Here is a 54,985-nt window from a genome sequence, read left to right as displayed (position 1 = left end):
CAGCAGCCTGGTGGTCTGCCACCACACGCGGGGGCCGCGGAAGATGGAGAACCAGATCAGCTTGATGCGGCGCAGCGGGCCGCCGTAGACCTCGACCTGGCGCGGCGTGAGCCAGCCGGCGCGCTGGTAGTCGCCCAGCCGGGCCTTGAGGACCTGGCCGTTGCCCACCACGCTGACGATCAGCGAGATGACGATGACCGCCACCAGCGCCAGCGCAAGGTAGTACGGGAACATCAGCGCCGAGGTCGAGTTCGTCGACGACAGGCCGTTGAAGAGCATGTGGCCCGCGCAGGCGAGCATGAATCCGCCGAGCGGGGCGAGCACGCGGACGATCTTGCTCCGGGCGCCGAGCCCGATGACCAGCCCGGAGGCGGTCATGATCGTGAACAGCGGGTGCCCGAAGGACGTGTAGACCCCGCGCAGCATGACCAGCTGCACCATCGTCGCCTCGGGGTCGGCGATGGTGATGTCGTGCGTGGCCTGCATCCACACGCGCGAGTAGTAGATGATGTTCTCGGTGAAGGCGAACCCGACGGCCGAGAGCCCGGCGAGCGCGACCATCGACAGGCGCGAGACCACCTTGTTGCGCCACAGGACCACGAGCAGGATCAGGATGGTCGCCTTGGCGAACTCCTCGACGAACGGCGCGGAGAACACCGCGGCGCGCGAACCCGAGTCCGAGTTGGCCTCAGTCGTCGCCATCATCTCGCCGGCCCACGAGTTCACATAGATCGAGAACCACGTGGCCGCGCAGGCGCCCCAGCCGAACGTCAGCAGCCACACCAGCGGGTTCGACGTGCGGAACCGGTCGAGCCAGATGAACAGGGCCGAGTAGGCCATCGCCGTCCACATCGCGTAGAACGCGGCCCGGCGGAACGCCTCGTTGCTGATGCCCAGCGTCATCGAACCGTCCTCGAACGTCTCGGACGGGCTGAGCAGCCAGTACTGGTCGACGAGGCAGTAGGCGTAGAAGGGGATCAGCACCACAGCGAGCCAGAACAGCGGGCTGCGCAGCAGCCGCGAGTACCACCGGCGCTGCACGGGCTCCGCGGGAAGCCCGTTCAGCCACCGGTCCCGGGAGGCATCAGCTGTAGTCATGATGCGGCCAAGACTAGCGGGCCCCCACCACCGTCCCCCGGATAGGCTTCCAGCATGCGAAGCTTCTTCGACGCCATGACTCCCTGGCCCCGCAAGGAGGGCGCGCTGCACGTGTACGCGCTGCCCGACGACGACACCCGCGACACCCTGGCCGCCCTCTCCGAGCGCCTCGACGGCATCGACGGGCTCCCCCGGATGCCGCTGCCCTGGCTGCACCTGACCGTCACGCGCTACGGACAGTTCGACGGCATCGGGTCGATGCCGCTGCAGGACCTGGCCGAGGCGATCGACCAGGAGCTCGTCGGCGTCGGCCCGTTCGACATCGAGCTGGGCGCGCCCGCTGCCTCCGGGAACACTGTGACGTGCGAGGCCCCCTCGGTCCCCGAATGGGAGCGGCTGGTGTCCGGGGTCCGGCGCGCCGTCAGCGTGCTGGGTGACGACGAGGAGCTGCCGCCTGCGCCGCACGGCCCGCACGTGACGCTGGCCTACGCCAACGGCGACGTCGACGACGCACTGGTCGCCGGGCGCCTGGCCGACGCGCCCGCCGTCGGGACCCTGCGGATCGACCGGGTGTTCCTGGTCTCCGTCACCGTCCGCCCCGAACTGGGGTCGTTCGACTGGATGGAGCTGGCCAACTGGTCGCTGAAGAGCTGACCAACGCCACCCGTCGAGCACAGGAATGCGTATGTCGGACCCCGTGCGATATGCGGACAGCAGCCCCGCCCCAGGCATCTTTGTGAACACGAAAGAGCCCCGGTTCATATGAACCGGGGCTCTTCGTTTCGTACACCACCAGGGACTCGAACCCTGAACCCGCTGATTAAGAGTCAGCTGCTCTGCCAGTTGAGCTAGTGGTGCGCGGCGAGATGTAACTCTAGACCGCCTCGTGGCGGGATGTCCAATCGGGGGTCTGCGGAGCCCGATCCGGGCCTTCTCAGGCGGTGCCGACGGCGCGTCGGATCAGCTCGGCGACCGTCGCCTCGTCCGCCTGCTCCAGCCGGTCTATGGCGAAGGACGTCGGCCACATGGCGCCGTCGTCGAGCGCGGCCGAGTCGTTGAATCCGAGCGTCGAGTACCGGGCGCCGAACTTCACGCGGGGCTGGAAGAACAGCACCACCTGACCGGCGTCGTCGGTGTAGGCGGGGAACCCGTACCAGGTCTTGGAGCCCAACTGGGGGGCGTTCTCCTTGACGAGGGCGTGGAGCCGCTCGGCGATGGCGCGGTCGTCGTCGGGCATGGCAGCGATGGCCTCCAGGCAGACCTGCTCGAGCGCGGCGGCCTTGTCGGCGGCCTTCTGCGCCGCCTTCTCCGCGCGCAGTTCCGCGGCGCGCGACTTCATCGCGGCCTTCTCGTCGGCGCTGAACTCGGCGCCCGTCTTCTCGGCCATGGGATCCTCCCGGTGATCGGCTGCGCCGATTCTGGCACGACGGCGGTCCGTAGGAGGCGCCGCAGCAACGCCCTGCAGCCACGGAATGCGAAACGGCCCCTGACACTGGCTCAATGCCTTGTCAGGGGCCGATCTCTTCGGGGTCCCTGCGTAGTACGTTCGTCAACCTTGCCCCGCGCCTAAAGACCCTGGTCACACGGTGGAAGCGGGGCGTCTACCGTGTGACCCAGCGCCCGGAAACCGCTCCGATCGAGGATTCTCGCGGCACTGTGGTTCGGAGGATTGAGAATCTTCAAACCTTCCTCACCGCCTCGGAGGTCGATCGCCTCGTTGACGAATATCGCAGCGGAGCAACGGTCAACGAGCTTGCCGAAAAGTACGGCGTCCATCGCGCCACGGTGTCGGCTCATCTGACTCGGCGCCGCGTTGGGCGTCGTCGCCCAGGGCTGGGCGTCGAGGAAGCGGCAGAGGCGGTGCTGCTCCACCTCGGTGGTGTCTCGATGCGGGCGATCGCGCAGAGCATGGGAGTGGATCGCAAGGCCGTGCGGCGCGCACTGGTCGAGGCGCAAGCTATGAGTTGAAGTTGGTTCGTCGGTCGACATGTCTCGGTCGGCGTTGCCCTCCAACACCTCCAGCACGCCCAGCGGGTAACGCTACTCATGCGGTTCTTTCAACGTATTACTGAATGGGCCAGTCCAAGACCTGAACGTTTTGAGGAGAGCGGCGATCTGGCTATCAAGCATCTGGTCAGCCGTGAGCCAGTTCGCTCCGTCTAGAAGCAACTCTGGAAGCCCAAGAATTGGGTCGTGCCAGTTCAGGCTACCTGGATCGATCGAACCGAGTCCATAGTGAACGAGAACATTGCGCAGATCACGCGCGCCCTTGGTTCTCATCGGCGCTATCTGTTCACTGGATAGGAGCGTTTCGATGTCATTGCCAATTCGATCCGAGAGATTAAAATCAGTGTCTAGTGCCATAACTGCCCTCAGGGTCTCCACAATCTGCCACACCCCGGCGAACCTGAACTTGAACGTGGATGGGGCAAGCGGGTCAGACCCGGGCACAAGTTCGCGCATCAATTCCAAGCCGAAAAGGTCGCAGTGGAGAATCGCAAGGGACATTGCTTCCGCCAGGGGCACGGCCGGGAACATTGCGGAGTATAGGTCTCCGTACCGGGCATCCTTGGGAGTGGCGAGGTCCGAGCGCCAGCATCGGAAGTAGTTGTCGTCGCTCCAACCTTCCTCGTCGGCGTCGCAGAGGCCGTTGAGGTACGCGGCAAGTTCGCGGGTGCGGTCGACCGTCTCGGCCTGCTTGGCTCCCGGACTTAGGCGGGCGTGGAAGCCAATCGATTGTGATGTACACAGAATCTGGTTGTCGTAGAGTAGGACCGAGGTGTCGTCGACCAACACGCCTAACGCAGAGAACGCGCGGAAGAGCCAGGGGGCTCGGTTGTTCTCTAGGTACCAGGCCCGGTCTCGGGCCGAGTTGTTGGTGAACTCGGTGAGGAGTTCGAGTTGAGTCTTCTTCTTGTCGTTGAAGAGCTTGGTGCTATGCCTGGATGCGGCGAGGGCCCGCTCGTGGGTCCATGGTTTCGTAGCCGCCGCGAGACTGGCGGTTCGTTCCGAGAACTTGTGCACCTCGTAGGCGACGAGAGACAAGTGCTGGAGATGCGATAGCGCGAGCCAGGCCGTGTCGTCCCGATCCTGGCGGGTGATGACTCCGTTCAGAACGGCCATCGCGAACCTGAGGTCAGACTTGATCAGGTGACGTGAGCCGCGCTCACCCAGCGATGGTGACTCCATCTGGCCGCTCTCTACTTCGTGTCTCCGTGGCCTACATCGATTCAAATCAAGTATGCCAGGCATGTCTCGACGGGCCTTCACATTTGCTCCCTAGTGGGGACCGACGGCGGCCCGTTAGCTAACGGTCGCTGACGTTCCGCACAATCGGCGACCAATGGTGTTTCGGCCTGATGGTCCGTGGTGTCGGGCGCCCGCGTGGACACAGCGCCAACCTTGGCGTCCCCCCTCCTCGACTCATCGGGGCCCTCGATGTACCAATCGATCCAGGGTCCTCGCACGCTGTTCCGACGGAACACCGGTCAGACGGTTGACCGCGTCGGGCAAACTCAGGCTCGATCCATGTGGCAAAGACGCTCTCCAGAACGTTGGCGCCGAACTCGCGCCCGGGGTCAAGGGTGTTGAGGTCGCCCATTCTTGCCTCTTCCGTCCCGAGCGTGGCCGCCGGGTCTACTGATCTGAGTCATTTGTGGGCTCCGCTTCTACGTGGTACCGCTTCCAGAAGGGCATGTAGATGAGCCGAAGTGCTTGCCGCCAGGCGTACACCGCGTACAGGGAGGCCGAACCATCGTCGTCCAGAAGACCGTGAGCGACCTCGTTGCGGAGGTTCGGCCCGACCTGCTCGCAATAGAGCGCCCGCAACTCAAACACGACATCCGCACCGAAGATTTCCGCCGCTTCGGGGCGCTCCAGGAGTGCATTTAGGCTGTTCTCCGTCTCGATGTTGTCGGCGTCAAAGGTGGTCGTAGACACACGCACGGACTTCATTACCTGCCGTACCAGGTTTTCCATTTGTGGCGCCAAGATGTAGAGAGCCGAGGTGAAGTCCCGGTTGAAGCCGTGGAACAGCGCACTGGCGAACAAGCCCTCGCGGTCTGCAGGCACGACGGCGGAGGACTGGGCGATGTTCCTGAAGTCTCGGAGCGAGAGACGATGCTCTACCTGGAGCTGAGACAGAGCGGGCAGGATCGCCCCGTTCGTCAGCGCGATCGCCCGGTTGCTGAAATCCGAGACCATCACGTGCCAGATCCGTTCGTCTTGGTTGTCCTCCCCTAGGGTCGGGGTGCTGCGCGCCGCGACCCGCGCGTCCGACGTGTAGACGGTGCGGCTGACGAGGTTGATCAGGCGTGGCTCGTTCACCGCCGACGTCGCCTCTTGCCTGGCGTCTGCTTCCGAGGCGTACGGGGCAAGAGTGACGAACTTCATTAGTGCGGTGAGCACGTCGAGATCCTTGACTCGGCCCCGAGCCTGCCGAGCCGCCTTGGTCAGGTCAATGGCCCCGGAGTCGAAGGTCGTCATCTGTTCCACGGCGGCGGCGTGGGCATCTCGAACCTTCCATCTGACTTGTTCGATCCTCGTGTCGAGGCCGCGGTCTCGCCGTTGTGCTCGCGGCACCTTCAGCAACGCCTTCAGCGCGCTCTCCAGATGCGACGCAGCCACAGCAGCCCTTGCCTTGTCGGTGGCCAAGATTGTGGCGGCTTCGCGCTGCCACAGGTCCGCTTCGCGAACATGTATGTCGACGACCGTCTCGCCCATGCCCAGCCTGCGATACCAGCGTTCCGCTTCAAGTACGAAGTCTCTGGCCCGCCACAGGTCGCCGCTTGCCTCCATTTCGCTGCTCAAGGCAAGCATGCGATCCGCTATCTTCGGAGCGTCTGTCTCTGGCACCCGAGACCGGAACAGGAGCGTGGCCAGCGCCATGGTGTAGTAGCCGTCGTCGACAGTTGCCTGGTCGAAGAGTGTCAAGAGGGTCTGGCAGATCTGGGTCAGCTTCTCTTTGGCGTTGGTTCGGTAGGCAAGCTCGATCGCCCGCGCCCAACAGCCTTCGCCGTCGCTTGCCCACGAGTCGGGAGTCAGGTCGACCAGCATGTATGCGTCGAGCGCGATCGCTCCGAACCGGTATCTGTTCTCACGCGCGCTCCTTCGCCACAGGATGTCCCCGATCCGCGCCCGTAGCTTGGCCGGCTCGACCCCATTGATGATCGACGCTAGGAATGCCAACTCTTCCTGCCCCAGATCCTCCTCCGCCATCGTTCTGCCTGTGCTGGTCACGATTGCCGGGCTATACGGCTCCGCGGGCTTGTCGGCCTGCAACATCAGTGATGCGATCCCGCCGAAGAGAGCGAAGGTGCGCTCCAGCTCCGGGGTCGATTCGCGGACCTGCTTGGCCGCGCCGTCGAGCACGGTCCAGTAGTCGTGATAATCGCCGCCCGCAGCGGCCGCGCTCGTGATCGCCTTGGCCCACGCGGCATGCGCCAGCGCGTCAGGGTCCAGAACGGTGGCGCACTCGATGCTCATGCCCCAATCTTGGCGCAGAGGTCGACACGTCTTCGGTCCCGCCAGGTCGTCGGCACTGCCGCGGTCCCCGACCTAGCCTGCGCTGGAGTAGTCAGAGCGTCCGCTCGCCGCGTGATCGAGTGGATGCTCGGATATGCGGACATCCGCAGATCGGCATGATCGGAAGGGTGCACGGGGAACGAGACGACACAGCCGCGACCGTTGCGGGTGGTTCCGCCCGCAGTGGGTCGCCGAGACGGGCTTGGCGGTGATGGCCTGTGGGAACGTCGTGAGGGCAAGGGGAGGCTGTCGTCTTCCGGTCGGACCGTTGCTACGCAACTGCTTCGAAGCAGTGGTGGCCATGAATCACCATCACGCACCAGGCGCATCTAGAGATGGTCGTGCGATCACCATCACGCACCACACTGAATCTCGGCTTGACAAGGAGACAGTGAAAAGAAGTCCGGGCCCAGTGTCGATTGAGGCGCTGCAATCACTTGGGACGCCGACCGGATTTCGGCCACGGGTGGCACAGATGCGACCGGACATTTCCTCGGTGACGGTTCGGAATGGGAGGGCCTCAGGCCGGAGTTGCCCCTGTGCTGATCGAGCGATGAGGAGCCTGCGCCGGGTGACCCGGCAACGTCGCGATCCTGCCGCTCAGGATCAGCAAGGCACGCGCCTTCGTGCGACTAGCTGGATCGCCAGTATATCCAGGGCGCTCCCGCCAAGCGCGTGTTTCTCGTCAGAGGAGCCCGAGCGCGGGCCGGGTGCGATCAACCCGGTGTGCCGCTGAACGAGTTGGATGCTTAGGAGGAGGCCGAACGACCAACGTGCCCTGCCGCAGATGACGTGTCATCTCGCCGGACTGTCGGTGGTAACGGGCAAGATAGTGCTCCAAGGTTGGGGTGCTGGCAGGAGGGGCAAGTGACTCAGACTAAAGGCAAGATGATCGACGACAGCACGCTCAACGGCGCGACTGGCATCGGACTGATTGCTCTACGTGCCGGTCAGATGAAGCAGGTCTGGCACGAGCGTCACATCGACCCCGGCATCGACGGCACGATCGAACTCCGCGACCCGTCCACCGGCGAGATGACCGACCAGCACATCTTCGTCCAGTCCAAGGCTTACGCCCGGTTCGCCGGCGAGACGCAAGAGAAGTTCCACTTCACTTGCGACCCACGCGACCTCGACTATTGGCTCAAGGCGAGTAGTCCGGTCATCGTCGTGTGCTCTCACCCGGACACGGAGGAGGCTTGGTGGGCTCACGTGCAATCCTGGTTCGCCGAACCGGCCCGCCGCGCGTCGCGGCGGATCGACATCGACAAGGCGACCCAGAAGTTCGACGCCAGTGCGGTTGAGGCCCTGTTCGCCATAGCCGACCCGCACGCAAAGGCGCACACCCCTGGGCCTGTAGAAAAGAAGGAGACTCTGGTCAGCAACTTGCTGCCCGTTGAGTTCCCTCCCGTCTACTACACCGCCCAGGTTCCCACCGGACTCAGGGTCCGCGACGTCTACGCAGAGCAGCGCAGGACCAAGCATGAGGTTCGTTCTGACTTCTTCCTCAGCCACGGGCGAATCTACACCTGGGCGCCGATCGCCGGGACCGCACTGGCACGAGTCGCCGATACTGCTGCCAACCAGACGCCGGTGGGTGAACTCATCGACGGCGGACCCGATGCCCAGCACCTGTTTGTGCGGCTGCTGAACGCAGGCCTGCAGCACGACCTGCGAGACGTGACCCGCTGGAGCGGGGATCGCAAACTGCTCTACTACAAGGCCACGGAAGACCTCTCTGAACGGCAGGTACGCAGTGCCAGCGGCCGCAAGCGGCTGGCGTTCAAGGGCTACTCCCAGCGCAAGGACACCCCGACCCTGAAGGGCTACTACCGGCACGCGGGGCTGCGGTGGCAGTTCATTGAGATCGGTGGCGCATGGTTCTGCGAACTCAACCCCGACTACTTCTTCACCAGCGACGGCTACAAGGAGTCGCCCTTCGCCGACGAGCGGTTGGCGAAGATGAAGCGCATCGACCGCCACCGCGCCGTCCTGGGAGAGACCGAACTCTGGGCTGGACTTCTTCGCGGCGACCGGGCAGAGGACGAGGAGAACCTGCTTGGCGCCACCCAGGACCGACTCCTGACCTTCGATGATCTGGTCACCTTTGCCGTCGACCGCGGCATCAACGACAAGGCCTGGAAGACCCCGACCGGTGGCGAGAACGATGCTGACCAGTTGCCGTTCGACTTCGGAGAGGACGAGGGATGAAGGTAACCGTTCTCGACGAGCCGGTCCTGGAGTTCGCCTACGGCGGCCGGCACACCGACCCGCGTCACGGCATCGACTTCTTCGGACCCGCCGACCTGCTCGATTCGCCCGTCGCGGTGATCAGGATCGGCATCGTCGGCACCCAAGAGTCCATCGATGGGACCAGGCGATGGCTCGACAAGTGCCGCAGCGAGATCGCCGCGAAGCAGAGCCCGCTCGGCGCCCTCTACCTGCCCTTTCCCGGCTTCAGCGCCGAACGCACCTTTCACTCGGTCATCGAGACCAACCCGCGATTTGAGCGTGCGATCCGTAAGCGCGATCTGGACGCGCTCGACGGTACCAACCCACTGACCGCGACCAGGAAAGCTGTGGACCTCTACGTACGCGAACTCGTAGTCCTTGATGAGGAACGCACCTGCGACGTGGTCCTGGTCTGTCGCCCGGACAATCTCATTGACACCGGATCCCTTCCGTCACGTCGCCCCACCGCTGACGGCGCAAATGGCGAACCATCGGGTCCGCTGCCGGTCGGGCAGGGTGACTTCCACTCGCTGCTTAAGGCTGCTGCGCTCCGCTTCCGACAGCCCACCCAGATCATTCGCCGTTCAACTTGGGATCCCGGCTTCAGAGAACCGAAGCAATCCCAGGTTCGAGCCAAGCAGGACGAGGCCACCAGGGCGTGGAATCTGCACACGGCGCTCTACTACAAGGCCGGAGGCGTGCCGTGGCGTCTGCCCCGATCCTCGGGCAGCAAGGCAAGTTGCTACGTCGGCGTCTCCTTCTACCGCGGCAGTGACCAGAACCGATTGGAGACCAGCGTGGCCCAGATCTTCAACCAACTCGGCGATGGCGTGATCGTCCGCGGGGCACCCGCTCAGGTCTCGCACGAGGACAAACAGCCGCACCTGTCCGAGGAAGATGCCCATGAACTACTCAGTGAGGCATTGAAGCGCTACCGGATCGAACACAGCCAGAATCCCGCACGGTTGGTCCTGCACAAGACGTCCTCGTTCACCCCGCAGGAGGCGGCCGGATTCTATGGCGCCGCCGACGAGCACGATATCCCGGCCCTCGAACTGGTGTGGATCACTCGCTCGGACAGCGCTCGACTCTTCCGGCGCGGCGAGCAGCCGCCGCTCCGGGGCAGCCTGCTCTCCCTCGACGACAAACGGCATGTCCTCTACACCAAGGGCTCCACGCCGTTTTACAAGGTCTACAATGGCCCCTACATCCCCAAGCCGATCGGGATTCGGCTCCACTCCACCGAGTCGAGCCCGGAGACCCTGGCCTCTGAGATCCTCGCCCTGACGAAGATGAACTGGAACGCCACCAACCTTGATGGTGCCGACCCAATCACTCTACGCACCGCGAACCGCGTCGGCGACATTCTGCGTCACCTCGGCGGTAATAGCACCCCGCAGGGCAGTTACGCCTACTACATGTGAGGCAGCCCGAACTGACCGGCGAGATGCCGAGCAGCTGCCGCCTGAGCGTCGCCAGCGGCCTACTCTTCAGTCCCGACGAGCTGCCACGATCAGATTGCCCACCGTTAGTCAGATACTCACTTCGGGCCTGAGTTCCGTATCCGACGAAGCCGACGAGGAGCAGTCAGATCCTCGCGCTGACGTCCGAGCTTGGAGTGGAACAGGCTGTGACGCTCGACCTTACCGACGCTGCGACGATGCGAACCGCCGGCTCTGCAACCAGGCGTTCTTCACCGCGATCTATGTCGATGACGACGGCGACCCTCGCGTCACCTACCAGCGGCCCTACGACGCGCTGTGCGATCCTGAGGTTCAGGCGAATGCCCTGAACTGGGCTGCCGAGACACAGAAAAGTGACGAGGTTCAGACCAGAACCGGAGCGGTTCCTCCGGTCAAGGGTTTGAACCTCGCCACATCAGGGTGAGTAACGGGATTTGAACCCGCGACATCCTGGACCACAACCAGGTGCTCTACCACCTGAGCTATACCCACCATGCTGCCCGACAGCGTCAGGCGACTGGGAAACAATAGCGCACCCTGGCGGGGGCTGGGAAATCGAGGGGCGGTCAGGCCTCCTTCGCGACCTCCGCCTCGCCCGTGTTCCCGGTCAGTGCCCCGCGGTGCTTCGCGGCGATGGCGCGCAGCTCGTCGCCCGTGGGGCCGGGCTCCGGCACGAACAGCGCCTCGCGGTAGTAGCGCAGCTCCTCGATCGACTCCTGGATGTCGGCCAGCGCGCGGTGGTTGCCGGTCTTGGCCGGGGCGAGGTGCGTGACCTTCGGATACCAGCGGCGGGCGAGCTCCTTGATGGAGGACACGTCGACGTTGCGGTAGTGCATCCACTCCTCCAGCTCGGGCATGTCGCGGGCGAGGAAGGTGCGGTCGGTGCCGATGGTGTTGCCGGCCAGCGGGGCCCGCTTCGGGGCGGGCACGAAGGTCTTGATGTAGGCCATCACCTGGGCGGTGGCCTCCTCCATGGTGACGCCGTCCTTGAGGTCCTCGAGGAGGCCGGACTTGGTGTGCATGGTGCGGACGAAGTCGCCCATCTGCTCGAGGGCCTCGTCGGTCGGCCTGATCAGAACATCGACGCCGTCGCCGAGCAGGTTCAGTTCACCGTCGGTCACGAGCACCGCGACCTCGATCAACGCGTCGTTGACCAGATCCAGCCCGGTCATCTCGCAGTCGATCCACACCAGCTTTTCACTCATGGCTACAAGATACGTCCGCGCGGGGCAGCCGCGCGACTGAGGCTAGACTGAGCCGCGCCAGCCCCAGTGGCGCAATGGATAGCGCAACGGCCTTCTAATCCGTCGGTTACAGGTTCGAGTCCTGTCTGGGGCGCCGGGCAGGTCACACGGCTGCCGAGTGGGTCGACGTCGTGGCACCCATGAAGATCGACACGCATCCGGCGGCGTTCTCGCAGCGGCCCCAGCAGTCGTCGTCGGCGTTGGGGCACACGCAGCGCTGCGCGGCGACCACCTCACACTCGAAGCACGCCTCGCCCTGGTGCAACCACGACCCACATCCCGGACAACGATCCATCCCTGGACCCTACTTTCCGGAACCCGGTGTGGGGCGGTCGGGGCCGGAGACGCGGCATACTTCCGCCCATGAAGCGCTTCCTGAAAGTGGTGTCCCTGCTGATCGTCGGCGCGTTGATCGGGTTCGGCATCGGCTGGGCGTGGCCCATCCTCAACCGCGAGCCGCTGATGGTCGGGCAGGACGCCGTGGTGGTCGCCGCCGACGAGGCGGAGGTGTCGGTGTCGATGGTCGACGCCTGCGGGAAGGTGCTGGTGATCGAGCCCGCCGACGTGGAGGCGCGTGTCGCGCTGATCCTCTACCCCGGCGGGCTGGTACGCCCGCAGGCCTACGAGTGGCTCGGCCACGCGCTGGCCTCGCGCGGCGTGCGGACGCTCATCCCGGAGATGCCGTTCGACCTCGCGGTGCTCGGCAAGGACCGCGCGACGCAGGTCTCCGACGAGCTGGCGGGCGACCTGCCCGTCGTGATCGGTGGGCACTCGCTCGGCGGAGCCATGGCCGCCTCGTACGCGGCGGAGAACCCCGAGGCACTCGCGGGGCTGGTGCTGCTGGCCGCCTATCCGCCCGACGACGACCTCAGCTCGACGACGCTGCCAGTCCTCTCGCTCTACGGGGAGCACGACGAGGTCGCCGACCTCGACACCGTGCTCGGGGCGGCTGACTCCCTGCCGTCGTCGGCCAGCTTCGTCGAGGTGACGGGATCGGTGCACAGCTTCTTCGGCCGCTACGGGCCCCAGTCCGGCGACGGCGTCCCGACGGTGTCGCGCGCCGACGCGGAGGCCGCCATCGCCGAGGCCGTCGGCGACTTCCTCGACGGCATCGGCATCTGAGCGGCTAGAGGTACAGCCCGGTCCCGCCGTCGACGGCACCCTCGGAGGCGACGGCGTGCATGTCCCGCTCGCGGAGCAGGACGTAGGTGCGGGACTGGAGCTCGACCTCCGCGCGCTCCTCCGGGTCGAACAGGACGCGGTCGTCGACCTCGACGGACCGGACGTTGGGTCCGACGGCGACGACCTTGGCCCAGGTGAGCTTGCGACCCATCTGCACCGTGGCGGGGATGAGGATGCCGCCTCCGGAGCGTCGCTCCGCGGCCCCCGTGTCGGGGTCGACCAACACCCGGTCATTCAGCATGCGGATGGCCAGGGGTGCGTCGATCACCTCTCGATCGCCGCCCTGCGGGCCGCAACGGAGACGGCGCGGCGCTTCGCGACGGAGTTGAGCGTCGCGAAGAACACGACAGCGCCGACCACGGCGCCCCCCACGACCAGCAGCTTCTCGTAGTTCCACTGCCCCCGCTCGTCGCGCAGCGAGGAGGTGGCCGTGTCGAACTCGGCCTTGGCGAACTGCTTGACCTGGGCCACTGATTCCCTGGCGATGTTCTGCGGCTTGATGGCCTCCGCCACCTCGTTGGTCGCGCCGACGAGGCGGGCCCGATTGGCGGCGAGGTCGGCGCGCAGCTGCTGCACGTTCGGATTGGCCATGTGCGTACTCCTTGAGGGTCTGCCCCCAGCCTATAGTCACGGGCCAGCCGCAGCGCCACCAAACGTGCCGACGACCCCGCCGCGAGTCGATACACTTGCCGCCATGACCGCACGACTGACGGCCGGCACCCCGGCCCCCGAGTTCACGCTGCCCGACCAGGACGGCAACGACGTCTCCCTCTCCGATTTCGCCGGCGAGACGGTCATCCTCTACTTCTACCCGGCCGCGATGACGCCTGGCTGCACGACGCAGGCCGTCGACTTCTCCGAGAGCCTCGGCTCCTTCACGGATGCCGGCTACCGCGTGCTCGGGTGCTCCCCCGACCCCGTGGACAAGCTGGCGAAGTTCGCCGAACGCTCCAACCTCGGCTTCACGCTGCTGGCCGACCCCGAGACGACCGTACTGAACGCCTACGGCGCCTGGGGCCCCCGCAAGCTGTACGGCAAGGAGATCGTCGGCGTGCTGCGCTCGACGTTCGTGATCGAGGTCGACGCCGACGGCAAGGGCGTCGTCAAGGTGGCGCAGTACAACGTGAAGGCCACCGGCCACGTGGCCAAGCTCCGCCGCGAGCTCGGTGTCTGACTCCTACCTCACCATCGATGCCGCCCCGGGAGGCGGGGTGGACGTCGAGCTGGAGATCAGGCGGTCCCGGTTCCTGACGCATATGCGGCGCGTCATCTCCGAGGAGGACGCGCGCGCCGTCATCGAAGGGCGGCGGTCCACCTACTTCGACGCCCGCCACCACTGCTCCGCCTTCGTGCTGGGCCCGGACGGGCGCACGGCCCACAGTTCGGACGACGGCGAGCCCGCCGGCACCGCCGGTGTGCCGATGCTGACGGCCCTGAACCGGGTCGGGCTGACGGACGTCGTCGCGGTCGTCACGCGCTACTTCGGCGGCATCAAGCTTGGCGCGGGCGGCCTGGTGCGGGCGTACACGGACGCCGTCGCGCAGGCCGTCGAGGCGGCGGGCACCCGAACGGTCCACCTGTCCACGCTGCTGCGGATCGACGCAGACTTCGCCTCCGCGGGTCAGGTCGAGGACCAGCTGCGCGGCCTGACGCTGCCCTCCGGGGCTCCCGTCACCGTCGACTCGGTCGACTGGACGGACCGCGCGCACATCAGTGTGGCCGTGCCCGCCGGATCCGTCGACGAGCTGCGCGTCGCGCTGGCCACGCTGTCCGCGGGGGCCCTGACCGCCGAGGAGACCGGCTCCCGCTGGGTCGGCTGAGTCAGCGACCCACCACGAAGCCGCCGTCGAGACCGTACGCGCGGTCACCGAACAGGCGCCTGCAGTTCGCAGCCTCGGCCTCCGCGGTGAACCACTCCTCATCCGCGGGGGCTGGGGCTTCCGTCGTCTTCTCCGTGTTCACTGCACTCATGTCTCCATGCTCCGCCGAGCGGAGTAGAATCGCAAAGAAACTTGCCGAACCGGCAAGACGGCGACGGAAGGAGATCCACGATGCTGGAGGAACTCGCACACGTCGGCACACGGCTACGCTCCGTGCGGAAGTCGCGGGGCTGGACCCTGGACGACCTGGCGGACAGGTCGGGGGTCTCGGCGAGCACGCTCTCGAGGCTCGAATCAGGGAAACGCCAGGCCAGCCTCGAGTTGCTGATCCCCATCACCCGACAGCTCGGCATCAAGGTCGACGACCTCATCGCCCAGGACACCCCCGACCCCCGCGTCCGACGACCCGTTATCCGCCGCGACGGCGTGCTCATCGTGCCGTTGTCCCCGGAGTCGTCGGCCGTCCACACCTACAAGATCACCTTCCCACCCGACGGGGAACTGCCGGAACTCCGCACGCACGAGGGCTCCGAGTGGATCTACGTGCTGTCGGGACGGCTCCGCCTGCGCCTCGGCGACCAGGACCTCATCCTCACCCGCGGCGAGGCGGCGGAGTACGACACGCGCATCCCGCACGCGGCGTCGGCGGCCGGGAACAGGCCGGCGCAGGTGATCAGCATCTTCAACGACGAGGGCGCACGCATGCACGTGCGACTGTCGGCCCATCAGGATTAGTTGGCCTTCTGCGCCTGAGCGGGGCACGCAGCTCAGACGAGACCTGCCAGCGTTAGCGCCGCGCTTCATGAAGACAACGGCTTGGCAAGGGCACCGGCTATCTGATCGACCAAACAGCATCGACAGCAAGCACCGCTAGCAACTTCGCCCTAAGTGCGATATCCCTCACCTGGACCTCACTCTTTTCATTGTCGTCAATCCATTTCGATAGCTGATCATCCTTCCAAAGAACGAACCGATTTAGGCCAGCTCGCTTTGCGGCGAGATCACCATCACCCAGATCATTGTTCGCAGCATCAGTCAACAATGCTAGATTTCCGATTGAGTACTCCGGACTTTCTACTTCAGCAGAAGCGAGCTTCTGAGGGCGGATATGCTCAATGGTCCACACACTCAAGTCTTGCCCCAATGGCAACGTCTTATGATGCTGGGCGAGACGCAGCAGGACATAGGAGAGAAATTGCTTACGCGAGCGGCGCTTCTGAGCGTTGTTCAGTCGAACCTTAGGCGCGTAGAACAACTGCTCAAACGACGCTCGGGCTTCCTCAGGCGACGGGAGACTTCCCTCAAGCTTCTCCTGGAACGACTTGATGGCACCCTGCACCGCTTGGCGAGACGAGGCCTCCTCAAGCTCGACTGCGAATCTGTTGTAGCGTCCCCGAGTACCCCCAGTGGACCCACTGTTCGTCAGCGCCGTAAACTGAAAGTGAAAGCTCTCGATAGCGCGGCACGCTGCAATAACGTCCTGCTTTCGCATCAAGCCACTCTTCTCATACTTCCGGACCACTGCAAGGATGGCCGAGTTGGCCACGGAGACATTAAAGAGGGCCAACGCACGAATTGCTTCAACAACTTCGGGAATGCGCAAGGCGCTCTTTGGATCCAGCGCCTGTTTGTCAATGACGAGGCCAACATCATCGAGGTACTGGTAGACAATCGAGTCAAACTCCAACTCTCCGAGGTACTCAAGGTGCCGCTGCGCTGATCCATCGACGAACTCATGGATCTTCTTGTAGAGTTCAGCCTCAGTTACCGCTGGGCGGCGCGAGTTCCACGACTGCCACATGAACTGATCGACATTCACAGTCGACCCATCTTCACCCTGCACTCGATCAGTCAGTTGCTCCCACCGTCTTGAGACGGTCTCCCTGTCCTCCACTTTCGTGGCACTACCTCGCACAAGCAGGTTCTTAACAAGGTCAGCCAGCCGAAGATCAGCCCCTCGCGTATTGAGCGTCTCAAAGATAAGGAACCCGTCTTCCTCAGAGGTCAGTTCCACTTGAATAAGTCGCGCCTTTAGTACATTATCCCGAAGTCCCTGAAGCGTCTTGATGACCTCAGCTAACGAGTTACTATCGACCGCCTCCTGCACCCGGCGCTCAAAGTACTCACGCGCAACACCAATCTGTCGCGCACTACCATTCCATCTCTTGTGCGAAGGGATCGCACTGGGGTTCAGAACCACCTCCTGAAAATTCGGTTCATGACGGGTGAGGACTGGGTGTTGGACCCCGCGGTCATCCTCAATCATGAGATACTTTTGCGTTCGCTCAGCCTGCGCTCTCGCCTGAGAACGCAAGTCTCCCGAACCAATACCATCTTCACTTTCAACAGCAGCAAGAAATGCATCTCGAATGACCGACAGCATGATCGCACTTGTTGTCAAGCGTTGCTGACCATCGATGATCGAATAAGTGTTATTGAACAACTCCCGGGACTCACTCTCCCACGTCACGGTAGACCCAAAGAAGAAGTCTCCCCGCGCCAGAACCACGTCGGCCCAGTAGTCATCCAACTCGTCAATATCCCAACTGTAGGGACGTTGGAAGTTTGGAACGACATACAGACAAGAGACAAAGCACTCCCGGATTGTTCGCGTGGTCGATTTGATCGGGATAGCATCTGAGGTAACTGACGACAAAGTTCTGCTCCTAGCCGCGGTAGACTTACAAAGTATTATGCCAGACAACACCCCGCGCACATCTAGCATCAAGTCGACCCCCGCAAGCGGGGCCCGAAGGAGCTGACCGGGATGGTCGACCTAAGTCGCGATAGCACCGGGAAGACGCGGGCCAGGCTGCTGGATCTGGTGCCTGGCCGATCCGGGAAGGCCTACGCGACCTGGCTCGATGAACGCGGCGACAGCTTCCGCAAGAACGTGCGGCGCCGCGTTGGATCCGTTCGCCGGGTACAAGACCGCGATCGACGACAAACTCGGGGATGCCACCGCGGTGCTGGACGCGCTCCACGTCGTGAAACTCGGCACCGCCGCCATCGACGAGGTCCGCCGCCGCGTCCAGCAGGACACCCTCGGACATCGCGGCCGGACCCGCGACCGCTTTACGGGATCCAGACCATCCTCCGCGCCGGATGGGAGAACCTCACCGACAAGCAGCGGATCCGGCTGACTGCGGGGATCGAGGCCGATCCCGCGCACGACGAGGTGTTCATCGCATGGCAGTGCGCCCAGCAGCCGCGCTCCGCCTCCACCAGAAGGACCTCGCCGAGGGGCGGCGAATCGCGGAGAAGGTCGTCGACACGTTCCACACCTGCCCGATCCCCGAGATCGCCCGCCTCATCCGCACCCTGCGCCGCTGACGCTCAGCATTTCTGGCTTACTTCATCACCGGGCCCGCGAACAACGGCGGCACCGAGGCCGTGAACGGGATCATCGAGCTCCACCGACGCCTCACGAGAGGATTCCGCAACCGGCACAACTACCGGCTCCGCATGCTCCTCGCCGCCGGTGGGCTCACCCCAGACCCCCACCGGATGTCCGAAGAGCCAGTGAAGGGGGCACCCCGACTGGGCGCGTGCGACCGTCACGACCGCCTGGCAGACGTCGAATACCGTTACGACCTGCGCCGCATACTCGAGGCGCTTGTAGATGATGTCTTGACTGCAAGCAGACACACCAGCGGCCCGACTAGGGCTGCGATCCACCGCTAACCGCAGTCGAGACCGTCCGCCCAGGCAGCAGACGTGTCGCACGAGAGGATCACGCACAAGGAGGCAGCCACTCAGTGGCGGCTTCACACCTTGTCAACGCGGTTTCAACGAGTGCCGACGAAGGGACTTGAACCCTCACGCCCGAAGGCACAGGAACCTAAATCCTGCGCGTATACCAATTTCGCCACGTCGGCTCGAAGCGCGCCTAGTCTAGGGCACCGCGCGCGGGGGCGCCGAGCGCGAACCGCTCGACTACCGCGTACTCGCGACCCCGCTGCAGCGATTCGATGAGGCACAGCTCGTCGGCCCGCCACGCCCATCGCGGGAACGAGCCGAGCACCTCCAGCCACCGTGTCGCGTTGAATCCGTGACTGGTGCGGGCCAGGGTCAGATGGCCGACGAAGCGGGCCCCGTCGACCTCGATGCCCGCCCTGGACCCCGCGCGTCGGCACCCGGCCGACAGCGCGGCCAGCTGGTCGTGCCCCGGCCCGACGGCGAGCGCGAGCACCTTCGCCCGGTCGGGTGAGGGGAACGCGACTCCCCCGCTGAGACCGACGTCGAAGGGAGCCGCGTGGGACGCGGCGACCGCCAGATGCTCGACGAGGCTCTCGACGCGCCACAGGTCGACGTCGCCCATGAACGAGGTGGTCACGTGCCAGCCGACGGGCCGGGTCCAGCGCAGCCGCTCGTCGGAGTCGCGGCGCGGCTCCAGCAGGCCGTCGAGATCGCCGACGACCTCGTCGGGCGGCAGCAGGGCCGTGAACATACGTGCTCCCATGCCGTCCACCCTAACCTCAGCCCGATGACACCCCTGGTCAATAGGGTCGGGTCCACGACGAAAGGACGACCATGCTGACAGTCAGCCCCTACATCATCCTCCGAGGCAAGGCGAAGCCGGCCATCATGTTCTACCAGTCGGTCTTCGGCGGCGAACTCGCGATCACGATGCAGTCCGAGTACAACCCCGACCCGGCGGTCGCAGACCTGGTGATGCACGGCCAGCTCACCACCGACACCTTCACCCTGATGGTCTCGGACGACCCGCGCAGCGGCGAGGAGCTCCCCTCCGGCAACATCCAGATCTGCGTCTGGGGCGACGACCTCGAGACGGCGCGGGCCTGGTTCACAGCGCTGAGCGACGGCGCGGACGTCACCACCCCCTTCGCGCCCCAGATGTGGGGCGACCACTACGGCGACCTGACCGACAAGTTCGGCGTCTCGTGGAGCGTGGACGCCGGCACGCCCAGCTGATTTAACATTCAACTGACGACGGAGTACCGTGGAGGCGAGACCTTCCGAAGGAGCACCATGACCGCCACGGACATCCGCAACGAGACCAGCGTTCCCGTCAGCAGCCCCCTCGCCCACCGGTGGAGCCCTCGCTCGCTCGACGGCGCCCACGTCCTGAGCGCCGAGGACCTCACCGCGCTGGGCGAGGCGGCCCGCTGGGCGCCGTCCGCCATGAACCTGCAGCCGACGCGCTTCATCGTCGCCCGCCGCGGCACCGACACGTTCGCCAAGATCGCCGAGAGCCTCGCCGGGTTCAACCAGGTGTGGGCGCCGCGCGCCTCGGCCCTCGTCGTGGCGCTGGCGGAGACCGAGCGCGACGGCCGCCCGGTCCGCTGGGCCGAGTACGACCTTGGCCAGGCGGTCGCACACCTGACCATCGAGGCCGCCGACCGCGGGCTCGTCACCCACCAGATGGGCGGGTTCGACGTCGACCAGCTGCGCTCCGTCTTCCGCATCGACGCCGCGTTGACCCCCGTCACCGTCATCGCCGTCGGGCGCTACGACCCGGCCGCCGACATCGACGAGGCCGTCCGCGAGCGCGACCTCGAGCCCCGCACGCGTCGCGACCTGGACGACCTCACGCTCATCCTCGACATCTGATACCCCACGACCCCGAGGGCCCGGAGCTTCACGCCCCGGGCCTTCGCCGTGCCCACACAACCCTGATTGTCTCGATTTCATAACGCGTGAGAGCGCTCTCTTGACATGGGTCGCCGATCGACTCTACGTTCATCACAACCCGGGGAATCGCAACGAAGCCTCCGGAACCGCCGACAGAGAGAGCGCTCTCAAAGTCGGCCAACACAAGGGAGTGAACGTGTCCAACCACCGCTCACGGCTCCTGGCAGGTCTCGCCAGCGCCGTCTCAATCACACTGCTGGCGACGGCGTGCTCCGGCACGACCACCGACGGCAGCACGAGTGCCGCCACCGGGTCGGCATCCGCCGAGTCCACCGAGCCCATCGAGCTGACCGTCACGACGTTCGGCACCATGGGGCTCGACGACCTCTACGCGAAGTACGAGGCCGACCACCCGAACATCACCATCAAGGCCAACAACATCGACACCGGCGGCAACGCGCTGACCGACTGGCAGACCAAGCAGGCCGCCGGTTCCGGGCTCCCCGATGTGCAGGCGGTCGAGGAGGGCTGGCTGAGCAAGGTCATGCAGGTCTCCGACTCGTTCACCGACCTGCGCGACTACGGCGCCGACGACATCAAGGGCAACTGGGTCGACTGGAAGATCGCCCAGGCCACCGACAGCAACGGCCGCATCATCGGCTACGGCACCGACATCGGCCCCCAGGGCGTCTGCTACAACTCGAAGCTGCTCGAGGAGGCCGGCATGGCCTCCGACCGCGACGGCTTCGCCGAGCTGCTCGGCGGCGACAGCGCATCCTGGGAGACGTTCTTCGAGGTCGGTCGCCAGTACCACGAGAAGACCGGCAAGGCGTGGTACGACCAGTCCGGCTTCGTGTGGAACTCCATGGTCAACCAGCTCGACGAGGGCTACTACAAGGCTGACGGGACGCTCAACGTCAAGGACAATGAAGAGCTCAAGTCCCGCTGGCTGATGCTGGCCGACGCTGCGGCCGACGGCCTGTCCAGCGCCCAGACCCAGTGGGACTGGGGCGGCGGCAAGGCCTTCGTCGACGGCTCGTTCGCGACGTTCGTGTGCCCCGGCTGGATGCTGGGCGTCGTCAAGGGCCAGGTCGAGGCGGGCGGCGGCGACGCCGACTCCGGCTGGGACTTCGCCGATGTCTTCCCGGGCGGCGCGTCCAACTGGGGCGGCTCGTTCCTGACGGTCCCCACGACCTCTGAGCACCCGAAGGAGGCCGCCGAGCTGGCGGCCTGGCTGACCGACGCGCAGCAGCAGGTCTCGGCCTTCCAGGCGGCCGGTGCGTTCCCCAGCAACCTCGAGGCGCAGAAGGACCCCGGCGTGACGGGCCCCTCCGAACTGACGGAGTTCTTCAACGACGCGCCGATCGGCGAGATCCTCGCCAAGCGCGCCGAGGGCGTCAAGGCCCAGTACAAGGGCCCCGATGACTCGGTCATCCAGGAGCAGGTCTTCGGCCCCAGCGTCCAGGAGATCGACTCGGGCAAGGCTGACGGCCCCACCTCGTGGGACAACGCCCTGAAGCTGCTCGACACTGTCGTCGCCAGCTGACGCACTGACGCACACCACACCATAGAAGGGCGCGACGCATGCACTCGACCACGGCCAGACAGACCCGTCCGGGGCTGACCTTCCGCCAGCGGCTCAGCCGCTGGGACGTGAAGTACTCCCCCTACGCGTACGTCGCGCCCTTCTTCATCCTGTTCGGGCTGATCGGCCTGTTCCCGTTGGTCTACACCTTCGTGGTGTCGCTCAACAACTGGAACCTGCTGACCGGTCCCGGCGACTGGGTCGGGCTCGCGAACTTCACGCGCGAACTCTCCGACCCGCTGTTCTGGAACTCCATCTTCAACACCTTCAGCATCTTCCTGCTGAGCTCGGTGCCCCAGATCATCACGGCCCTGGCGCTCGCGGCGATCCTCGACCAGAACCTCCGTGCAAAGACGTTCTGGCGGCTGTCGATCCTGATCCCCTACGTCGTCACCCCCGTGGCGGTGACGCTGATCTTCTCCAACATCTTCGGCGAGAAGTACGGCCTGGTGAACAACATCCTGCAGTCCTTCGGCCTCGATCCGGTGATGTGGAAGACGGAGACGCTGCCCAGCCACCTGGCCATCGCCACCATGGTCAACTGGCGCTGGACCGGCTACAACGCGCTGATCCTGCTCGCCGCGATGCAGGCCGTGCCGCGCGACATCTACGAGTCCGCGGCGATCGACGGGGCCGGCGCCGTGCGCAGGTTCTTCTCCATCACGGTTCCCAGCATCCGCCCGACGATCATCTTCGTCATCATCACCGCCACCATCGGCGGCCTGCAGATCTTCACCGAGCCGAAGCTCTTCAACGCGACAAGCTCGGTGCCGGGCGGCCCGCAGCGGCAGTACCAGACGACGGTGCTCTACCTGTGGGACCTCGCCTTCAACCGACAGCAGTTCGGCCGGGCGGCCGCCGTCGCCTGGCTGTTGTTCCTCCTCATCGTGGCCATCGGCATCCTCAACTTCATGCTGTCGCGCACCATCGCGAGCGCGGAGTCACGGGCCGGCCGCACCCGCCGGTCCAGAAAGGCACTGTCATGAGCGCGACCCGCAAGCCGAACCGGGGCGTCGGTGACCTGTCCCGCCCCCGCTGGTTCGTCTACGCCCTGATCTCCGCCTTCTTCATCGGCGGCACGTACCCGTTGTACTGGTCCTTCGTGATCGGCTCCAGCGACAAGTCGGCGCTCACCAGCACCTGGCCGCCGCTGCTGCCGGGGGGCCAGTTCTGGGCCAACGCGCAGGAGGTCTTCGCCACCGTCGACTTCTGGAAGGCGCTGACGAACTCGATCATCGTGTCGTCGGTCATCACATGCTCGGTCGTCATCTTCTCGACGCTCGCCGGCTACGCGTTCGCCAAGCTGCGGTTCCGCGGCCGCGACGGGCTCATGATCGCCGTGATCGCGACGATGGCGGTGCCGACGCAGCTCGGCATCATCCCACTGTTCATGCTCATGAAGCAGTTCGGCTGGACGGGCACGCTGGGAGCTGTGATCGTCCCGACGCTCGTGACGGCGTTCGGCGTCTTCTTCATGCGGCAGTACCTGGTCGACGTCATCCCCGACGAGCTGATCGAGGCCGCCCGCGTCGACGGCGCCTCCATGCTCCGCACGTTCGTCAACGTCGGGCTCCCCGCGGCCCGGCCCGCGATGGCGATCCTCGCCCTGTTCACATTCATGACCGCCTGGACCGACTACCTGTGGCCGCTGCTGGTCGTGCCGCAGAACCCGACGCTCCAGGTCGCGCTCAGCCAGCTGCAGTCCGCGCGCTACGTGGACTACTCCGTCGTCCTCAACGGCGCGGTGCTGGCCACGCTCCCCCTCCTCCTCCTGTTCGTCGTGGCGGGCAAGCATCTCGTGTCCGGCATCATGGCGGGTGCCGTCAAGGGGTGAGATGACTATGCTCCTCGCATGGCTGACAAGGCAGAGGCGGTGAGGCGCGGCATCCCGACTCTCGAGGAGGTGGCGACACGCGCCGGGGTATCACGCGCGACGGTGTCGCGCGTGGTCAACGGCCACCCCACCGTGCGGCCCGAAGCAGTCGAGAGCGTCAACCGGGCCATCGACGAGTTGGGCTACGTCCCGAACCGCGCCGCGCGCTCCCTGGCGAGCAACCGGACGCAGGCCATCGCGCTTGTCGTCCCCGAGACCGCGGCACGCATCTTCGCCGACCCGTTCTTCGCGTCGGTGGTCCAGGGCGTCGCAACCACGCTCAACGACACGGACTACACGCTGACGATGCTGATCGGCTCCGAGAACAACGCCGCGAAGACCCGGCGCTACCTGCTCGGCGGCAACGTCGACGGGGCCATCGTCATCTCTCACCACACGGGTGACCACTCCTACAAGGACCTCGGCCAGGTGCTGCCCGTCGTGTTCGGCGGCCGCCCACTGGGCGACTCCCCCGGCGCGGTGGTGGTCGACGTCGACAACGTCGACGGGGCGTCCAGGGCCGTGACGCACCTGATCGGGCGCGGCTGCCGCCACATCGCCGCCATCTCGGGCCCGCAGGACATGCGGCCCGGCGTCGACCGCCGGCTCGGCTGGCAGGAGGCGCTCCTGATGGCGGGCCTGACGCCCGGACCCGAGGTCGTCGGCGACTTCTCCACGGAGTCCGGCCTGGCCGCTGCCCGACGGCTGCTCGAGCTCGACCCGACGGTTGACGGGCTGTTCGCGGCCAACGACCAGATGGCCATGGGCGCGCTGCAGGCGCTGCGCGAGGCGGGGCTGCACGTGCCCGACGACGTCGCGGTGGTCGGGTACGACGACTCGTTCTTCAGCAGCACCATCGAGCCACCGCTGACCACCATGCGGCAGCCGATGATCGCGATGGGCTCGGAGCTGGCGACCACCCTGGTCGCGCTGATCGAGGGCCGCCCCGTCGACCCGGTGACGCTGCTGCGCGCCAAGCTCGTGGTGCGCGCCTCCGCCTGAACGGCTACTCGTCCTCGTCCTCGGCGACGGCTCGGGCAAGCGGGTCGATCCCCGCGGGGTGCAGCGCCGGATCTGACTCCGGGAAGGTCCGCACAGGGCCCGGCCCGGTGCGCCTCGTCTCGAAGCGGACCGTGACCCGGCCCAGCCCGGAGCCCCACACCCAGCCCCGGCCCATGTCGTCGTGCACCACGTCGGCCCCCGGGTAGTAGCGCACGCTGCCGCGCACCCCGCTCAGGCCGACCTCGGATGCCTCCGACACTGCGCTCGGGGGCGGCTCCTCGTCGCCGAACAGCCGCTCCTGGGCCGCGAGCGCGAAGCCGCTGACGCCCAGCCCCAGCAGACGCACCCCGGCCCGGACGTCGACCTCCCCCAGGGACGCCAGCCCCGCGGCCGTGATCTCGTCGACCTGGTCCGTCGCCCCGCCGAGGCTCCGGGCGATCGTGCGGGTGCTGAAGTCGGCGAAGCGGACCTTCAGGGTCACGGTCCGGGCGAAGAAGCCGGCCTTGTTGAGCCGGGCGACGACCGAGGCCGCGTCGCGCACGAGGATCGCCTCCAGCTGGGCCCGGTCGGTCAGGTCGACGGCGAACGTGTCCTCCGTCGAGATGGACTTCGGGTCGCGGACGGGCTCGACGCGCCGCGCGTCGCGCCCCCAGGCCAGCTCCGAGAGCCCGGCCCCCGCGGAGGCGCCCAGCTCGCGGATGAGCTCCGCCGGGTCCGCCTCCCGCAGGTCCGCGACGGTGTAGCAGCCGATCGCGATCAAGCGCTGCTCGGTGGCGGGCCCGACGCCGGGGATGGCGCGCACCGGCAGCGGGGCCAGGAAGTCGAGTTCCTCGGCCGGGTCGAGGATGCGGATCCCGTCGGGCTTGCCGGCCTCGCTGGCCAGCTTGGCGAGGAACTTGGCACTGCCGACCCCCACGGACGCGGTCAGCCCCTCCGTCCGCTCCGTCAGCTCGGCCCGCAGCCACTCGACCCGCTCGACCAGCTCGTCGTCCGGCCACCCGGACGGCTCGAGGTCCACGAAGGCCTCGTCAAGGCTCAGCGGCTCGACCAGCGGCGAGACCTCGCGCAGGAGTCCCATCACGATGCGCGACGACTCGCGGTAGGCGTCGAACCGGCCGCCGAGGAAGGCCGCGCGCGGGGCGCGGCGCCTGGCTTCGGAGCCCGACATCGCCGATCGCACGCCGAACGCCCGGGCCTCGTAGGAAGCGGTCGCGACGACGCCGCGGGGTCCGGCTCCGCCGACGACGACGGCCTTCCCGCGCAGCGAGGGCTTGTCGCGCTGCTCGACGGCGGCGAAGAACGCGTCGAGGTCGAGGTGCAGGATCCGGCGGGGCATGGCACGGCCACACTACCCAGCCGCGGCCGCCCAGCCCGCCGCGCGCCCCGAGAAGATGCAGCCGCCGAGGAAGGTCCCCTCCAGCGCGCCCTGCCCGTGCACACCGCCGCCGCCGAAGCCGGCCGCCTCCCCCGCCGCGAACAGCCCGCCGACGGCGGCACCGTCGGCGCGCAGGACGCGCGAGTCGAGGTCGGTGAGGATGCCGCCGAGGGCCTTGCGCGACAGGATGTTGAGCCGCACCGCGATGAGCGGGCCATGCGCCGGGTCGAGGATCCGGTGCGGCGGCGCCACGCGGATGAGCCGGTCCGTGCGGGAGCGACGCGCGTTGTGGATCATCATGACGCCGATGTCCTTGCTGAACGGGTTAGCCACCTCGCGGTCGCGGGCGACGATCTGCGCCTCGAGCGCCGCCGGGTCGAGCGGCGTCGCGCGCGAGATCGCGTTCATGCCGGCCACCAGTTGCGGCAGCGTGTCGGCCACGACGAAGTCCTCGCCGCGCTCCTTGAACCGCTCGACGGGCCCGGGCGCGCCCTTGGCGAGCCGGGAGCGGACCAGCAGGCCGAGGTCCCGGCCGGTGATGTCGGGGTTCTGCTCCGAGCCGGACAGCGCGAACTCCTTCTCGATGATCGTCTGGGTCAGGACGAACCAGGAGTGGTCGAATCCGGTGGCCAGGATCTGCCGCATCGCGCCGAGCGTGTCGGCCCCGGGCACCCCGGACTGCCCCGCCAGCCGCCGGCCGGTCGCGTCGAACCACATCGACGACGGTCCGGGCAGGATCCGGATCCCGTGGTGCGGCCAGACGGGGTTCCAGTCGTGGATCCCCTCGGTGTAGGCCCAGAGCCGGTCGCGGTTGACGACGCTCGCGCCCGCCCGCTCCGCGACGCCGATCAAGCGGCCGTCGACGTGCGCGGGTACGCCGGAGATGAGGTGACGCGGCGCGGGGCCGAGCCGGTCCACGGGCCAGGCCTCGCGCATCGCGTCGAGGTCTCCGCCGATGCCGCCGGAGGTGACGACCACCGCGGCTCCCCTGGCCTCGAACTCGCCGACCACCTCGCGCGACGAGGCGACGGCCCTGGGCGCCGGGTCGTCGGCCAGCACCGAGCCCCGCACCCCGACGACGTCGGTCCCCTCGGTCAGCAGCGCGTCGACCCGGTGCCGGAAGGCGAACTTCACGAGCCCCCCACGCTCGGCCTCCAGCACAGGGGCGGCGAAGATCTCGACGACGCGCGGCCCGGTACCCCAGGTCAGGTGGAAGCGGGGCACCGAGTTGCCGTGGCCCGTCGCGGAGCCGTCGCCGCGCTCGGCCCAGCCGACGAAGGGCAGCGCGCGCCAGCCGAGCCCGTGGAGGTAGTCCCGCTTGCCGCCCGCGGCCCAGTCGACGTAGGCCTCGGCCCACCGTCGGCCCCACCCGTCGCCGTCGCCGAAGCGGGCGGTGCCCTGCCAGTCCTGCCAGGCCAGCTCGGGCGAGTCCCGGATCCCCATCCTGCGCTGCTCGGGGCTGTCGACGAGGAACAGCCCACCCAGCGACCAGAAGGCCTGGCCACCGAGGTTGGCGCGCGACTCCTGCTCGATCACCAGGACCCGGCGGCCGGCCCTGGTCAGCTCATAGGTGGCGACCAGGCCGGCGAGCCCGGCCCCTACGACGACAGCGTCTGCATGGAAGTCCATGACGCCGCATCGTAGGGGCCCGACGGCCCCTCGAGGGCGCAGCTCAGCCGGTGGCTTCCCCCGATGACCCGGCGGCGGCTCCCGTCGGGCAGCGCCAGGGTGGCGGGCACCCCGTCGGGCAGGGCGACGTCGAGGTCGAACGTCTCCCCCGCCGTCGACCACGCGACGGTGACGGGGCCGGCGGGCGTGCGGCGGGTGGCCCGCACCCGGTCGAGGCCCGGGCCGGGGCGCGGCTGGATCAGGACCTCGGCGAAGCCCGGCCGCGCGGGCCTGATCCCTGCGACGGCGCCGTACAGCCAGCCGGCGACGGCGCCCAGCGCGTAGTGGTTGAAGCTCGTCATGTCGCCGGGGTTGATGGAGCCGTCGGGCAGCATCGAGTCCCAGCGCTCCCAGATCGTGGTCGCGCCCATCTTGACCGGATACAGCCAGGAGGGGCAGCCCGTCTGCAGCAGCAGCCGGTAGGCGTCGTCGACGTGGCCGTGCTCGGACAGCGCCCACGTCACGTAGGGCGTCCCCGCGAACCCCGTGGTGACGACGTGCCCGCGCTCCCTCACCAGCTCGGCGAGGCGGTCGGCTGCCCAGACGCAGTCCGCGTCGTCCAGCAGGCCGAAGCAGATGGCGATGGCGTAGACGGTGGCGCAGTCGGAGGCGATGCGGCCGCCGCCGACGTAGGCATCGTTGAAGGCGCGGCGGAGCCGGCCGGCCAGCGCCGTCCACCGCGCCGCGTCGGCCTCGCGGCCCAGGATGTCCGCGGCCTCGGCGACGAACGCCGCCGAGCGGTGGAAGGCCGCCGTGGCGACCACGCCGGGGTCCGCCTTGGCGGCCCACGGCTGGTCCGGCGGCGCGTCCGGGTCGAGCCAGTCCGCGAGCTGCATGCCCGTGTCCCACAGGCCCGACGGCGACAGCAGCGGCTCGATCGACTCGAGGTAGGCGACCATGCCGGGATAGTGGTCGCCGAGCCTGCCCCAGTCCCCGTAGGCCTCCCACAGCGCCTTCGGCACCCACACCGCGGCGTCCCCCCAGACCGCCTGGGAGTGGACGTCGCGGAACATGGCGTCGGCGGCGTAGTGGCCGTACTTCAGCACGTCCGGCACGACGACGGGCACGGCGGGCGGGTCGTGGTGGACCGTCTCCGCTGCCAGGTCGAGCAGCCAGGAATGCAGGAAGTCCGCGACGTCGAACTGTGCGGCCGCCGTCTCGGCGAACACCGCGATGTCGCCGGTCCAACCCAGCCTCTCGTCGCGCTGCGGGCAGTCGGTCGGCACCGAGAGGAAGTTGCCCTTCTGCCCCCAGACGACGTTGCTGACGAGCCGGTTGACCAGCGGATCGGAGCACTCGAAGGACATCGTCGGCGTCATGCCCGAGTGGATCACGACGGCCTCGAGGTCGCCCGGGTCGAACCCGACGGGCAGGCCGTCGACCTGCGCGTAGCGGAAGCCGTGGAAGGTGAAGGTCGGCTCGAAGACGTCGTCACCGCCCGACAGGGTGTAGCGGTCGGTGGCCGCGGCCCCGCGCAGTGGCCGCGTGCCGAGCTCGCCACGTTCGAGCACCTCGGCGTGCGAGACCGTGACGACGGCCCCCTCCTCGCCGCGTACCCGCAGCCGGATCCAGCCCACCAGGTTCTGGCCGAAGTCGACGAGCGTCCGACCCGACGGTGACGTCCAGATGCGCCTCGGGGACAGCACCTCGTGCCGGCGGATGGCCGGGGCAGCCTGCGCAACCAGCGTGCAGCGGTCCAGGTCCGAGATGCGGACTGGGAGCGCCCGGCCGCCGCCGATGCGCGCGTCGACGCTCTGCCCGTTGTAGAACGAGTTCGCGGTGATCTCACAGGTGTCGGCCGCCCAGCCGGGTCCAGTGGTCAGGCGCTGCCGCGTCCCGTTGGCATACGTGATCTCGAGGGCCGCGAGCAGGCCGATCTCCTCGCCGTAGTTCGCGGAGAGCCCCTCGAAGCCGTAGTCGCCGCGATACCAGCCGTTGCCCACCCTCGCCTCCAGGACGTGCGCGTCGCCGTCGGCGAGCAGCGCCGTCACGTCGAACCGCTGCACCTGGAGCCGCCACTCGTAGGCCGTCCAGCCCGGGTTCAGGACGTCCCGCGTGACGGGCCGCCCGTCGACCGTCAGCTCGTAGACGCCGTGCGCGGTGGCGTGGATCACGGCGGAGACGACCTCGGCGGCCGGCCGGTCGAGGGTCACGACGGTGGCGAACCGGAGCACCTCGCCCCGCTGGGCGTCTGCGGTGATGAAGGCCGCGTCGGCCAGCGCCGACCGCGCCCCCTCGTCCGGAGTCATCTCGTCGCGCCGATCAGCGCGCCGATCCCGGCCCCGTTGCTCCGGGCCACCTCGCCCAGCCAGTGGGCCGACGGCTTGGGGGTGCGTCGCTGCGTCGTGCGGTCGACGGCGATGAGCCCGAACTTCGGCGCGTAGCCGAAGATCCATTCGTAGTTGTCGAACGCGGTCCAGGCGATGTAGCCGCGGACGTCGACGCCGTCGCGGATGGCCTCGGCGAGCCCCTCGAGTGCCCCCTCGAGAAATCCGACCCGCTGCGCATCGTCGTCGGTGGCCAGCCCGTTCTCGGTGACGACGACAGGGACCGCCGCCACGTCCCATGCCTCGCGGACGGCCGCGGCCAGGCCCGCCGGGTAGATCTCCTCGCCCTGCGAGTTCACCGGCATGCCGGGCTCGGCGCCCAGGAGACCGTCGGCGCCGAAGACGTGCCGGCCATAGTTCTGGATGCCGACGAAGTCGTCGTCCCGGGAGATCTCCAGGAAGCGGACGTTGACCGCCGCGCGCACCCGCTCGGCGTATGCCTCCCCGCCCGGCGCGGCCTGCACGTCGGTGTTGGCGAGCGTCCAGCCGACAGGCAGGTCGGGCCGGACGGACTTGATGGCCTCGGTGGCTGCCCGGTGCGCGGCGACCTTGATGGCGAATCCCGTCGGGGTGGCGTTGAACTGGAACGGCGCGATCCGCGCGGGATCGATCCCGAGCTCCGCCGCCGCGTTGGCCCACACCGGGATTTCCGCCCTCGCCTCGGGCGGCTCGCCGGTGATGCCGAGCTCGGCCAGCAGATAGGGCAGGTTCGGCTCGTTGAGGGTGCAGGCCATGTCGATGAGATCCCCCAGGTGCTCCATCGCGACGGCGCAGTAGCGGGCGAACCGGGCCGGGGTCTCCGGGTCCTCCCAGCCACCGGCGGCCAGCAGCCAGCGGGGGCTGGAGAAGTGGTGGAAGGTCACGACGGGCCTCAGCCCGTGCGCGTGACACTGCTCGAGCATCCTCCGGTAGTGGTCGAGCTCCGCCACGGAGTACTCGCCGGGGGCGGGCTCGATGCGGGCCCACTCGAGCGAGAAGCGGTAGGTGTCGAAGCCGAGCGAGGCGATCAGCGCGATGTCCTCGGCGTAGCGGTGGTAGTGGTCGAGCGCGTCGCCGGAGGGTTCGGCGAAGATCGTGCCGGGCACGTGCTCGAGCAGCCACAGGTCGGAGTTGGTGTTGTTGCCCTCCACCTGGTGCGCCGCGCTCGCGACGCCCCAGAAGAAGCCCTCGGGAAACGATGTCGTCATGTTCTGGTCCTTGTCCGTGTGATTCAGGAGCATCAGCGCACTCCCTTGACCTTCAGCACCGCGAGGGCGCCCAGCGCGCACAGCGCCGCGCAGAGCCCCCACAGCAGGAGGTAGTTGTGGCCGCCGCCGATCGCCAGCACCGCGGGGGCGACGAGCGGGACGATGATGGCCGGGATCGACAGGGCGAGCTGGAAGACGCCCATGTCCTTGCCGGCGTCCCTGGCGTCGGGCAGCACGGCGGCGCACAGCACGAGGTCGACGGTCAGGTACATGGCCTGGCCGACGGCGAACAGCAGCCACGCGACGATGAACTGCGCGAACGTGGTGGCGGTGCCGGCGATGACCAGTGCGGCGGCCATGAAGAGCGCCGCTGCGACGACGAACGGCTTGCGCCGGCCGAGCTTGTCGGAAAGCCAGCCGGAGGCGGTGAAGAAGACGACGCTGACGGGAGCCGACAGCAGGCTCAGCAGCCCGGCGTTGGCGCCGGCCTGGGCGATCTCGAGGCCGAGCCCGTCCATCATGAAGTAGATGAAGTACGTGAACAGGCCCGTCATCGCGACGCCGGCGAGGAAGCGCGACAGCCAGACCCAGCCGAAGTCGGGGTGCTTGCGGGGGTTGACGATCAGCCCGGAGAACAGCGACGCGAGCTTCAGCGGGGGCACGTCCTCACGGCTCTTTGCGGGGTCGCGGTAGCCGATCAGCAGCGGGAGGCTGCAGACGATGGCGAGCAGAACCGGGGCCGTCATGAGGAAGAACGGCATCCCGACGAGGGCCGCTGCGAGGTAGGAGCCGGCCGACATGGCGAGCGCGCCGAACATGCCCATCATGCCCATGACCTTGCCGCGCATGTTGTCCGGCACGCCCTCCACCGTGATGACGGAGTAGGAGCTGAAGCCGACCTGGGCGCAGGTGATGCCGATCACATAGGCGCCGACGATGAGCGGGACGACCGTGGTGGTGCCGATGACGGCCATGGCCACCAGCGCGATGGCGAGCATGCCGACGATCCAGGGCCGCCGTCGCCCGAAGCGTCCGACGGTGCGGTCGGACAGGGCGCCGCCCAGCGGGACGCCGACGAGCTGGAGCAGCGCGCCGAACGAGACGGCGAGGCTGAGCGCCGCCTCCTTCCCCTCCGGCGCCACGGACGCGATGCGCAGCGACAGGGCCGTGCTGAGCGTCAGCATCATGATGTACATGCCCGCGGCCGCGATGAGCACGAGCGCGATGGTCCGGCGGTAGTTCTGCGGGTACTCCGGCGGCAGATATCCCGCGGCCGGCTCCGGTGTGGTGGGCGCCTGGTCGTGCGTGGGCACGGCCTCGACGAACAGGGCCTCGTTCGCCTGCACGGCTCCTGCGGCTTCACTCATGGTGTCGTTCCTCTGCGTTGAGGGGAGCTGATGCTCCGAGGTGGTGGTCCCGACGCTTCATCGCCTCCGGTGAACAGGACTCTAGACAAACTTTGACCAGATTGGAATAGGTTTAGCGAGAAAGTTTTACCAACCTGGAAAGTTTCTGTCTGGCGGTGCGCTAGGGTCGAAGCAGGAGGAATCGATGCCAGCTGCCACGACCCGACGCCGCGCCCCCTACGCCAACGGCGAGAAGACCAGGGCGGCCCTCGTCGATGCCGCCTTCGACGTCTTCGCTCAGAAGGGCTACCAGCGGCTGTCCATCCGGCAGATCGCCGAGGAGATCGGCACGAGCCACACCGCTCTGCTGCACCACTTCGGCTCGCGGGAGGCGCTGCTCGAGGCCGTGCTGGCCCGCCGCGAGGAGCGCGAGGGACCGGGGCGCGAGGAGCTCATCCGGGAGAGGGGCCTGCTCGCTTCGGTCCCGGAGATCATGCGGAGCAACGCCGCCGAGCGCGGCGTCATCCTGCTCGATGCGACACTGCAGGCCGAGGCCCTCGACCCCGACCACGCCGCGCACGCCTTCGTCACCGACCGCGAGGAGAGGTTCTTCGCCTCCGTGCGGGCCGCCCTCGAGGCGGAGCTCGAGGCGGGGAGGCTGCGCGACGGGCTGGACCTCGACGTCGTGGCCAGGCTGATCACGTCGCAGGTGGAGGGCATCCAGCTCGCGTGGCTCGCGGACCCGACCGTCGACATGGCCGCGCACCTGGCGGCCCTGATGGACCTGATCCGCCGCTAGCGGGCGAGCTGCTCCCCCGACTCGCGCAGCCAGCGGGCGGCGTCCGCCATGGCCGCGGCGGGAGACCCGGCGAGCGTGGTCAGGGACAGCACCGTCGCGAAGGACGCGGTGTCGGCCTCCTCGGCGACGACCCCTGCGACCAGCGCGACCGGGACGCCGGCCCGGGCGGCGAGGTCCGCGACGTTGGCGGGCACCTTGCCGTGCGCGCTGGAGGCGTCGAACTTCCCCTCGCCCGTGACGACCAGGTCCGCACCGTCGAGGGCGTCCGGCAGGCCGACCATCCGGGCGACCTCCGTCGCGCCGGCGCCCACGTCGGCGCCCCAGAACTGCAGCGCGTAGCCCGTGCCCCCCGCGGCCCCTGCTCCCGGCCGGTCGGGGTCGACCCCGAGCAGGGCGGCGACGCGGGCCAGCAGCAGGTCGGCGATCTGCACCCCGTCGGGGTCGAGGCCCTTCTGCGGCCCGAAGACGTGGGCGGCGCCACGCCGGCCGAGCAGCGGGTTGTCGACATCGCTCAGCACGAGGACGCCGCGCTGCGGCAGCGGGGTCAGCCCGGCCAGGTCGACGGAGGCTAGGTCCTGCAGCCCACGCAGCCCGAGGGCGACGTCGCGCCCGTCGGAGTCCAGGAAGCGGGCGCCCAGCGCGCGCAGCATGCCGGTGCCCGCATCGGTGGACGCACTGGACCCGATGCCGAGCAGGACGCGGGTGGCTCCCCGGGAGAGCGCCTCGGCAATCAGCTGCCCGAAGCCGAGCGTGTGCGCGTCGAACGGGAGCCGGCGCTCCCCCAGCAACTCGATGCCCGACGCCGCGGCCAGCTCGATGAAGGCCGTGTCGTCCGGCAGCATCAGCCACGGCGCGAGGTGGCGCGCCCCGTCAGGTCCGACGACCTCGGTCGTGCGCTGCTGCGTGCCCTCGATCGCGGCCAGGAAGGCGGCCCGGGTACCCTCGCCACCGTCGGCCATGGGCCGCAGCACCAGGTCGTCGCCGGGGCGGACCGCCGCCCACCCCTCAGCCAGGGCCTCGGCCGCCTCCTGTGCGGGGATGCTGCCCTTGAAGCTGTCCGGCGCGAAGACGACGCGCATGTCAGGCCGGGGTCGGCAGGTACGAGACGAAATCGAAGCCGCTCCTCGGCTCCCTGCTGACCTCGGTCCACTCTTTCGCGGTGACCTTCGGGAACAGCGCCGCGCCCTCGGGGCTCTGGTGCACGACCGTGATGTCGAGCTCGGTCAGGTAGGGCCAGGCGGCCTCGTAGATCTGGGAGCCGCCGCCGATGTAGCAGACCTTCTCCGGCGTCTGCGCGGCCAGGTCGAGGGCCTCGGTGATGGAGTGGGCGACCTCGACCCCATCGTCGGTCCATTCGGTGTCGCGCGTGACGACGATGATCCGGCGCCCCGGCAGGGTGTGGCCGATCTGCTCGTGCGTGCGGCGACCGAAGACCAGCGTGTTGCCGGTGGTGACGGCCTTGAACCGGCGGAAGTCCTCGGGGATGTGCCAGAGCATGTCCTCCCCCGAGCCGATGACTCCGTTGTCGGCGACGGCGGCAATGGCGACGATGCGCATTGCGGTTCTCCTTGTCAGACGGCGATGGGGGCCTTGATGACGGGGTACGGGTCGTAGCCACGGACCTCGATGTCGGCCAACTGGAACTCGTCGATCGCCGTCACCTCGGGGTTCAGGTGCAGCGTCGGCAGCGGGCGCGGGGTGCGGGTCAGCTGCTCGGCGACCTGGTCGAAGTGGTTCGAGTAGATGTGCGCGTCGCCCAGCGTGTGCACGAAGTCGCCGGCCTTCAGCCCGACCACCTGAGCGACCAGGTGCGTCAGCAGCGCGTAGGAGGCGATGTTGAACGGCACGCCGAGGAACACGTCCGCCGAGCGCTGGTAGAGCTGGCAGCTGAGCGTGCCCGGGCCGTCGGCCTCCGGCGTCACGTAGAACTGGAACATGGTGTGACACGGGGGAAGGGCCATGTCGTCGACGTCGGCCACGTTCCAGGCGCTCACGATGTGCCGCCTGGACTCGGGGTTGCTGCGCAGCGACTCGATGACGCGCGCGATCTGGTCCACGTGCCGTCCGTCCGGGGTCGGCCAGCTCCGCCACTGGTAGCCGTAGACGGGCCCGAGGTCTCCGTTGGCGTCGGCCCACTCGTCCCAGATCGAGATGCGGTTCTCGTGCAGCCAGGCGATGTTGGTGTCGCCGCGCAGGAACCAGAGCAGCTCGCCGAACACAGACCGGGTGTGCACCTTCTTGGTGGTGAGCAGCGGGAAGCCCTCGCGCAGGTCGAAGCGCATCTGGTAGCCGAACACCGAGCGCGTGCCGGTACCCGTGCGGTCGCCGCGGTCGACGCCCGTCGCCATGATGTGGGTCAGGAGGTCGAGGTACTGCTTCATGCGTCGAGCTCCCCGAGCCAGTCGACGAAGGCGCGCACGGCGATGCCGCGGTGCGAGATGGAGTCCTTCTCCGCCGGGGTGAGCTCGGCGGAGGAGACCTCCATGCCCGCGGGGATGAACAGCGGGTCGTACCCGAAGCCGTTCTCGCCGGCGGGCGCCTCGGCGACGCGACCGGGCATCAGCCCATGCCAGACGCGCCGCTCCCCGTCGGGGGTGACGAGCGCCAGCGCGCACACGAAGCGGCCGGTGCGGCGCTCGGCGGGGACACCGTCGAGCTGGGCGAGCAGGAGCGCGTTGTTGTCCTCGTCGTCGCAGGCCGGCCCGGCCCAGCGGGCGGAGCGGACGCCGGGCATGGAGTTGAGCTCGTCGACCTCGAGGCCGGAGTCGTCGGCGACGGCGACCAGGCCGGTCTCGCGCGCGGCGGCGCCGGCCTTGAGGAACGCGTTGCCCTCGAAGGTGCGCTCGGTCTCCTCCGGCTCCGGGTACGACGGCAGGTCGCCGAGGCCCAGCACCTCGACGCCGAGATCCTCGGCCTCGATGATGCGGCGCAGCTCGCCGAGCTTCTTGGGGTTGTTCGTGGCGAGCACGATCCGGTCGGGGCGCCTCACGCGAGTGCCTCGCGCTGGAGGCGGGACAGCTCGGCGCAGCCGAGCGTGCCGAGGTCGAGCAGGCGGCCGAGCTCCTCCCGGCTGAAGGGCGTGCCCTCTGCGGTGCCCTGCACCTCGACGAAGTCACCCGAGCCGGTCATGACGATGTTCATGTCGGTCTCGGCGGCCGAGTCCTCCTCGTAGCGCAGGTCCAGCAGCGCGGTCCCCTCGGCGTCGAAGCCGACCGAGATCGCGGCGACCGAGTCCTTGAGCGGCTCCCCCGCCAACGCCCCGAGGCCTCGGAGGTGTTCGACGGCGTCGGCCAGCGCGACATAGGCGCCCGTGATGGCGGCGGTGCGGGTGCCGCCGTCGGCCTGCAGCACGTCGCAGTCGAGCACGATGGTGTTCTCGCCGAGGGCCTGGAGGTCGACGACGGCGCGCAGCGCGCGGCCGACCAGCCGGGAGATCTCGTGCGTGCGGCCTCCGATGCGGCCCTTGACGGACTCGCGGTCGGAGCGGGTGTGCGTGGCCCGCGGGAGCATGGCGTACTCGGCGGTCACCCAGCCGAGGCCGGATCCGGTGCGCCAGCGCGGCACGCCGGTGGTGACGGAGGCGGCGACGAGCACGCGGGTGCGGCCGAACTCCACGAGGACGGATCCCTCGGCGTGGTCGAGCCAGTTGCGCGTGATGCGCACCTCGCGTAGCTCGTCGGGGCGTCGTCCATCGATGCGAGTCGCGGTCATGGGGTCAAACGTACCCCAACGGCGCGCGTCGACGGCGCGTGCCATGTCGCTGACCAGACCTGTCCGCTGCAGGTCTCGTGGAGGGTGTGACTCCCAGAGCTGAGGGGAACATGCCAGCTCCGAGGAGGTACCCGCCTGGGGCTTCGTGAGCGTGTCTTGAGGTTGGTTCCGGGGCCCGGGAGTTCAGTTCAGACCATCGACGGCGGCGCGCTCGATCGCGAGCCCCGCGCGGAACCGCTCCATGAACGTGTCGAAGCCCGCGACATCGGCCGGCACCGGCTCCATCGTCTCGACCTCGGCCCCGGCGAACACCTCGTCGGCCAGCCAGCCGGTCAGGTCACCGCCGCCCGCACGGAGGAAGGACGCGAGCAGCGCCATACCCCACGCGCCGCCCTCCCCGGCCAGGTCGCCGACGGACACCGGCGTGTCCATCGCCGCGGCCAGGAAACCCTGCGCGACACCCTTCGTCTTGAACAGGCCACCGTGCGCGAACATCGAATCCAGCTGCACGCCCTCGTCCTTCAGGAGGACATCCATCCCGACGCGCAGCGCGCCGAGCGACGCGAACAGGTGCGTGCGCATGAAGTTCGCCAGCGTGAACGTGCTCTCCGGGCTGCGCACGAACAACGGCCGCCCGGCCTCCAGGCCGACGCCGTGCTCGCCGGCCAGGAAGTTGTAGGCCAGCATCCCGCCGCCGTCGGCGTCGCCGGTCAGCGCGGAACGGTACAGCGACTCGAACAGCGTGTTCGTGTCGACCGTGGCCCCCAGCGCCGCCGCGACCTCCCCGAACAGCGACACCCACGCGCTCAGATCGATCGTGCCGTTGTTGCAGTGCGCCATGCCGACCAGATCGCCGGCCGGGGTGGTGACCAGATCGATCTCCTCGTGCAGCGCCTTCAGCGGGCCCTCGAGGACGACCATCGCGAAGATCGACGTGCCGGCCGACACGTTGGCGGTGCGGCGGGCGACGGAGTTCGTGGCGACCATGCCCGTGCCGGCGTCGCCCTCGGCGGGCGCGAACGGGATACCCGGCTGCAGGGCGCCGGTCGGGTCGAGCAGCAACGCGCCGTCGGCGGTCAGCGCACCGGCCTGGGTGCCGGCGGGCAGCACGGTGGGGAGCAGATCGGCGAGCTTCCAGCCGTAGCCGCGGCCGGCGACCAACTCGTCGAACTGCGCGATCATGCCCGTGTCGAACTGGCCGGTGGCCACGTCGATCGGGAACATGCCCGACGCGTCGCCGACGCCCAGCACCCTCTCACCGGTGAGCTTCCAGTGGACATAGCCGGCGAGCGTGGTGAAGTGAGCGACCTGCCCGACGTGCGCCTCGCCGTTCAGGACGGCCTGGTAGAGGTGCGCGATGCTCCACCGCTGCGGGATGTTGTGCTGGAACAGCTGCGTCAGCTCCCCGGCCGCCTTGCCGGTGCTGGTGTTCTGCCAGGTACGGAGCGGGACCAGCAGCTCGCCGGCGGCGTCGAAGGCCAGGTACCCGTGCATCATGGCGGAGAAGCCCATCGCTCCCACCGTCGTCAGCTCGACCCCGTGGTCCTCACGGACGGCCGCGGCCAGCTCGGCGTAGGCGGCCTGCACACCCGACCAGACCGCGTCCAGGTCATAGGTCCAGTGGCCGTTCTCCAGCTTGGAGCGCCACTCGTGTCCGCCGGTGGCAAGCGGCTGCTGATCGGGGCCGATGAGCACGGCCTTGATACGGGTCGATCCGAACTCGATCCCGAGAGCGGTGTTGCCGGACGTGATCGCGTCCCGGGCAACGCTCAGGTCTTCCACGACGTACCTCCGTTGTTGCATCTGAGCAGGTCCATGAGCGCGTGTGCCTAGGCCTGGCGCAGGTGCAGGGTGAACTGGTTGAGATAGTCGCGGTCGATGGTGATCGTGGGCCTCGGAAGCCCCGGGTTTTCGCGGTAAGGAACGCTCTCCCGCTCGAGTCGGTTGCGTTCGGCAACAAGGTCACCGACCTCGATCACGGCCTCGTAGAGCCCCTCTGGCCTGCGAGGGTCTCCGTTGACGACGAGATGGAATCGGGTGGGGGCTCCCGGTGCGGTGCCGATGGCAGATTCGCCGGACTTGTCGACGTCGAACTGGTAGCTGGTGACGGCTTCCCATTCGCGCACCGCGGCGCTGAGGTCCTTGACCGCGACGCCGATGTCGGTCAGGGGCAGCGTCGGCCGGACCCCGTTGACGGCCTGGATCGTCGAGGGCTCGAACAGCGTCTTGGAGCCGTCGGGCAGCCGGTCGACGGGGCTGAGGTCATCCTTCACGTCAGCATGGTCGGGGTGTTCCTCGACCCACTCCGTGAAGACGTTGTTGAGCGCTCGGGCGTCGGAGAACATGAAGATCAGGCGCCCGTCGTGCTCGATTACCCCGTCCGGCTGGATTCCGAGTTCGGCCAGTTCGGTGCGACGTGCATCGTTGTCACTGATCGGAGGGAAGGAGATGTGGTGGCCTCCCTCGCCCTTGGCGGGCGAGTGCGTTCCGGTGCCGGTGAACTCAATGATCTCGATGCTGGGGTGGTCCCCCAGACAGAATGTCAGGCGCGCATCGCTGAGGTGTGGGGTGGGATTGTCGATGTCGCTCCAGTTGTGCGGCCGGTACCGGGTGACCGGGCTGAATGGCAGCCCGATGGCGGAGGACCAGCGACGGCGAGCCTCGTCCACGTCTCTGACCAGCAGACCGATATGTGCCAAGGGCAGGGGTTCCATGCTGTTTCCTATCTTCCAGGACTTGATGAACTAGACGCTGACGGCGCCGATGAGGTTGACCTTGATGCCGATCCGCTCGAAGGTAGCGGCCTTGGCCAGGAGAGCCTTGTCGGCGGTGGTGGCGTCGGGGGCATAGACCATCTGCACGTGGTTGGCCTTGTGGCGGGCCATGAACTGGTCCCGGGTCACGTCGTGGAGAACCACGTGCGCGATCGGCCATTCGGGGTTCGTCGCGTTCTTGCGGCGCTGGGTCTCTTCGGCGGGCAGTTCGATGACGGTTCCGCGGAAGATGTCGACCTGGAGGACGCCGTCGGCGATGTAGACGCGAGAGAGGACGACGTCGCCTGGCTTGGAGACCCCGTTGATGGTCGATCCACCGGCCGGGAAGAACACCGGGTCCTGTCGCCAGCCTTCGGCCTGGTCCCACCCACCCAGGTGAGATACGGGCACGGACCCCGAGATCTCGTACACCCACACGAACCGGTCGTCGAAGTCCTCGCCCCAGCGCACGTCGTGCAAGGTGTTGTCGGGCACCAGGCCCATCGCGGTCCACACCCGGTGGGTGATCAGGGCGTCGACGGCAACGCCTTCATCGACTTCGTTGAAGTGTGGCAGTGCCTGTCCGGCGTACAGTTCACGATGCCCGTCACGCGAGAGAACCGGTGGCCGGTCCGTGGAGTTGAGGATCCCTTCGGCCAGATCAGATGCGGGGACGACGTCCTTGAGCCCTTGCTGGTACTGGATGCCCACGGCGTCGAGACCGAAGTCGTCGGCGATCCTCAGGGCGGCGATGTACATCTTGAGCTGCCATTGAACCTGCTCGCGGGTGAGCTCGGTGTCTGGGTTCTCGCCGTACCGGAAGGTCATGCCCCTTTCGACCAGCCACTCATGGACCCCGTCGGCCTCGGCGTCGTTGACGCGGAGCATCTCGGCGTAGAGGGCTGACTGAGAGAGTCGCTCCTTGTAGATCCCGCTCGCGTTCAGCAACTCGTCGTCGAAGATGGCGTTGTACATCCCCATGCAGCCCTCGTCGAACACCCCGATGATCGCCTTGTCCGCCAGGAGTTGTTCGCCGATCCGACTCCCCAGGTCGAGCTCCTGGCTCGGCGGGAGTTCGGGCAAGGGACGCACGTGGGAGGCGTCGTGAGTGATCGTTCCAGTCTCGACCCATTCCTTGAGGCCGGCGCGGAACCAGTCGTCGTGGAAGTCGACCGACCAGATGGTCGAGTAGGGCTTGGCCATCTTGGTGAGGCTGCCGTTCAGGTTCAGCAGTCCCACCAGGCCGGGCCAGTCGCCCGCGAAGTTGGCGACGGTCAGGATGGGGCCCTCGTGGGTCCGGAGTCCGGCGAGTACGTGGTGTGAGTACTGCCAGACTGCTTCGGCGACGATGAGGGGGGCGTGAGTGGGGATGCTCTTGAACACCTCGAGACCCATGCGTTGGCTGGAGATGAAGCCATGGCCAGTCGCTGGATCGACAGGATTGGCGCGGATGACCTGCCAGCCGAGCTGGTTGAGCACGCCGGTGACGGCCTCTTCGAGATGGGCCTGGGTGTCCCAGCCGGCCGTGTTGGCCGACTCGCGAAGGTCCCCTGATGCGATGAGGTAGGCCGTGGCTGGTGCGAGAGCGGGGCGTTGGGTGGGTGTGGGGGTGGTGTAGCTCATGGTGGAGGCTTCTTCTCAGGCGGCACAGGCCGCGGCGGGAGTCCGGTGGGAACTGGACGGGTCGAAGGGCGGGCGGGGGCATCCCCCCATCCGGGGTGGTGGGCTCAGGCTGTGCCCTCGTCGTTGGCCAGGACGTAGTCGAGATCGAGGTTGAGGCCGAGGCCCGGCAGGTCCGGGATGTGCATCTGGCCGTCGATGGGGACGGGGGCGTCCGCGAAGACGCGGGAGGTGACCTCTTCGAAGAGGAGGAGCCGTTCGAGGAACAGTCCATTGGGGGCGGCGGCCACGAGGTGGAGGTGGATGTTCTCCATGGCGTGAGGCGCAAAGCCGACGTTCCATGCCTGGGTGAGGGCCGCGATCTTGAGCATTTCGGTGAACCCTCCGGCCCGGGTGCCGTCGGCCTGGACGATGTCTACCGCGTCGGCGAGAAGGAGGTCTCGGACGCCGAAGCGGGTGTACTCGTGTTCGCCGGTGCCGAGGGGAATGTCGGTGCTGCGCTTGAATCGGGCTAGGCCTGGGATGTCGTCTGCGAAGACGGGCTCTTCGATGAGGAGCGGGTCGTATTCGGCGACGCGGTTGGCGAAGCGGGCGCCGGTGGCGGCGTCCCAGCAGTTGTTCGCATCGAGCAGTAGGGCGACATCTGGTCCGAGGGCTTCGCGGAGCTTCTTGACCCGGATGACATCGCGGCGAGGGTTGGTTCCTGCTTCGACGCCGACCTTGACCTTGACCTTGGAGTAGCCGCGGTCGACCATCATCTGGGCCTCGTCGACGAGTTGTTCGTCGGAGTAGGAGGTCCAGCCACCGCTGGCGTAGACGGGCACGGAGGTCCGCCCGCCGCCGAAAAGCTTGTAGAGCGGCAGGTTCAGGGTCTTGCCCTTGATGTCCCACAGGGCGATGTCGACGGCGCTCAATGCGCCGAAGGTCAGTCCCTTGCGGCCCACGCCTCGCAGGTAGCCGAAGAACTCCTGCCAGAGCACCTCTGTGTCGAAGGGGTCGCGGCCGATGAGCCGGGGGGCGATTGCCTTGTCGATGAGGGTCTTGGTCGCCTCGCCACCGACCTCGTGGTAGGTGACGCCGATGCCTTCGACGCCATTGGCGGTGAAGATCCGCACGATGGTGAACCCGATCGATTCGACCTTGCGGGTGGCATCTGCCAGGCCTCCGGGGACCGGTGCGGAGACCAGATGGACAACGACCCGCTCGATGGTGTCAGACATGGGTGTCTCCTTCTGCTGAGAGTCCGGCCAGGTCGAGGGCCAGCTGGGTGTCGACCTGGTTCATGAGTGCGGTTGCCTGATCCGCGGCGGCGGCCGGGTACGCCTCGAGGGGGTCGGGCAGCCGGTTGGTGGTGATGACCCGGCGGTCGACGAGGACGTGCTTGAGCGCTCCGATCTCGGAGGCGTGACGGCCGAGGCCGTGGTCCGCACCGATCCGGAAGATCTGGTTGAGGGTGGCGATGGCCCGCTGAAGTGCCGCGGCCCTGGCCACCTCCCCCTCGCGATGGGCGCTGAGCAGGTCGATGAACAGGTCGGGACGGATGTTGGACAATCCCGGGATCAGGCCATCAGCTCCGGCAGCCAGCGCGCGCAGGGCTGTGGTGTCCGCGCCACTGAGCAGCGCACCATCCCTTCCCGCGCCCAACTGGTCGGCGACGGTGGCGAAGGCGTCGAGGTCACCAGAGCTGTCTTTGAGTCCCGCAACGGTGTGGTCGGTGAGCAGCGCGACGGCCGTGGCCGGCCGGATCTTGTAGCCGACGTTCCCGGGGATGTCGTAGGCCAGGATCGGCGCGGAGGAGGCCCCCTTGGCGATCTGGAAGTGGCGCAGGATCTCGGTGTCCGACATGGCCGCGTAGAACGGCGCGGTAACCACGAAGGCGTCGGCGCCGAGACCCTTCAGCAGTTCCAACTGCTGGATGACGCGGTTGGTGCTCGGGGCCAGAGCTCCGACCAGCAGGGGGACGCGGCCGGCCACCGCCTCGGCCGCCGCTCGGGCGACGATGAGGCGGTCCTCGTCGTCGAGGTAGATCGCTTCGCCGCTGCTCCCGAGGACGAAGATGCCCTGGGCTCCGGCGTCGATCTGGAACTCGACGATGTTGTGGAGAGAAGCTTCGTCGATGGCTCCATCGCTGGTCAGCGGCGTGCAGATCGGGGGAATCAGTCCGTGGTAGGTGGTGCTCATCGGGTCACCAGCCTCTGTGCCTTGAAACCGGACACGACGCCCATCACGGCTCGCTCGACGGGCAGGCGTTCGATGGAGGAGGCTCCGATGAAGCCCTGAGCGTCGGTGTTCTCGTACAGGTAGCGAGTCTGCTCGGGTTCGGCGAACGGGCCTCCGTGGGCGAAGACCAGGATGTCCGGGTTGATGGCTCGGCCGATCTCCAACTGGCGCTGCACGAAGGCCGCACCTTCCTGGAGACCGCGGGAGGAGTCACTCGAGGCGCCGACGAGGCCACCAGCGGTCCACCCCGCGTGCGGGACAAGGATGTCGACTCCAGCATCGACGAGGAGCCGGGTGTGATCGTCATCGAGGGCGTAGCCGAGGGTGAGGAATCCCCGCTCGTTGGCCCGCTTGAAGCCCTCCGCTTCACGCTCAAGTCCGAGCCCGACGGCGCTGCGGGTGCGGACCCAGTTGGGCCGGTCGGCCTGGGTGGGCATGTTGATCAGGCCGTTGAATCCGGCAGCTTCGAACTTGTCGAGAAGCCGGTCGTACTTCAGGAATCGGGGGTCGGCGAACTCGATGCCGCCGACGATGGGGGTGTGTTCGACCACGTTGTCCAGTTCGGGCAGCATCCCCAGGGTTTCCTCGTTGGAGTTGCCCAGGTCGCTGGTGGGCAGTCCCATGAGCCTGGAACGGCCGGTGGAGTAGACGAGGATGAAGTCGGCCCCGCCTGCCTCAGCGCACTTCGCGATCAGGCCCGCGCTGCAGCCTGCCCCGAGGATGGCATTGCCTGCGCTGATCTCCGAACGGAGATGGGTGAGGATGGACTCACGGGTCCAGTCTGTGCGGATCATTTCTCGGGCCTTTCGGAGGGTGTGTTGGAGGCCGGGGCCGGTTCGCCCCGGAGGAGGGCGGCGAATTCGGCGGCGACGTGACGGGCGAAGCTGGGGTCGTTGATGGCCTCTGGGCGGGACGTCACTGTGACGGCTGGGCAGTCGGCGAGGTCGTCGCGGATGGTCTCGTAGAACGCCCGATCGGCGGCTGGGTCGTGGAGCGAGCCGCCTTCCTCGCTGAGCATCGAGAATCCGCCAAGAGGGACGATGACCTTGATGGGTGACACTGCCCCAATGAGTCGGCTCGCCACGAGGTGGGCGATGGCGATGTTCTCGTCGACGCTGGTCCGTACGAGCGTCGCTTCGGGGGTGTGGGCGTGGCTGGGGTGATCCCTGAGATGTGGTGGGACAGTCTCAGGGGCCCCGAAGTTCACGACGTCGATCCCGCCGGGAACGATGACCTGCGGTAGTCGCATGCGAGGGCCGTTCGTGAGGCGCTGGTCGCCGACGGCGCACACGCCCCCGACCACATCGTCGGCCACCTCTGTGATGGACCAGTCGAGCACAGCGGCGAAGGTTCCGGCGGCGATCTGCTGCTCCATGGTCGGCCCCCCGACGCCGTTGGCGTGGAAGGCAACCGTTTCGATCCCGGCCCTCTCGAGCTCGGCCATGACGAGCCGCGCACCTGGGGTCGTGATGCCGTAGACGGTCATGGCTGTCAGGCCGGCGGGCATCGGGTCCTGCCATGCAGTGCTGTGTGCCATGCCCGCGATGCCGGCTGCGGCGGTGGTGAGGACTCGCTTGAGGAGTGGGTTGAGGCCGGCGACATCGGTGATGGAGAAGACACTGGTGATGTCAGAGAAGCCGGTGTACTGGCCCACATCGCGGCCAGCTGTGGAGACCAGGAGCCGGGGGAATCCCACTGGCAGGTCACGGAGCGCAGCCGACGTCATCCAGCTTCCCTGCCCTCCGCCGATGGCGATGGCGGCGTTGAACCGTCCGTTCGCGATGCCCTCCCGCAGGAGCGCGTGGGCGCCGGCGGCTGCGGACTCCATCAGCTGGACCTTGGTCGGGTGGGACACCTGAGGATGCCCACTGGCCTCCCGAACGGTGGACTGGGTGATGTCGACGAGGGGATCGTCAACGTCGGTGGTACCGAGGTTGATGACGACCGGTTCGGCGTGGTTGCTGCGGATCTGGTCTGCGACGAATCTCGTCTCTTCGAGCTTGGTGTCGAGGGTGGCGAGGACTGCGATCCGTGGACCTGCCATGGGCTTGGTCTCCTGCTCTAGTGGTGGCGTCTCTTAAGGGTCAGATCTCGCGGCTGGGGACCGGATCTCCGTGCTCGTGGCGGTGGAGGTGCCCCCTGCGCTGGTCCGGTCCCAGTGCCGGCTCGAAGCAGACGCCGGTGACGAGTTCCCCGACGTTGGGCATGCCGTGCTCGTAGCCGCGGGCGGTGGCGATCAGCGTGCCGGGGCCGACCTGGTGGACGGAGCCGTCGGCTTCAGCCTCGCTGTGGCCGGAGACGATGAACCAGTACTCGTCGAAATCGTGGTAGTGGACCTCGAGCGGGGTGTGGGGCCACGCCCAGAAGACGCCGATGTGCGGGAGCCCCTCCCAGTCGCCGGTGGCGTAGAGCAGCTGCGCCTGGTCGCCGGGCTTGGTGGCTCCGGTCGAGTCGATCCGCACCCCTCCCTCGGGGACCTCGATCCAGCCTGTGCGTTCCAGCTTCTGGGTGCCATTGATCGAACGGACGATGACCCCGCCTCCCAGGCACAGCACGAACTGTCGCTTGCCGTTGTCCGCGATCTCACGCGTGACGGGTGCGGCGTCGCCGCGCGGGTCGAGGTAGAAGTACTCGTAGTCGTGGAAGATCACCCAGTCCTGGCGATCGGTCTTGATGGTCTCTTCGGTGTAGATGGGCATGTTGGGTCCTATCGGGTTGTTGGGGGGTTGACTACTTGATCTCGATGCCGAGCTGGGCGTGGCTGAAGCCGGGGGTGATCTTGTCGAGTTCGGCCCAGAACTCCTCGCTGATCTCCACGTCACCGACGGCTGCGTTGGCGATTGCCTCCTCGGGGGTTGCCGCGCCGGGGATGGCGGCTGGGACGGTGGCTTCGCGGACCATCCAGTGCAGGCCGACGTCGAGGATCCGGTACCCGTAGGCGGCGCACAGCTCCTCGATCTGAGTGACGTTGGCGAGCACCTCCGGGGCGAACTTCCGGTCGGCGTAGGTGGCTCCGGGCCGCACGCCGACCGCGAGGAGGCCACGCTCGAGGGGCTCGGCGATCAACAGTGCAGTGCCGGCCTTGGCTGCGGCGGGGATGAGCCGCTCCTTGAGCTTGTGGTTGATCATCGACCAGGAGGCCGAGCAGATCGCCACGTCAAACTCCCCCGTCTCGATGTAGTCGGCGTTGAGGGCAGGGTCGTAACAGGCCGAACCGATGGCTCCGACCACGCCTTCGTCGCGCAGATCGCTGAGGGCTGCGAACGCGCCCTTGCGGCTCATGATGTAGGGCACCCCCTCGTGGACGGCGTCGTGGATGGAGACCACGTCGAGGTGATCGGTACCGAGGTGCTCAAGGCTCGCTTCGACGTGACGCTTGACCGCGTCATAGGAGAAGTCGAACTCGCCGATCCCGGGACGGCCGGCCTTGGTCATCACGGTGAGCTGGTCGCGCGGCACCGTGGTCTGGCGCAGAGCCTCCCCGACGATGGGCTCGGTGCGATAGAACGGGGCGGTGTCGATCAGCGTGATGCCGGCGTCGAGACCGGCAACCAGTGCTTCGACGCCCAGGTCGAAGTCGATCTCGAAGGCGCCGGCGGTGATGTCGGTGGCCTGGTTGCGGGCACGGCCGAGGAAGGCGGTACCGAAGCCGATGACTGAGACGGGACGGCCGGTGCGACCGAGGGGCTTGGTCTTCATGATTCCTCTTGTTCCTTTGCTGGGTGAGTGAGGTGAGCTGCTTGGGTGTGTCAGAGAGTCGTGTCGAGGCCACGCAGCAGCGTGGCGACCGGAGGGATGACCTCGCTGGGTGGGCCGGAGAGGAAGCACTCGAGCGACATCCAGCCGTCGTAGCCGATGCCTCGCAGTGCCTGGAGAGTCGCCGCCCAGTCGTAATGGCCACCGCCGGGCTCGGAGCGTTCGCTGTCGCCGAGTTGGACGTGCCCGAGGCGTGCACCGGCCCGGGTCAGGGCCTCGGGGATGCGCTTCTCCTCAAGTGACATGTGGTAGGTGTCGGCACAGATCATCACGGCTGCCGAGCCGACCTCGTCGATGACGGCGAGTGCCTGATCGACGGTGTTGACGACATAGTCCTCGTACCGGTTCAGTGGCTCGAGATAGATCCTGACGCCCGCGCGTTCCGCGACCGCGGCAATCTCCCTCAGACCGTCCACAAGGAGCCTGCGTGCCTCCAGATCAGTGAGCGTCGGAGCAATCCCGGAGTGGTATTTGCTGGCTATCTCGCAGCCGTTGGGGGTGACGAACCCTCTGACGCCCGCGTCGGCGAGCACCGGAATCACGGCGGCCATCTCATCGATCGCCCGTCGCCGCACTGCCGGATCGACGGAGCCGAGGAACTCGGAGGTGTTGAAGCAGGCGCTTGGCATGATCACGCCTGCGGAGCGGGCCGCGATCAGGTCGGCGCGACGGGCAGTGAATCGCCCCTCACCCTTGATCTGCAGTTCGATGCCGTCGAAGCCGTAGCCGATGGCGGTCTCGAACTTGTCCTGGAGGGTGTCGCCGGCGAGCATGCTCTCCTGCGCGGCCAGCCTCAGTGGGCCTGTCACTTCACGGCCCCCTCGACGATGCCGGAGGTGATGCGCTTCCCGAGGAGGATGAACGCGATGATCACGGGCATCGTGCAGACGAAGATTCCGGCCATGATGACGGACTGGTCGTGCACATAGCCCTGACCGAGTTGGCTGATGGCCACCTGGACAGTCGGGTTCGACGGATTCAGCGCGATGATCGGCCAGAAGAACTCGTTCCAGGCCTGCATGAAGGTGAGCATCGCCAGGACCGCCATGCCGGGCGACGCGATGGGCAGGACGATCCTCCAGAAGATCCTGCGGGTGCTAGCCCCGTCAACTCGAGCCGCCTCCAGAAGTGACTTGGGCATGGCCTGCGCCAGGTACTGCCGCATGAAGAAGACGCCGAATGCGGCCGTCAGGTATGGAAGAACCACTGACATCGGGTTGCCCACCAGGTTGACCGCCGCCATGAAGATGAACAGGGGGATCACGCCGAGCTGGAGGGGGACCATCATGGTGCCCATCACCGCGCCGAGCCAGGTTCCTTCATGCTTCATCCCGAGGTGGGAGAGTGCGAAGCCCGCCATTGTCGAGGTGAGCACGGCACCCAGCGCCACCAGTGCCGAGACCCATGCGCTGTTGAACAATGCGAGTGGGATGTTGGCCTGCTCCATCGCGCTGGCGATGTTCCCGATGAGGTTGCTGCCCGGAGTCAGCGGTGGGTTCCTCGTGTTCATCTCGGCATTGGTGCGGGTGGCGGTCACGAGGATGTAGTAGAGGGGAAAGATCGACACGAGCACGATCACCGAAAGGCTCAGGTAGACGAGAGGCCCTGCATCCCGGCCCGACGCGAGGCGCCTGCGTCGCTTGGCGGCTACGGCCTGGGCGTCGGTCGCCGTTGCAGGGGCACCGGTGGTGATGGTCATGCGAGCTCCATTCGGGCCGGTTCGGGATGTGAAGCGACAAGGGATGCCTGGGTGCGGGCCCGGCGGATGTTGGCATCGCTGAGCGCCCTGCCCAGTCGCACGAGCAGGAACCCTGCCGCGAGGACCACGAGGATCAGCACCAGGGTGGTGAAGGCGATGGCCGAGCCGTACCCGAGGCGGTTGTTCGCCCAGCCCTGTTGGTACATGTAGAGCGCCAGGGTCTGGTACTGGCGGCTGAGGCCGCCGGACATGCCCGTCGGCCCGCCCTCGTACAGGAGGGGCTCGATGAAGAGCTGCATGCCGCCGATGGTCGAGAGAATGACGGTGAAGACGATCGTTCCCCGGATCTCCGGGATGGTGATCGAGAGGAACTGCCGGAACTTGCTGGCGCCGTCGAGTTCTGCGGCCTCGTACTGCTCGGGGCTGATTGCCTGCATCGCGGCGAGATACAGCAGTGCGTTGTATCCCACCCATCGCCAGGTGACGATCGACGCGATCGCAACCTGTGAGGCGAAGGTGCCGCTCTGCCAGTTGACCGCGGGCAGCCCCAGGGTGGTGAGGAAGCCGTTGACGAGGCCGAAGTTCTCCGAGTACAGCTGGGAGAAGATGAGAGTGGCCGCCGCGACGGACGTCGCATACGGGACGATGATGGCGATCCGCCAGAACAGTTGGCCCTTCAGCCGGTAGTTCAGCAGGTTGGCCACGACCAGCGCGATGACGAGCTGGGGGCCGATCGCCATGAACCCCAGCGTCACGGTGTTCTTCAGCGCGTTCCAGAAGAACTGGTCCGCGAAGAGTGCAGTGTAGTTCTCAAGCCCGACGAACTCTCCGCCACTCGGATTCTGCAGGCGCGCATCGCTGAGTGAGATCACCGCCGAGTAGATCAGCGGGAAAAGCCCGAAAGCGAAGAAGAGAAGGACGAAGGGGGCCAGGTAGAGGTAGCCCTGCCGTGCGGTGGATAGACCCTTGCGATTCTGGTGAAGTAGCATCGTTGCTTCCTCGATTGGTGCCTGGGGTGCAGGCAGGAGATGGGGCCGAGGCGCTCAGAGGAGCGTCGTCGCCGAAGCACCCGTGCCTCGGCCCCTTGTGGTGTGGTGATGGATCAGCCAACGGCCGAGTCGATGGCCGCCCCCGCGTCGGACCAGGCCTGCGCCGGGTCCGTTCCGTTCTGGGCGACGGAGTTGATCGCGTTCAGGATCGCCGACTCGGCGATGAGGTCGTTGACGCCGATGACCTGCTCAGGCATGTTGTTGAGAACCTCGGTGAACATCTGGCCCGTGGGTGCATCGTTGAAGAACGGATCCTGGAAGTCGGAGATCGCGCTGATGGCTCCCTGGTTGGAGGGGAAGCTACCGGCCTTCTCGAAGATCTTCTTCTGGGACTCTGCCGAGGTGAGGAACTTCAGCAGGTCCCATGCCTCCGCCTGGTGCTCGCTGGCCTCCGGAATCGCGAGGTATGAGCCGCCGTAGTTCTGGTAGCCCGGCGCCGCTGCGACGTCCCACTGGCCCATGCCTGAGTCGCCGGCCTGGCCCTTGATGTAGGTCAGCATCCAGGACGGGCACGCCATGGTCGCGTACTCGTCGCTGGTGAAGGACTTGTTCCAGTCCGGCGTGAACTGGGTCAGCGGGGACACCTGACCGCCGTCGATGGCGTCGACCGCGAGATCCCAGGCGTCCGTGACGGCAGGGTTGGTGTCCCAGACCAGCTCGCCGGAGGCATCGCTGAAGCGCTGGCCGGTCGCGCCGGAAGCGGCTCGAACGAAGCCCGCGGCACTGTCCATCCAGTAGGTGCCCTCAGGCGCGTTGGCCATGTACTGATCTCCCGCGTCGACATAGTCGGCCCAGGTGTCCCACAGGGCCGCTACCTCTTCACGGTCGGTCGGCAGACCTGCCGCCTCCAGCATCGCCGGCTTGTAGCAGACGACGATGGGTCCGACGTCCGTGCCGCCGCCCAGAATGGCGCCGTCTGCGGTCGTGGCCAGCTGCACCTTCCAGGGCAGGAACTCGCCGAAGTACTCGTCGGCACCATCCAGGGAGGAGAGGTCCACGAACTTGTCCGCCTGCTCCTGGGTGACCAGTGCCAGTCGGCCCACATCGATGCCCTGGATGTCGGCCAGGCCGCTGTTGCCCGCGAGGCGGGTCTGGAGTGCGCTCCAGTAGTCGCTCTCGTTCTGAGGCGAGGACTCCTCGATCTTGATGTTGGGGTGGTCCGCCATGTACTCGTCATAGAGGCCGGCCTCCTTGTAGCCGAAGCTACCGAACACACCCACATTCAGTGTGATGGTCCCGTCAGACGAAGCCTCGTCAGAGCCTGACGAGCAACCAGCGAGGGACAGGCCCGTCAGCGCAAGGCAGACGGCAATCGCAACGGTGCGGCGAGCTGTACGCATGTGATCTCCTTCGATCGAACCCAGGCTTCCCAGGGCTTAGCTTGATAAGCGTCCCGAACTTCGTTCTGAAGTGCGGGGTTTCAGCTACCAACAGGCTAAAGTTACGCAGTAAGTACCGCAAGATCCCGTCTATATCAGACGGAATCATTAGTAATAGGGGTCAGAGTGACAAGACGTCTCACACGCGCCGAGCAGCGCGCACTGGGCCAGGTCCGGTTCAACCCGGGTATCACACGCAACGAACTTGCCGACGAGCTCGGGCTCTCCGTCACGACAATCAACCCGCTTGTCGCCCGCCTGCTCGATGCAGGTGAGGTGTCCGAGGTACTGCCCACGGCAGCGGAGCGCCACGGGCTCGGGCGCCCCCGGGCTGCCCTGGTGACCACCGGCCAGAGGGACGCCATCGTCGTCGTCACCTGGGGACATGGGGTACTCGACCGAGCCGTTGCCACGTTCGACCGGTCAATCCTGTGGCGGCAGCGCACCCTCGTCAGCGGTCACCCGACCCGGGAAGCCCTTCTCGACGCCGGTCGAGAAGCGTTGGCTGCATTCCCGGGTACGGCTGAGAGCGGCAGGCCTGGCCGGGCCGTCTTCGGACTCCCGGTCCCCTACGAACATGGCGTCGGTGTCGGATCACCGGCAGGGCAGGCGGAACCCGGAGGGTTTGCCGCATGGTTCAACGAAGATCCCCAGTCCCTCCTGTCCCGCGAGCTCGGGGTTCCTGTGCACGTCGAGAACGATGCCAACCTGGGCGCCCTGGGCGAGGCCCGCCACGGGGCAGCCGCAGGGGAGCCCGTGGCAATCTACGTGAAGCTGAGCGGTCAGGGAATCGGCTGCGGCCTGACGATCGGCGGGGAGCTCTTCTCTGGAAGTCGCGGATTCGCCGGGGAGATCGCCCACATGCGGGTCGACGACAGCTCCCAGATCATCTGCAGCTGCGGATCCCGAGGGTGCCTGGAGGAGAAGATCGGCCCCAATATGCTGCGCCAGCTCCAGGACAACTACGGGCCAACCACCTACGCGGACCTGCTGATCATGGTCGAAGCAGGGACACCGGGTCCGATCCGCCTCCTCCAGGACGCCGGCCGTGTTGCCGGACGGGCGCTCGCCGACATCTGCACGTTCTTCAACCCGGGAGCGCTCGTCGTCGACGCCGGCAGCCCAGCAGCCTCCCAGATCCTCAAGAGAGGCATCCAGGAGCAGATCGACCAGTCCACTCCCCCATTCAGCCGCAAAGGACTCCAGATTCAGCCCAGCGGCCTCGGGGAGGACGCCGCCATCCAGGGCGCCCTGCACATCGCACGACTCGCAGCCATCGAGTCGATGCTAGGGACGATCAAGTAGCAGGTGAGACAGGAAGAGCGTGCCCGCGTGGACCCGTAGTACGGGACTGCTCTGGCAGGCAAGCTCCGGTACCAGAGTGCCGGTCAGCGGGGGCAGGTGCAGCGCTGATCCGCGGGGACGCCCTCGAGAGCCTGCTCGATGTGCTCCCCGCAGCCGGCCCAGGTGGGCTTGCCGCAGCGTTCGCAGGTGACCCTCTTACACATGGGCGTTCTCCTTGTCGATGGTGACCTTCGTGGCGTTCGTCAGGAAGCCACCCACCAATCTACGCCCGATCCCCTGGAAGTCGTCGGCGTTTCCGGTGGTCAGGAACTCCCGGCTGGCCTCTCGGGGCAGGTGCCGCAGCAGGTTCGCCTGCGTCAGCTGCGAGTAGGTCGACTGCGCGCACGCCTCGGCCGACGACACCAGCGTCACCCCGTTGCCCAGCACATAGCCGATGACACCGGCCAGCAGCGGGTAGTGCGTGCAGCCGAGGATGAGCGTGTCGCACTGGGCCTTCTTGATGGGCGCCAGGTACTCCTCCGCAACCGCGAGCAGCTCGTCGCCTCCGGTGATGCCGGCCTCGACGAACTCGACGAAGCGGGGGCACGCCTGCGTGGTGAGCAGGATGTCGGCGACGGCGAAGGCGTCGTCGTAGGAGGCGGAGTTGATGGTCGACTCGGTGGCAACGACGCCGATGCGGCCGTTGCGGGTCGCGGCGATGGCGCGGCTGGCGGCGGGCAGGATCACCTCGGTGACGGGCACGTCGTAGCGTTCGCGTGCGTCGCGCAGCACGGCCGACGAGGCGGAGTTGCATGCGATGACCAGGGCCTTGACGTCGCGTTCCATCAGGTGGTCGAGTCCCTCGAGGGCGAACTCGCGCACCTGGGCGATGGACCGCGGGCCGTAGGGCGCCCGGGCGGTGTCGCCCAGATAGATGAAGTCCTCGTTGGGGAGCTGCTCCACCAGCGACCTCAGGACGGTGAGTCCGCCGAATCCGGAGTCGAAGACTCCGATGGGCCGGTCGATCGCATCATTCACAACGCGTCATCCTACGCGCGGTCGAACTGCTCCGGATCGAGCCCGTGGCCCGCCGACAGGCAGGCCCCGCGCATCTCGAGCAGGTCCTCCAGCAGGTATCCGAGCCACTCGATGAGGTCGTGCAGGCCGGGATTGTCGCGGACGACGGCCGCGACGGGCTCCGCGAGCCGCTCGGTGCCGGCGAGCTCGGCGTACCAGAAGAGCCTGAGCGCACCCAGGGTCCGCGCCCAGTCGTCGACCTCGGCGAGGCTGACCGGCACGAACCCGACCCACTCGTCCAGGGCAGCCGTGACCTTCTCTGCCGCGGCGATCCTGATCCGCGTCTGGTCGTGGATGGAACCGCGCCAGAACTCGTCGGCGTCCTGTTCCTGGTCGGTGGCCGGCGGGTAGAGCCGGGCCAGGCGGGGGTCGGCGAGCATGCGGTTGGTGGGGTCGTCGGCCAGATCGGCGACGATCTGCTCGAACGGGTCGTCGCTGGGCGGCGGCAGCAGCGCGGAAAGGTGCTCGAGGTAGAACCCGAGCATCGCCCGCAGCCCGCCGTCGCGGCCGTCGCGCCCGTCGAAGGCCCAGACCAGCTGGTCGTCGCCGAGCGTCATGCCGGCTCCATGGTGGCCCAGAGGTTGTAGCCCTGCATCGCGAGCACGTCGCGCTCCATCTCCTCGCGGTTGCCGGTCGACACGACCGCCTTTCCCTCCTGGTGGACCCGCAGCATCAGCTTCTCCGCCTTCGTCCGCGGGTACCTGAAGTACTCCTGGAACACGTAGGTGACGTAGCTCATCAGGTTGACGGGGTCGTCCCACACGATGGTCACCCAGGCTCGGACCTCGTGCGGGGCCTCCTGGGGGCGTTCGACGACCTCGGCGCCGGAGGAAGGTACTGCGGTCATGCCCCCTACTCTGCCCGCTCGGGGCAAACACCGTGATCGATTCCTGTGGACGGACTACTGTCGTCGGCATGACTTCGGCACTGCTGACGGACCACTACGAGCTGACGATGGTGCAGGCCGCGCGCAAGGCGGGCACCGCCGGGCGCCGCAGCCTGTTCGACCTGTTCACCCGACGTCTCCCGGAGGGTCGCCGCTACGGCGTGGTCGCCGG

The 54,985-nt window shown here is 67.4% G+C and carries 58 protein-coding genes and 4 tRNA genes (2 of these 62 running past the window's edge); 21 read left to right on the top strand and 41 right to left on the bottom strand.

All coding sequences use genetic code 11. The features are described 5' to 3' along the window. Positions 1-1,098, bottom strand: partial view of a PrsW family intramembrane metalloprotease gene (locus KDB89_RS04620; protein WP_219083686.1) — the 5' portion only. The gene continues 294 nt to the left of window position 1, outside the view; only the first 1,098 of its 1,392 coding nucleotides appear in the window; the start codon lies at positions 1,096-1,098; its stop codon lies beyond the left edge, outside the window. A gap of 54 nt (positions 1,099-1,152) precedes the next feature. Between KDB89_RS04620 and KDB89_RS04615 the strand changes: the two genes are divergently transcribed. Further along, entirely contained in the window at positions 1,153-1,752 is a 600-nt protein-coding gene (locus KDB89_RS04615; protein ID WP_219083685.1) for a 2'-5' RNA ligase family protein, read from the top strand. A gap of 131 nt (positions 1,753-1,883) precedes the next feature. Here KDB89_RS04615 and KDB89_RS04610 read toward each other — a convergent pair. Both KDB89_RS04610 and KDB89_RS04605 read right to left on the bottom strand, forming a co-directional pair. Next, a tRNA-Lys gene (locus tag KDB89_RS04610) sits at positions 1,884-1,956 on the bottom strand. 76 nt (positions 1,957-2,032) lie between these two features. Continuing rightward, positions 2,033-2,485, bottom strand: coding sequence for an iron chaperone (locus KDB89_RS04605; protein ID WP_219083684.1), 453 nt, complete (start codon positions 2,483-2,485; stop codon positions 2,033-2,035). A gap of 221 nt (positions 2,486-2,706) precedes the next feature. Here KDB89_RS04605 and KDB89_RS04600 point away from each other — a divergent pair, with 221 nt between their 5' ends. Then, positions 2,707-3,066, top strand: a complete 360-nt coding sequence (locus KDB89_RS04600) for a helix-turn-helix domain-containing protein (RefSeq protein WP_255556206.1) — start codon at positions 2,707-2,709, stop codon at positions 3,064-3,066. A gap of 72 nt (positions 3,067-3,138) precedes the next feature. Here KDB89_RS04600 and KDB89_RS04595 read toward each other — a convergent pair whose 3' ends face one another. Further along, the gene (locus KDB89_RS04595) at positions 3,139-4,221 is read right to left on the bottom strand and encodes a hypothetical protein (protein ID WP_219083683.1); all 1,083 of its coding nucleotides are present in this window, start codon (positions 4,219-4,221) and stop codon (positions 3,139-3,141) included. 513 nt (positions 4,222-4,734) lie between these two features. Further along, positions 4,735-6,582 carry a DUF7380 domain-containing protein gene (locus KDB89_RS04590; RefSeq protein WP_219083682.1) on the bottom strand — a complete coding sequence of 616 codons (1,848 nt, stop codon included), beginning with the start codon at positions 6,580-6,582 and terminating at the stop codon, positions 4,735-4,737. A gap of 906 nt (positions 6,583-7,488) precedes the next feature. Here KDB89_RS04590 and KDB89_RS04585 point away from each other — a divergent pair. Next, positions 7,489-8,832, top strand: a complete 1,344-nt coding sequence (locus tag KDB89_RS04585; protein ID WP_219083681.1) for a DUF4365 domain-containing protein — start codon at positions 7,489-7,491, stop codon at positions 8,830-8,832. Next, complete coding sequence (locus tag KDB89_RS04580; protein ID WP_219083680.1) at positions 8,829-10,277, top strand: argonaute/piwi family protein; 1,449 nt, start codon at positions 8,829-8,831, stop codon at positions 10,275-10,277. Before KDB89_RS04585 ends, KDB89_RS04580 begins: the two co-directional genes overlap by 4 nt. Before the next feature lie 458 nt (positions 10,278-10,735). Here KDB89_RS04580 and KDB89_RS04575 read toward each other — a convergent pair. Together KDB89_RS04575 and orn are read right to left on the bottom strand one after the other, a co-directional pair. Further along, positions 10,736-10,808 (bottom strand) — tRNA-His (locus KDB89_RS04575). Between the two features lie 74 nt (positions 10,809-10,882). Further along, on the bottom strand, positions 10,883-11,521 hold the full coding sequence (orn, locus tag KDB89_RS04570; RefSeq protein ID WP_219083679.1) for an oligoribonuclease: 639 nt from the start codon (positions 11,519-11,521) through the stop codon (positions 10,883-10,885). Between the two features lie 60 nt (positions 11,522-11,581). On the opposite strand from orn, the gene KDB89_RS04565 reads away from it, so the two are divergent. Beyond that, positions 11,582-11,654, top strand: a tRNA-Arg gene (locus KDB89_RS04565). A gap of 9 nt (positions 11,655-11,663) precedes the next feature. Here KDB89_RS04565 and KDB89_RS04560 read toward each other — a convergent pair. Beyond that, entirely contained in the window at positions 11,664-11,855 is a 192-nt protein-coding gene (locus KDB89_RS04560) for a hypothetical protein (RefSeq protein ID WP_219083678.1), read from the bottom strand. Positions 11,856-11,923: 68 nt separating this feature from the next. On the opposite strand from KDB89_RS04560, the gene KDB89_RS04555 reads away from it, so the two are divergent. Next, positions 11,924-12,682, top strand: coding sequence for an alpha/beta fold hydrolase (locus KDB89_RS04555; protein WP_219083677.1), 759 nt, complete (start codon positions 11,924-11,926; stop codon positions 12,680-12,682). A gap of 4 nt (positions 12,683-12,686) precedes the next feature. Here KDB89_RS04555 and KDB89_RS04550 read toward each other — a convergent pair whose 3' ends face one another. Then, positions 12,687-13,010 carry a GroES family chaperonin gene (locus tag KDB89_RS04550; RefSeq protein WP_439654868.1) on the bottom strand — a complete coding sequence of 108 codons (324 nt, stop codon included), beginning with the start codon at positions 13,008-13,010 and terminating at the stop codon, positions 12,687-12,689. Next, a complete protein-coding gene (locus tag KDB89_RS04545; protein ID WP_219083676.1) occupies positions 13,007-13,333 on the bottom strand; it encodes a DUF3618 domain-containing protein in 327 nt (108 codons plus the stop codon). The genes KDB89_RS04550 and KDB89_RS04545 overlap by 4 nt, the downstream gene beginning before the upstream one ends. A 103-nt stretch (positions 13,334-13,436) precedes the next feature. Here KDB89_RS04545 and bcp point away from each other — a divergent pair, with 103 nt between their 5' ends. Beyond that, on the top strand, positions 13,437-13,916 hold the full coding sequence (bcp, locus tag KDB89_RS04540; RefSeq protein ID WP_219083675.1) for a thioredoxin-dependent thiol peroxidase: 480 nt from the start codon (positions 13,437-13,439) through the stop codon (positions 13,914-13,916). Then, positions 13,909-14,562, top strand: coding sequence for an IMPACT family protein (locus KDB89_RS04535; protein ID WP_255556205.1), 654 nt, complete (start codon positions 13,909-13,911; stop codon positions 14,560-14,562). Before bcp ends, KDB89_RS04535 begins: the two co-directional genes overlap by 8 nt. Position 14,563: 1 nt before the next feature. On the opposite strand, the gene KDB89_RS04530 is transcribed toward KDB89_RS04535, so the two are convergent. Then, positions 14,564-14,713, bottom strand: a complete 150-nt coding sequence (locus KDB89_RS04530; RefSeq protein ID WP_219083674.1) for a hypothetical protein — start codon at positions 14,711-14,713, stop codon at positions 14,564-14,566. 80 nt (positions 14,714-14,793) lie between these two features. On the opposite strand from KDB89_RS04530, the gene KDB89_RS04525 reads away from it, so the two are divergent. Then, positions 14,794-15,357 (top strand): helix-turn-helix domain-containing protein, encoded by a 564-nt coding sequence (locus KDB89_RS04525; protein WP_219083673.1) that lies wholly within the window; start codon positions 14,794-14,796, stop codon positions 15,355-15,357. Positions 15,358-15,454: 97 nt separating this feature from the next. Here KDB89_RS04525 and KDB89_RS04520 read toward each other — a convergent pair whose 3' ends face one another. Continuing rightward, positions 15,455-17,278, bottom strand: a complete 1,824-nt coding sequence (locus KDB89_RS04520; RefSeq protein WP_219083672.1) for a DUF262 domain-containing protein — start codon at positions 17,276-17,278, stop codon at positions 15,455-15,457. Positions 17,279-17,528: 250 nt separating this feature from the next. Between KDB89_RS04520 and KDB89_RS04515 the strand changes: the two genes are divergently transcribed. From KDB89_RS04515 to KDB89_RS14740, 3 genes are read left to right on the top strand one after another with little or no spacing between them, the layout of a single operon-like run. After that, positions 17,529-17,765: a transposase gene (locus KDB89_RS04515; protein WP_219083671.1), complete on the top strand. Its 237-nt coding sequence runs from the start codon at positions 17,529-17,531 to the stop codon at positions 17,763-17,765. A gap of 46 nt (positions 17,766-17,811) precedes the next feature. Next, positions 17,812-17,955, top strand: coding sequence for a hypothetical protein (locus KDB89_RS04510; RefSeq protein WP_219083670.1), 144 nt, complete (start codon positions 17,812-17,814; stop codon positions 17,953-17,955). Between the two features lie 12 nt (positions 17,956-17,967). After that, the gene (locus KDB89_RS14740) at positions 17,968-18,306 is read left to right on the top strand and encodes a transposase (protein WP_219084196.1); all 339 of its coding nucleotides are present in this window, start codon (positions 17,968-17,970) and stop codon (positions 18,304-18,306) included. A 112-nt stretch (positions 18,307-18,418) separates the two neighbouring features. Here the strand turns inward: KDB89_RS14740 and KDB89_RS04500 are convergent. After that, a tRNA-Leu gene (locus tag KDB89_RS04500) sits at positions 18,419-18,500 on the bottom strand. Positions 18,501-18,511: 11 nt separating this feature from the next. Beyond that, positions 18,512-19,084 (bottom strand): RNA 2',3'-cyclic phosphodiesterase, encoded by a 573-nt coding sequence (thpR, locus tag KDB89_RS04495; protein ID WP_219083669.1) that lies wholly within the window; start codon positions 19,082-19,084, stop codon positions 18,512-18,514. Positions 19,085-19,155: 71 nt separating this feature from the next. Between thpR and KDB89_RS04490 the strand changes: the two genes are divergently transcribed. From KDB89_RS04490 to KDB89_RS04465, 6 genes are all read left to right on the top strand, one after another. Next, a complete protein-coding gene (locus KDB89_RS04490; RefSeq protein WP_219083668.1) occupies positions 19,156-19,557 on the top strand; it encodes a VOC family protein in 402 nt (133 codons plus the stop codon). A 57-nt stretch (positions 19,558-19,614) separates the two neighbouring features. Next, on the top strand, positions 19,615-20,196 hold the full coding sequence (locus KDB89_RS04485) for a nitroreductase family protein (RefSeq protein ID WP_219083667.1): 582 nt from the start codon (positions 19,615-19,617) through the stop codon (positions 20,194-20,196). A 217-nt stretch (positions 20,197-20,413) separates the two neighbouring features. Further along, positions 20,414-21,763 (top strand): ABC transporter substrate-binding protein, encoded by a 1,350-nt coding sequence (locus KDB89_RS04480; protein ID WP_219083666.1) that lies wholly within the window; start codon positions 20,414-20,416, stop codon positions 21,761-21,763. A gap of 38 nt (positions 21,764-21,801) precedes the next feature. Further along, on the top strand, positions 21,802-22,788 hold the full coding sequence (locus KDB89_RS04475) for a carbohydrate ABC transporter permease (protein ID WP_219083665.1): 987 nt from the start codon (positions 21,802-21,804) through the stop codon (positions 22,786-22,788). Then, positions 22,785-23,636: a carbohydrate ABC transporter permease gene (locus KDB89_RS04470; protein WP_219083664.1), complete on the top strand. Its 852-nt coding sequence runs from the start codon at positions 22,785-22,787 to the stop codon at positions 23,634-23,636. The genes KDB89_RS04475 and KDB89_RS04470 overlap by 4 nt, the downstream gene beginning before the upstream one ends. 18 nt (positions 23,637-23,654) lie before the next feature. Further along, positions 23,655-24,677, top strand: coding sequence for a LacI family DNA-binding transcriptional regulator (locus KDB89_RS04465; RefSeq protein ID WP_219083663.1), 1,023 nt, complete (start codon positions 23,655-23,657; stop codon positions 24,675-24,677). Positions 24,678-24,681: 4 nt separating this feature from the next. On the opposite strand, the gene KDB89_RS04460 is transcribed toward KDB89_RS04465, so the two are convergent. The 5 genes from KDB89_RS04460 to KDB89_RS04440 are packed head-to-tail and all read right to left on the bottom strand — an operon-like array spanning position 24,682 to position 32,601. Then, positions 24,682-26,013 (bottom strand): DNA polymerase IV, encoded by a 1,332-nt coding sequence (locus tag KDB89_RS04460; protein ID WP_219083662.1) that lies wholly within the window; start codon positions 26,011-26,013, stop codon positions 24,682-24,684. Between the two features lie 12 nt (positions 26,014-26,025). Then, positions 26,026-27,681, bottom strand: a complete 1,656-nt coding sequence (locus KDB89_RS04455) for an FAD-binding dehydrogenase (RefSeq protein WP_219083661.1) — start codon at positions 27,679-27,681, stop codon at positions 26,026-26,028. Then, positions 27,651-29,969 (bottom strand): alpha-L-rhamnosidase, encoded by a 2,319-nt coding sequence (locus KDB89_RS04450; protein WP_219083660.1) that lies wholly within the window; start codon positions 29,967-29,969, stop codon positions 27,651-27,653. Before KDB89_RS04450 ends, KDB89_RS04455 begins: the two co-directional genes overlap by 31 nt. Next, positions 29,966-31,234, bottom strand: a complete 1,269-nt coding sequence (locus tag KDB89_RS04445; RefSeq protein WP_219083659.1) for a glycoside hydrolase family 1 protein — start codon at positions 31,232-31,234, stop codon at positions 29,966-29,968. Before KDB89_RS04445 ends, KDB89_RS04450 begins: the two co-directional genes overlap by 4 nt. Positions 31,235-31,266: 32 nt before the next feature. Next, on the bottom strand, positions 31,267-32,601 hold the full coding sequence (locus KDB89_RS04440) for an MFS transporter (RefSeq protein ID WP_219083658.1): 1,335 nt from the start codon (positions 32,599-32,601) through the stop codon (positions 31,267-31,269). 184 nt (positions 32,602-32,785) lie between these two features. On the opposite strand from KDB89_RS04440, the gene KDB89_RS04435 reads away from it, so the two are divergent. After that, on the top strand, positions 32,786-33,379 hold the full coding sequence (locus KDB89_RS04435) for a TetR/AcrR family transcriptional regulator (protein ID WP_219083657.1): 594 nt from the start codon (positions 32,786-32,788) through the stop codon (positions 33,377-33,379). On the opposite strand, the gene KDB89_RS04430 is transcribed toward KDB89_RS04435, so the two are convergent. The 18 genes from KDB89_RS04430 to KDB89_RS04345 form a co-directional block, all read right to left on the bottom strand. After that, positions 33,376-34,458 (bottom strand): glycerate kinase, encoded by a 1,083-nt coding sequence (locus KDB89_RS04430; RefSeq protein ID WP_219083656.1) that lies wholly within the window; start codon positions 34,456-34,458, stop codon positions 33,376-33,378. The genes KDB89_RS04435 and KDB89_RS04430 overlap by 4 nt on opposite strands. 1 nt (position 34,459) lies before the next feature. Next, complete coding sequence (locus tag KDB89_RS04425) at positions 34,460-34,936, bottom strand: dihydrofolate reductase (RefSeq protein WP_219083655.1); 477 nt, start codon at positions 34,934-34,936, stop codon at positions 34,460-34,462. Positions 34,937-34,950: 14 nt separating this feature from the next. Continuing rightward, the gene (locus KDB89_RS04420; RefSeq protein WP_219083654.1) at positions 34,951-35,760 is read right to left on the bottom strand and encodes a thymidylate synthase; all 810 of its coding nucleotides are present in this window, start codon (positions 35,758-35,760) and stop codon (positions 34,951-34,953) included. Then, positions 35,757-36,368, bottom strand: coding sequence for an RdgB/HAM1 family non-canonical purine NTP pyrophosphatase (gene rdgB, locus KDB89_RS04415; protein ID WP_255556203.1), 612 nt, complete (start codon positions 36,366-36,368; stop codon positions 35,757-35,759). Before rdgB ends, KDB89_RS04420 begins: the two co-directional genes overlap by 4 nt. After that, positions 36,365-37,090, bottom strand: coding sequence for a ribonuclease PH (gene rph, locus KDB89_RS04410; RefSeq protein WP_219083653.1), 726 nt, complete (start codon positions 37,088-37,090; stop codon positions 36,365-36,367). Before rph ends, rdgB begins: the two co-directional genes overlap by 4 nt. Positions 37,091-37,273: 183 nt before the next feature. After that, the gene (locus KDB89_RS04405; protein ID WP_255556202.1) at positions 37,274-38,872 is read right to left on the bottom strand and encodes a xylulokinase; all 1,599 of its coding nucleotides are present in this window, start codon (positions 38,870-38,872) and stop codon (positions 37,274-37,276) included. A gap of 47 nt (positions 38,873-38,919) precedes the next feature. Then, positions 38,920-39,804 (bottom strand): VOC family protein, encoded by an 885-nt coding sequence (locus KDB89_RS04400; RefSeq protein WP_219083651.1) that lies wholly within the window; start codon positions 39,802-39,804, stop codon positions 38,920-38,922. Positions 39,805-39,834: 30 nt separating this feature from the next. Continuing rightward, entirely contained in the window at positions 39,835-41,466 is a 1,632-nt protein-coding gene (locus tag KDB89_RS04395) for a hypothetical protein (protein ID WP_219083650.1), read from the bottom strand. Positions 41,467-41,570: 104 nt separating this feature from the next. Beyond that, complete coding sequence (locus KDB89_RS04390) at positions 41,571-42,683, bottom strand: mandelate racemase/muconate lactonizing enzyme family protein (RefSeq protein ID WP_219083649.1); 1,113 nt, start codon at positions 42,681-42,683, stop codon at positions 41,571-41,573. Further along, entirely contained in the window at positions 42,676-43,644 is a 969-nt protein-coding gene (locus KDB89_RS04385) for a dihydrodipicolinate synthase family protein (RefSeq protein WP_219083648.1), read from the bottom strand. Before KDB89_RS04385 ends, KDB89_RS04390 begins: the two co-directional genes overlap by 8 nt. Next, positions 43,641-44,477 carry a phosphoenolpyruvate hydrolase family protein gene (locus KDB89_RS04380; RefSeq protein ID WP_219083647.1) on the bottom strand — a complete coding sequence of 279 codons (837 nt, stop codon included), beginning with the start codon at positions 44,475-44,477 and terminating at the stop codon, positions 43,641-43,643. The genes KDB89_RS04385 and KDB89_RS04380 overlap by 4 nt, the downstream gene beginning before the upstream one ends. Then, complete coding sequence (locus KDB89_RS04375) at positions 44,474-45,727, bottom strand: Tm-1-like ATP-binding domain-containing protein (RefSeq protein WP_219083646.1); 1,254 nt, start codon at positions 45,725-45,727, stop codon at positions 44,474-44,476. The genes KDB89_RS04380 and KDB89_RS04375 overlap by 4 nt, the downstream gene beginning before the upstream one ends. A gap of 40 nt (positions 45,728-45,767) precedes the next feature. Continuing rightward, on the bottom strand, positions 45,768-46,382 hold the full coding sequence (locus tag KDB89_RS04370) for a cupin domain-containing protein (protein ID WP_219083645.1): 615 nt from the start codon (positions 46,380-46,382) through the stop codon (positions 45,768-45,770). A 31-nt stretch (positions 46,383-46,413) separates the two neighbouring features. After that, complete coding sequence (locus tag KDB89_RS04365) at positions 46,414-47,382, bottom strand: aldo/keto reductase (RefSeq protein ID WP_219083644.1); 969 nt, start codon at positions 47,380-47,382, stop codon at positions 46,414-46,416. Positions 47,383-47,432: 50 nt separating this feature from the next. Beyond that, on the bottom strand, positions 47,433-48,248 hold the full coding sequence (locus KDB89_RS04360; protein ID WP_219083643.1) for a sugar phosphate isomerase/epimerase family protein: 816 nt from the start codon (positions 48,246-48,248) through the stop codon (positions 47,433-47,435). Continuing rightward, entirely contained in the window at positions 48,245-49,138 is an 894-nt protein-coding gene (locus tag KDB89_RS04355; protein ID WP_219083642.1) for a carbohydrate ABC transporter permease, read from the bottom strand. Before KDB89_RS04355 ends, KDB89_RS04360 begins: the two co-directional genes overlap by 4 nt. After that, positions 49,135-50,127 carry a carbohydrate ABC transporter permease gene (locus KDB89_RS04350; protein ID WP_219083641.1) on the bottom strand — a complete coding sequence of 331 codons (993 nt, stop codon included), beginning with the start codon at positions 50,125-50,127 and terminating at the stop codon, positions 49,135-49,137. Before KDB89_RS04350 ends, KDB89_RS04355 begins: the two co-directional genes overlap by 4 nt. Before the next feature lie 113 nt (positions 50,128-50,240). After that, complete coding sequence (locus tag KDB89_RS04345) at positions 50,241-51,401, bottom strand: ABC transporter substrate-binding protein (RefSeq protein WP_219083640.1); 1,161 nt, start codon at positions 51,399-51,401, stop codon at positions 50,241-50,243. 291 nt (positions 51,402-51,692) lie between these two features. Here KDB89_RS04345 and KDB89_RS04340 point away from each other — a divergent pair, with 291 nt between their 5' ends. Further along, entirely contained in the window at positions 51,693-52,871 is a 1,179-nt protein-coding gene (locus tag KDB89_RS04340) for an ROK family transcriptional regulator (protein ID WP_219083639.1), read from the top strand. Between the two features lie 83 nt (positions 52,872-52,954). On the opposite strand, the gene KDB89_RS14830 is transcribed toward KDB89_RS04340, so the two are convergent. Genes KDB89_RS14830 through clpS form a run of 4 tightly spaced genes read right to left on the bottom strand, consistent with a single transcriptional unit; the run spans position 52,955 to position 54,774 of the window. Beyond that, positions 52,955-53,074 (bottom strand): DUF8730 family Cys-rich protein, encoded by a 120-nt coding sequence (locus KDB89_RS14830; protein WP_498371058.1) that lies wholly within the window; start codon positions 53,072-53,074, stop codon positions 52,955-52,957. Beyond that, entirely contained in the window at positions 53,067-53,888 is an 822-nt protein-coding gene (gene murI / locus KDB89_RS04335) for a glutamate racemase (protein WP_219083638.1), read from the bottom strand. Before murI ends, KDB89_RS14830 begins: the two co-directional genes overlap by 8 nt. A gap of 11 nt (positions 53,889-53,899) precedes the next feature. Beyond that, on the bottom strand, positions 53,900-54,484 hold the full coding sequence (locus KDB89_RS04330; protein WP_219083637.1) for a DUF2017 family protein: 585 nt from the start codon (positions 54,482-54,484) through the stop codon (positions 53,900-53,902). After that, a complete protein-coding gene (clpS, locus tag KDB89_RS04325; RefSeq protein WP_219083636.1) occupies positions 54,481-54,774 on the bottom strand; it encodes an ATP-dependent Clp protease adapter ClpS in 294 nt (97 codons plus the stop codon). Before clpS ends, KDB89_RS04330 begins: the two co-directional genes overlap by 4 nt. 68 nt (positions 54,775-54,842) lie before the next feature. Between clpS and KDB89_RS04320 the strand changes: the two genes are divergently transcribed. Beyond that, positions 54,843-54,985: the 5' portion of a nicotinate phosphoribosyltransferase gene (locus KDB89_RS04320; RefSeq protein ID WP_219083635.1), read on the top strand. It continues 1,210 nt past the right edge of the window; 143 of the gene's 1,353 nt are visible here — the first part of the coding sequence; its start codon is at positions 54,843-54,845; its stop codon lies off the right edge, out of view.

The sequence above is a fragment of the Tessaracoccus palaemonis genome, from assembly GCF_019316905.1.
GTDB lineage: Bacteria > Actinomycetota > Actinomycetes > Propionibacteriales > Propionibacteriaceae > Arachnia > Arachnia palaemonis.
This window is presented reverse-complemented; position numbering and strand designations above follow the sequence as displayed.

What these genes read in the sequence shown, in the direction of transcription:
- KDB89_RS04545 (WP_219083676.1), bottom strand. Translation starts at nt 13,333, where the DNA reads ATGGCCAATCCGAACGTGCAGCAGCTGCGCGCCGACCTCGCCGCCAAT.
- KDB89_RS04530 (WP_219083674.1), bottom strand. Translation starts at nt 14,713, where the DNA reads ATGAGTGCAGTGAACACGGAGAAGACGACGGAAGCCCCAGCCCCCGCG.
- KDB89_RS04560 (WP_219083678.1), bottom strand. Translation starts at nt 11,855, where the DNA reads ATGGATCGTTGTCCGGGATGTGGGTCGTGGTTGCACCAGGGCGAGGCG.
- KDB89_RS04590 (WP_219083682.1), bottom strand. Translation starts at nt 6,582, where the DNA reads ATGAGCATCGAGTGCGCCACCGTTCTGGACCCTGACGCGCTGGCGCAT.
- KDB89_RS04455 (WP_219083661.1), bottom strand. Translation starts at nt 27,681, where the DNA reads ATGGACTTCCATGCAGACGCTGTCGTCGTAGGGGCCGGGCTCGCCGGC.
- KDB89_RS04555 (WP_219083677.1), top strand. Translation starts at nt 11,924, where the DNA reads ATGAAGCGCTTCCTGAAAGTGGTGTCCCTGCTGATCGTCGGCGCGTTG.
- KDB89_RS04525 (WP_219083673.1), top strand. Translation starts at nt 14,794, where the DNA reads ATGCTGGAGGAACTCGCACACGTCGGCACACGGCTACGCTCCGTGCGG.
- KDB89_RS04595 (WP_219083683.1), bottom strand. Translation starts at nt 4,221, where the DNA reads ATGGCCGTTCTGAACGGAGTCATCACCCGCCAGGATCGGGACGACACG.
- KDB89_RS04510 (WP_219083670.1), top strand. Translation starts at nt 17,812, where the DNA reads ATGGCAGTGCGCCCAGCAGCCGCGCTCCGCCTCCACCAGAAGGACCTC.
- KDB89_RS04390 (WP_219083649.1), bottom strand. Translation starts at nt 42,683, where the DNA reads ATGTCTGACACCATCGAGCGGGTCGTTGTCCATCTGGTCTCCGCACCG.
- KDB89_RS04465 (WP_219083663.1), top strand. Translation starts at nt 23,655, where the DNA reads ATGGCTGACAAGGCAGAGGCGGTGAGGCGCGGCATCCCGACTCTCGAG.
- KDB89_RS04430 (WP_219083656.1), bottom strand. Translation starts at nt 34,458, where the DNA reads ATGCGCGTCGTCTTCGCGCCGGACAGCTTCAAGGGCAGCATCCCCGCA.
- KDB89_RS04420 (WP_219083654.1), bottom strand. Translation starts at nt 35,760, where the DNA reads ATGAAGCAGTACCTCGACCTCCTGACCCACATCATGGCGACGGGCGTC.
- KDB89_RS14830 (WP_498371058.1), bottom strand. Translation starts at nt 53,074, where the DNA reads ATGTGTAAGAGGGTCACCTGCGAACGCTGCGGCAAGCCCACCTGGGCC.
- KDB89_RS04605 (WP_219083684.1), bottom strand. Translation starts at nt 2,485, where the DNA reads ATGGCCGAGAAGACGGGCGCCGAGTTCAGCGCCGACGAGAAGGCCGCG.
- rph (WP_219083653.1), bottom strand. Translation starts at nt 37,090, where the DNA reads ATGACCGCGACTCGCATCGATGGACGACGCCCCGACGAGCTACGCGAG.
- KDB89_RS04400 (WP_219083651.1), bottom strand. Translation starts at nt 39,804, where the DNA reads ATGGAACCCCTGCCCTTGGCACATATCGGTCTGCTGGTCAGAGACGTG.
- KDB89_RS04445 (WP_219083659.1), bottom strand. Translation starts at nt 31,234, where the DNA reads ATGACGACATCGTTTCCCGAGGGCTTCTTCTGGGGCGTCGCGAGCGCG.
- orn (WP_219083679.1), bottom strand. Translation starts at nt 11,521, where the DNA reads ATGAGTGAAAAGCTGGTGTGGATCGACTGCGAGATGACCGGGCTGGAT.
- KDB89_RS04365 (WP_219083644.1), bottom strand. Translation starts at nt 47,382, where the DNA reads ATGAAGACCAAGCCCCTCGGTCGCACCGGCCGTCCCGTCTCAGTCATC.
- KDB89_RS04355 (WP_219083642.1), bottom strand. Translation starts at nt 49,138, where the DNA reads ATGACCATCACCACCGGTGCCCCTGCAACGGCGACCGACGCCCAGGCC.
- KDB89_RS04385 (WP_219083648.1), bottom strand. Translation starts at nt 43,644, where the DNA reads ATGAGCACCACCTACCACGGACTGATTCCCCCGATCTGCACGCCGCTG.
- KDB89_RS04380 (WP_219083647.1), bottom strand. Translation starts at nt 44,477, where the DNA reads ATGATCCGCACAGACTGGACCCGTGAGTCCATCCTCACCCATCTCCGT.
- KDB89_RS04350 (WP_219083641.1), bottom strand. Translation starts at nt 50,127, where the DNA reads ATGCTACTTCACCAGAATCGCAAGGGTCTATCCACCGCACGGCAGGGC.
- thpR (WP_219083669.1), bottom strand. Translation starts at nt 19,084, where the DNA reads ATGGGAGCACGTATGTTCACGGCCCTGCTGCCGCCCGACGAGGTCGTC.
- KDB89_RS04485 (WP_219083667.1), top strand. Translation starts at nt 19,615, where the DNA reads ATGACCGCCACGGACATCCGCAACGAGACCAGCGTTCCCGTCAGCAGC.
- KDB89_RS04490 (WP_219083668.1), top strand. Translation starts at nt 19,156, where the DNA reads ATGCTGACAGTCAGCCCCTACATCATCCTCCGAGGCAAGGCGAAGCCG.
- KDB89_RS04440 (WP_219083658.1), bottom strand. Translation starts at nt 32,601, where the DNA reads ATGAGTGAAGCCGCAGGAGCCGTGCAGGCGAACGAGGCCCTGTTCGTC.
- KDB89_RS04470 (WP_219083664.1), top strand. Translation starts at nt 22,785, where the DNA reads ATGAGCGCGACCCGCAAGCCGAACCGGGGCGTCGGTGACCTGTCCCGC.
- KDB89_RS04425 (WP_219083655.1), bottom strand. Translation starts at nt 34,936, where the DNA reads ATGCGCATCGTCGCCATTGCCGCCGTCGCCGACAACGGAGTCATCGGC.
- KDB89_RS04475 (WP_219083665.1), top strand. Translation starts at nt 21,802, where the DNA reads ATGCACTCGACCACGGCCAGACAGACCCGTCCGGGGCTGACCTTCCGC.
- KDB89_RS04615 (WP_219083685.1), top strand. Translation starts at nt 1,153, where the DNA reads ATGCGAAGCTTCTTCGACGCCATGACTCCCTGGCCCCGCAAGGAGGGC.
- bcp (WP_219083675.1), top strand. Translation starts at nt 13,437, where the DNA reads ATGACCGCACGACTGACGGCCGGCACCCCGGCCCCCGAGTTCACGCTG.
- KDB89_RS04375 (WP_219083646.1), bottom strand. Translation starts at nt 45,727, where the DNA reads ATGGCAGGTCCACGGATCGCAGTCCTCGCCACCCTCGACACCAAGCTC.
- KDB89_RS04395 (WP_219083650.1), bottom strand. Translation starts at nt 41,466, where the DNA reads ATGAGCTACACCACCCCCACACCCACCCAACGCCCCGCTCTCGCACCA.
- KDB89_RS04330 (WP_219083637.1), bottom strand. Translation starts at nt 54,484, where the DNA reads ATGACGCTCGGCGACGACCAGCTGGTCTGGGCCTTCGACGGGCGCGAC.
- clpS (WP_219083636.1), bottom strand. Translation starts at nt 54,774, where the DNA reads ATGACCGCAGTACCTTCCTCCGGCGCCGAGGTCGTCGAACGCCCCCAG.
- KDB89_RS04460 (WP_219083662.1), bottom strand. Translation starts at nt 26,013, where the DNA reads ATGCCCCGCCGGATCCTGCACCTCGACCTCGACGCGTTCTTCGCCGCC.
- KDB89_RS04580 (WP_219083680.1), top strand. Translation starts at nt 8,829, where the DNA reads ATGAAGGTAACCGTTCTCGACGAGCCGGTCCTGGAGTTCGCCTACGGC.
- KDB89_RS04435 (WP_219083657.1), top strand. Translation starts at nt 32,786, where the DNA reads ATGCCAGCTGCCACGACCCGACGCCGCGCCCCCTACGCCAACGGCGAG.
- KDB89_RS04370 (WP_219083645.1), bottom strand. Translation starts at nt 46,382, where the DNA reads ATGCCCATCTACACCGAAGAGACCATCAAGACCGATCGCCAGGACTGG.
- KDB89_RS04450 (WP_219083660.1), bottom strand. Translation starts at nt 29,969, where the DNA reads ATGACTCCGGACGAGGGGGCGCGGTCGGCGCTGGCCGACGCGGCCTTC.